This is a genomic window from Streptomyces composti (assembly GCF_012034205.1).
Taxonomy (GTDB): Bacteria; Actinomycetota; Actinomycetes; order Streptomycetales; family Streptomycetaceae; genus Streptomyces; species Streptomyces composti.
This window is the reverse complement of sequence record NZ_JAATEM010000039.1, coordinates 1-56970: the sequence shown is the minus strand read 5'-3', so window position 1 is coordinate 56970 and position 56970 is coordinate 1. Positions and strand designations below refer to the sequence as shown.

The window sequence follows — 56970 nt, the reverse complement described above, 5'->3', positions numbered from 1 at the left end:
CAGCCCCTGGCCCTGCTGCTGTTCAGCGCGTTCGTCGTGATCACCCTCGCCATCACCACGTGGGTGAGCCGGCACCGGCAGGGTTCGGCGGAGGAGTTCTACGCGGGCGGGCGGCTCTTCACCCCGATGGAGAATGGTTTTGCCATCTCGGGCGACTACATGTCCGCCGCCTCCTTTCTCGGCATCTCCGGACTCATCGCCCTGGTCGGCTACGACGGGATGCTCTACTCCGTGGGCTTCCTGGTGGCCTGGCTGGTCGTGCTCTTCCTCGTCGCCGAACTGGTGCGCAACTGCGGCCGGTTCACCCTCGCCGACGTCGTCGCCTCCCGCATGCGGGAGCGGCCGGTGCGGATCGCCGCGGGCACCTCATCGGTCACCGTGTCCGTGCTCTACCTGGTGGCGCAGATGGTCGGCGCCGGCAGCCTGGTCGCGCTGCTGCTCGGCGGTACGAGCGAGGCGGCCCGCGCCTGGACCGTCATCGGCGTCGGAGCGCTCATGGTGATCTATGTGTCGCTGGGCGGCATGCGGGCCACCACATGGATCCAGATCGTCAAGGCGGTCCTGCTGCTCGGTGGCACCGTCGCGCTCACCGTGGGCGTACTGCTGCGCTTCCACGGCGACATCAACCGCCTGCTCACCACCGCCGCCGAACGCAGCGGCCACGGCGAGGCCTTCCTCGCCCCTGGCCTGTCCTACGGCGGCGACTGGACCGCCCGCTTCGACTTCATCAGCCTCGGTCTCGCCCTGGTGCTGGGCACGGCCGGACTGCCGCACATCCTGTCCCGCTTCTACACCGTGCCCACCGCGCGCGCCGCCCGCCGGTCGGTGATCTGGGCGATCGGGCTCATCGGCGGCTTCTACCTGATGACCATCGTGCTCGGTTTCGGCGCCGCCGCCATCGTCGGCAGCGACACCGTCCGCACCTCGCACGCCTCCGGCAACACGGCGGTGCCGCTGCTCGCCCTCGACCTGGGCGGCGGCGCCGGTTCCACCGGCGGCACGGTCCTCTTCGCGGTCGTCGCGGCGGTCGCCTTCGCCACCATCCTCGCCGTGGTCGCCGGCATCACCCTCGCCTCCTCGGCCTCCGTCGCCCACGACCTGTACGCCACGCTGCGCCGCCCCGGCGGAAAACAGCGCAGCGAGGTCGCGGTGGCCAGGGCCGCCGCCGTGGGCATCGGTGCGGTCGCCATCGCCCTCGGCCTGCTGGCCCGCGAACTCAACGTCGCCTTCCTGGTCGGCCTCGCCTTCGCGGTCGCCGCCTCCGCCAACCTGCCCGTGCTGCTGTACTCCCTGTTCTGGCGGCGCTTCACGACCCGGGGAGCCGTCTGGGCCGTCTACGGCGGCCTCGTCCCCTCGGTGCTGCTGGTCCTGCTCTCCCCGGTGGTCTCCGGCAGCCCTGAATCGCTCTTCCCCGGCGCCGACTTCCAGCTGTTCCCGCTCCAGAACCCGGGCCTGGTCTCCATCCCGCTCGGCTTCCTCGCCGGCTGGCTCGGCACCGTCACCTCCGACGAGGAACCGGACGCGGCACGCCACGCGGAGACCGAGGTGCGCTCCCTCACCGGGGCCGGGGCGGTGTGAGCGCCGGGGAAGCGACCAGGGAGGTGAGGCTCAGGGGCCGGTCGCGGCGTGAGCAACGGCAGCCGACCGCAGCATCCGGCCGGGTGTGAGGACCGGCACGTCATGGAGACGTCCGGCGCCCCCGTGCGTATGTAGGGAGGGCACGGTTCCTTCCCCCGCCCCTACGGGCCGTGCCCCGAGGCGCGGGTCGCCCACACATAGCGGTGTTCCGGGCGGCCCGCGTCGCCGTACTTCAGCGTCAGCACGGCCCGGCCGGTGCGCTCCAGCAGCTTCAGATAGCGTTGCGCGGTCTGCCGGCTCACCCCCGTGCGCTCGGCGATCTCCTGGGCGGACAGCGGGCCCTCGGCGTTCATCAGCGACCGCCGCACCAGGCCGGCCGTGGTGGGCGAGTGCCCCTTGGGCAGCTGGGGCTCCGCGGAGGCCGACAGGGCGCCGAAGATGCGGTCCACCTCCGCCTGCTCCGCCTCACCGCCGCCGTCCAGCGTCCGCCGCAGCTCCGCGTAGGCCTCCAGCTTGGCGCGCAGCCCCGCGAAGGCGAACGGTTTGACCAGGTACTGCAGCGCACCGTGGCGCATCGCCGCCTGCACCGTGGACACGTCCCGCGCCGCCGTCACCATGATCACGTCGGTCTGGTGGCCGCGCCGGCGTATCTCCCGCACGACCGCGAGCCCCGTGTCGTCCGGCAGGTAGTGGTCCATCAGCACCAGGTCCGGGGCGGGGCGCCGCTCCAGTCCGGCGAGCGCCTCGGCGGCGGAGTGGGCGAGCCCGGTGACATGGAAGCCCGGGACCTTCTCGACATAGGCGGCGTTCACCCGCGCCACCCGGACGTCGTCGTCCACCACCAGGACCTCGATCATCGCGACTCCTCCTCGCCGGCCCCCCGGCCCGTCGTGCCGGAGAGGGCGGGCCGCTGCCCGGTGTCCGTCAGCGCCTCCGGCAGGACCACGGTGAACTCCGCGCCGCCGCCGGGTGCCTCGCCCACGGTCGCGCTGCCCCCCTGCCGTTCGGCGAACCTGCGCACCAGGGAAAGGCCGATACCGCGCTCGCGGTGCTCCGGCGCCCGCTTGGTGGACCAGCCCTCGGTGAACACGAGCTCGCGCTGCTCGGGCGCGATCCCGGGACCGGTGTCGCGCACCACGAGGACCACCGTCCGCCCCTCGGTGCGCAGCTCGATCTCCACCCGCGCCTTCGCAGTGCCCGCGGCGGCGTCCAGGGCGTTGTCCACCAGGTTGCCCGCGACCGTCACCAGCCCCCTGGGGTCGATCAGCCGGTCCGGCAGCCGGGTGCCGTCGGAGACCTTCAGGGCCACCCCGCGCTCGGCGGCGACCGTCGCCTTGCCCACGAGGAGCGCGGCGAGCAGCGGGTCACGGATCCGCTCGGTGACCTGCTCGGCGGTGACCCGGTGATCCCCGACCACCTCGCCGATGAACTCCACGGCCTCCTCGTACATCTCCAGCTCGAGCAGCCCCAGCAGGGTATGCATGTGGTTGGCGTGCTCGTGGTCCTGGGCGCGCAGCGCGTCGATCAGACCGCGGGTCGAGTCCAGCTCCCGGCCCAGCTGGTCCAGCTCGGTTCGGTCGCGCAGGGTGGCCACGGCGCCGCCGTCGCCGGTCGGCATCCGGTTCGCCACCAGCACGCGCTGCCCGCGCACCGTCAGCAGATCGGTGCCCGTCACCCGGCCCGCCAGCACATCGGCGGTGCGGCCCGCGCCGAGCGCCTCGTCCGGGGTGCGGCCCACGGCCTCGCCGCCGATGTCCAGCAGCCGCTGCGCCTCGTCGTTCAGCAGGCGGATGCGCCCGGCGCGGTCCAGCGCGACCACGCCCTCCCGGATGCCGTGCAGCATGGCCTCCCGCTCGGCCAGCAGGGCCGCGATGTCGGAGAAGGCCAGATCACGGGTCTGCCGCTGCACCCGCCGGGAGATCAGCCACGCGGCGAGCGCGCCGACGGCCAGCGCGCCGCCCGCATAGGCGAGCAGCTCCGGGATCGCCTGGATGAGCCGGGCCCGCACACTGTCGTAGGCGATGCCGACCGAGACCGCCCCGACGATCTCGCCGCTGTCGTCGCGCAGCGGCACCTTGCCCCGTGCGGAGCGCCCCAGGGTGCCCTCGTCGATCTCCATGACCTCGTGACCGGCCAGGGCCCTGCCCGGGTCGGTCGAGACATGCCCGCCGATCCTGCGCGGGTCGGTGTGCGACCAGCGCACCCCGCGCGTGTCCAGGACCACCACGTACTCGGCCCCGGTGGTCCTGCGGACCCGTTCCGCCTCCCGCTGCACAGGACCGTCCGGCGACGGGGGAGTGCTGCGCAGGTCCTCGGCGATCCGGTCCTGCTCGGCCGTGGTCTGCGCGATCGCCAGCGCGCGGCGCATGGCCTGGTCGTCCAGCTGGTCGCCGAGCGGCGCGAGGAACAGCCCGGTCGCCAGCACCGCGACTCCCGCGGCGATCGCCAGCTGCATCAGCAGCACCTGGGAGAACACCCGCCGGGGCAGTCCCAGACGCAGCCGGCGGGCGGGGGCGGTGGCGCTCATACCCAAGACCGTACGTGCGCGGCCGCGGACCGCCGCAGCGGTGTGGCGCGGATCTCGCCCGGCGTCCGCATGTCCGACGCCTGCATGCCCGACGCCGCATGCCCGGCACTCGCACGCCGACCGCGAGCGTCCCCGGCCTGAGCCCCCTGCTCAGCTCGCCAGCGCCGTCATCGTCAGCTCGTGCAGCGCGACCACGTCCATGCGCGCGGGCGAGCCCAGCACGGAACCGCAGCTCTCCTGGCGCGGCGGCAGGGATGCCCCCTGGGCCACCTCGACCAGCCACCGGCGACCGTCGGCGTGGGCGACGGTCACCTGCCAGCGCGGGGCCGCGCCGTCCGTTCGCACCACGCGCAGCGCCTCGGCCGCGTACTCGCCCGCCGCCTCGCGCACCGCCAGCTCCGCAGCCTGGCCGGGACGCTCCCAGGCGGAGCTGCCGCGGCAGCCGTCCACCACGACCCTGCCCTGCCGTGCCGCGTGCAGGACCTCCTTGACGCCGTGGGCCTCGGCCCTGCCGTAGGCATAGCCGTACGGCAGCACCAGCACCGTCGGTGAGAAGCGGTGCCCGCCGAGATGGGTCACCTCCCAGACCCCGTCGACGCCGGAGGCGGAGAGTTCGGCCGCCAGCGGACGCCCGAGCAGGGCGCAGCAGCGGTCGCGTTTGCCGTTGGTGCAGACGAGGGCCAGCGGATCGCCCTCGTGCGGCCGGCCGCCGAGTGCCGAGCCGAACCCGGCGTGCTCGCCCCGGCCGAGCGCGGCGAAGTCGAGGCCGAGGAGCTGACGGGGGTCCGTGGTGGTGGCGGCGTGCAGCCATACGTTCCCCGGGACGATGTGGGCCGCATACACCCGGCGGGCGGCCGGAGTGTGGAAGTCCGCGTGCCGTCCGGGGCGGCGGATCAGCGCGACGCGCACCCCGGTGCCCTGTGCGGCCGCCTCCAGGGCCCGCCCCAGAGCCGGGTCGAGGTGGCTCGACGTCAGCGCCTTGGCACCCCAGGGCCCGGGCTGCTCCAGCAGCAGCCAGGTCCTCGCGGTCGCCGCGGTACCCGCGACGGGCTCGTCGAGCTCACGGGAGACGGTTGAGCACCTACTCACAGAGGTGAGCCTAACCTGACTTCTTCAGGAGTGCTCAGATACCCCACCCGTGCCGCGTCCGGGGCGCGCGGTGGCTGCGCGCGCGGGGCGCAGTGGCGGGCGAGACGGCGTGACGGGGTGCTGCGCCGGACCCCAGCCCGCATGAGCGCCGTCCCGTCGAGCCGCACGCCGGCTGACGCACCATCCGTCGCGAACTCCGGATCCTGCGCGATCACTTGGCTCCTGAGCCCGCGTACCAGGCTGCCGGTCGAGGTCAGGCCCTTCGGGTCAGAACACGGTCTTCTACCCGCTAATCTGTGTCGCCATGCCCCTGCTCGTGCAGAGGGCGAGCTACTGCCATGCGTCTGCACGTGTGAACCCCTCGGCGTGCATCCAGCGGCACATGGGTTCGCGGTGCCTCCGCTGGCTAGATTGCGCCTCAGCTCACGCTCCAAGCAAAAGGACCCCCATGAAGATCATCCGCCGTCTCGGCGTCGCCCCCCGTTTCCGTGGAAGTGTCAATGGTGGGACGTGTCCCGACGTTTTCGAGCTGGCGAACGGGGATTTCGCGGTCATCGGCACGGACATGACCGACACGCTCGAGGCTGAACTGCCCTCGGACGCGGCTCGCGCCGACTACGAACGCATTGTCGTGGTCTCCCGGGAAACGCTCGTCAAGGCGAAGGCCGACATCCCGGACGTCTAGCGAGGGCTCATCCGACGGTCCTGCATCTGGAGCGGAGCCTCGCCGGCGGGCGGGTCCCGGCGCGGCGGCCCGACGGCCCGCCGCGCCGGTGTCACTGCATGACGACGGCGTCCCGTCCCGGTCAGACGGCCGGCAGCACGCCCGTCCGTGCGACCTCCGAGTACCAGCGGGCGCTGGCCTTGGGGATGCGCTTGCCGGTCGGGTAGTCCACGTAGACGGCGCCGAAGCGCTTGCTGTAGCCGTGGGCCCACTCGAAGTTGTCCAGCAGCGACCACAGGAAGTAGCCGCGGACGTCCACGCCGTCGGTGATCGCCCGGTGGACGGCGGCCAGGTGGTCGCGGACGTAGGCGATCCTGGCGGGGTCGTTGACCTGGCCCAGCGGGTCGGCGTAGTCGTCGAAGGCCGCTCCGTTCTCGGTGATGACGAGAGGCAGCCCGGGGAAGTCGGACGCCAGCCGGCGCAGCAGGTCGTACAGGCCGCTGGCGTCGATGGCCCAGCCCATGGCGGTCCGCTCGCCCGGCGGCTGGTGGAAGGCGACGTTGTCGGCGCCCGGCCAGGGACTGTGGGCGCTGTTGCCGTGCCCGTCCGCGTTGTGGGTGCCGGTGCCGTCGGCCTCCGAGACGACGGTCGGGGTGTAGTAGTTGACGCCGAGGAAGTCGAGCGGCTGGTGGATCCGGCCGAGGTCGCCGTCCTGGACGAAGGACCAGTCGGTCAGGGAGGCGGTGTCCTTCAGCAGGTCCTCCGGGTAGGCACCCTGCAGCATCGGGCCGGTGAAGACCCGGTTGGCCAGGGCGTCGATGCGGCGCACCGCCTCGGCGTCCGCCTCGCTGCCGGTGAGCGGGCGGACGTGGTGGATGTTGAGCGTCACCGAGCACTGGGCGTCGGCGGGCAGCCGGTCGCGCAGCGCCTGGACCGCGAGACCGTGCCCGAGGTTGAGGTGGTGGGCGGCGCGCAGCGCGGCGACCGGGTCGGTGCGGCCGGGGGCGTGCACCCCGGAGCCGTAGCCGAGGAAGGCGCTGCACCAGGGCTCGTTGAGGGTGGTCCAGGTCTTCACCCGGTCGCCGAGCGCTTCCGCGGCGAGTGAGGCGTACTCGGCGAAGCGTTCGGCGGTCGCGCGCTCGGGCCAGCCGCCGGCGTCCTCCAGGTCCTGCGGCAGGTCCCAGTGGTAGAGGGTGGCGACCGGCTGGATGCCCTTGTCCAGCAGTTCGTCGACGAGGCGCCGGTAGAAGTCCAGGCCGCGCTGCACGGCAGGACCGCGGCCGGTGGGCTGGATCCTGGGCCAGGCCAGGGAGAACCGGTAGGCACCGAGGCCGAGTTCGGACATCAGGGCCACGTCCTCGCGCCAGCGGTGGTAGTGGTCGGTGGCGATGTCGCCGGTGTCGCCGTTGCGGACCCGGCCGGGGGTTCGGGCGTAGGTGTCCCAGATGGACGGTGTGCGGCCGTCCTCGGTGGCGGCCCCCTCGATCTGGTAGGCGGCGGTGGCCGAACCCCAGAGGAAGTTCTTCGGGAAGGTACGGGCGGCGGCCGTGGACTGCTGTGCGTTTACCACGTGGGTCCTCTCCAACGGGACTCGTTGCGCGGGAGTGCGCAGGCGGAGGGAAGGCGTCGAGCGACGCAGGGACAAGAGGGAGGTGGCCCGGCGGGGCAGGTGCGCCGGGCCGGTATGGGGGGCGGGTCAGCCCTTGACGGCGCCGGACATGATGCCGCTGACGATCTGGCGTCCGAAGACGACGAACATCGCCAGCAGCGGCAGCGTGCCGAGCAGCGCGCCCGCCATGATCAGTGACTGGTCGCGGACATAGCCCGCGCTGAGCTGGGTGAGGGCGACCGGGACGGTCGGGTTGGTCATGTCGAGCACCACGAACGGCCAGAAGAAGTCGTTCCAGGCGTGCACGAACGTGATCATGAACAGGACCGCCATCGCCGGCCGGGCGACCGGCAGCACGATGCTCCAGAAGATGCGCAGCGAGTGCGCCCCGTCCACCCGTCCGGCCTCGACGAGTTCGTCGGGCAGCGCCTCGGAGAGGTACTGCCGCATGAAGAACACGCCGACCGCGCTCACCAGCGTGGGGAAGATGACGGCGGGCAGCTGCTGCGACCAGCCGAGCTCCGACATCATCATGAACAGCGGCACCACACCGAGCTGCGGCGGCACCATCATGGTGCCGATCACCAGCATCAGCAGGGCGTTGCGGCCCTTGAACCGCAGCTTGGCGAAGGCGAAGCCGGCCAGCGTGGCGAACAGGACCGTGGACAGGGCGATCACCCCGGCCACGATGAAGCTGTTGATCATCGCCTTGCCCATGGCCGCCTCGTCCCAGGCGCGGGCGAGGTTGCTGAACAGGTTCGGGCCGGGCAGGAACGGCGGCGGGGTCTGGCTGACCCGGGTGTTGTCGGTGGAGGCCGCCACCATGGTCCAGTAGAGCGGGAAGATCGACAGCAGCGCCATGATGCCGAGCAGGACATAGGCGAGCGGCCCGGCGTGATGCTGGCGTCCGGCGCGCTGGCGCAGCAGCCGGCGGCCGGGGACGCGGGTGCGGCCGGGGCCGGGACGGGCGGGCCGGCCGGCGTCGGTCCGGGCCGGGGTGTCCGTCCGGGCCGGGAGGCTGTGAGTGGTCATGGCGACTCCAGGTCAGGACGTACGGGAGCGCAGCCGCTTGATCAGGCGCTGCACCACGAAGACGAGGATGAGGAGCAGGAACATCGCCCAGGCGACGGTCGCCGCGCGGCCCATCTGGTAGTTCTTCCAGCCCTCTTCGTAGAGCAGCAGGCCCAGCGTCTGGTACTGGTTGTCCGCGCCGCCGGTGATGCCGTTCGGGCCCTGGCCGAAGATCAGCGGCTCGCCGAACAGCTGGGTGGCACCGATCGTGGAGAGCACGATGGTGAAGACGATCGTGGACCGGATGCCGGGCACCGTGACATGGATGAACTGCTGCCAGCGGGAGGCGCCGTCCAGGGAGGCGGCCTCGTAGCGGTCGGCCGGGATGGCCTGCATGGCGGCCAGGTAGAGCAGCGCGTTGTAGCCGGTCCAGCGCCAGATCACGATGGTGGAGATGGCGATCTGGGCGGGCCACTTGTCGTGCTCCCAGTTCACCGGGTCCAGGCCGATCGAGCCGAGCGCCCAGTTCACCATGCCGAAGTCGCGTTCGAAGATCATGGTGAAGACGAGCGCGGCGGCGCCGACCGAGGTGGCGTAGGGGACGAGCGACGCGACGCGGAAGAACAGCGAGGCCCGCATGCGGTAGTTGAGCAGATGCGCGATGCCGAGGGCCATCAGCAGCTGGGGGACGGTGGAGATGATCCCGATGGTGATGGTGTTCGCCAGCGCGTTCCAGAACCGCTCGTCACCCCACAGCTCGACGTAGTTGTCGAACGCCACCCACTCCATCACGTCCAGCGTGGCCAGTTCGACGCGGTTCAGTGAGATGTACGAGGTGTAGACGAGCGGGTAGAAGCTGAACGCCGCGAAGATCACGAAGAACGGGGCGACGAACGCGTACGGCGCGCCCTTGATGTCGAGCTTGTGCAGCAGGGCGCCGAGCCGTCGCCGTTCGGTGCCGGTGCCGCCCGTCCGGGGGGCGGGGCCGGGGGACTCGCCGCCGGCCGGGGCATGGGTGGTGGAGATGGCCACCGGACTTCCTTCCTGAGAACAGAGATGGGGGAGCCGGGCCGGGGCCGTGGGTGCGTCGTCCCGCGCCGGGACGGTGCGCGCTGCTCAGACGGCAGGCGTCCGGGCCGGAGGGCGTCCGGGCCGGAGACGGTCTCCGGTCGGATCGCCCGGTCGGCGGATGCGGGACGACGCGCCCACGGCCGTGGGCCCGCAGGTCAGCCGACGGCCTTCTCGATGCGCTCCATGGTGGTGGCCCATGCCTTGTCGCGCGCGGTGCCCTGCTCCACGAGGGCCAGGCCCTGCGAGAAGATGTCCTTGATCGTGCCGTCCTTGCGGCCGAGGACCTGCTTGTCCGGGATCTCCTGTGCGGCGGCGCCGAAGATCTGGCCGATGGGGGCGTCGCTGAAGTACTCCGACTTGGCGTTGGTCACGTCGGGAGCCTTCAGCGCCTTCTCGGAGGACGGGATGTTGCCGAGCTCCTTGAAGATGTGCGCCTGCTGCTCCGGAGCGGTCAGCCAGGCGACCAGCTTCTTGGCCTCCTCCTTGACCGGGCTGTCCTCGATGACGCCGAGGAACGACCCGCCCCAGTTGGCGCCCTTGGGCGCCCGGGCCACGTCCCACTTGCCCTTGTTCTTGTCACCGGCCTTCTCGGAGATGTGGCTCAGCATCCAGGCCGGGCAGACCGCGGTCGCGAAGGTGCCGTTGGACAGACCCGGGTCCCAGCCCGGCTGGAACTGACGGAGCTTGGCCGTCAGACCCTCCTCGGCGGCGTCGGAGGACAGGGTCCAGGCCTCCTTCACCACCGGGTTCTTGTCGTGGATCAGGTCGCCCTTCTCGTTGTAGTACTGCTCGGAGTGGCCGTAGACCATGGCGTTGAACAGGCCGCTGGCCGAGTCGGTGAAGGCCACCTTGCCGCCCTTGAAGTTCTTCTTGAAGGTGCGGCCGACCTCGACGTACTTGCTCCAGTCGCCCTCCCAGAGCTTGCCGACCTCCTCGCGGTCGGTGGGCAGTCCGGCCTTCTCGAAGTAGTCCTTGCGGTAGCAGACCGCCATGGGGCCGATGTCGGTGCCCAGACCGAGCACCTTGCCGTCCGAGGTGGTGATCTGGGACTGCTTCCAGGGCAGGAAGTGGTCGGTGCCCGTCATGCCGGAGAAGTCGGCGAACTTGTCCGCCTGGGTCTCGGTGATCTCCTTGGCCCTGGCTATCTCGATGCCCTGGATGTCCTTCAGGCCCTTGCCCGCGGCGAGCCTGGTCTGCAGCGCGGTGTAGTACGTCTGCTCGTCGCCGGCGATCTCCGCCTTGATGTCGACGCCGGGGTTCTCCTTCTCGTACCGCTCCAGGAGCCCCGTCTCCTCGATGCCCATGACCCCGAACAGGCCCATGGTGATGGTGACTTTGCCGTCCTTCTTGCTGCCGCCGGTGACCGATTCGCCGCCGCCTCCGCAGGCGGCGACCAGGGTCAGTGCGCCGGCGGCGGCGAGTGCCGCCACCGTCCTCTTCGATCGCAGCAGACCGGGGTTCTTCATGCATCTCCTCCTAGCGGCGGCGCTGACACATCGGAGTGGCGCGACTGCGGTGGGCACAGCGATGGCTACAGCGGCTCTGAAGACATGGGGGTGGTAACGTTCCCAACGGGCGATGGGAACGTGCCCATCGCTGAACGGAAGACTCACGGCAGGTCCGCGATATGTCAATGACTTGAACAAAAAGACGCTAGATTACTTTTGGGTAACTTCAGGCTCTTTATGGCGTTTGCCCTGGTGGGTGACCGGCTCCCACACGCGTCTGCCACAATCGTCACCGTCCGTACCGCGGCCGCTGTGCCGCGCACACGGGGAGGGGGAGCACATGTCCGGCAAGCGCCGGCCCACCATCAAGACGGTCGCCGCCCGTGCGGGCGTGGGCCGGACCACGGTCTCCCGCGTGGTCAACGGCTCCGACCTGGTGAGCGACGAGGCGCGGGCGCGCGTCCTGGCCGCCATCAAAGAGTTGAACTACGTCCCGAACTCGGTCGCCCGCGGGCTGGTCACGAACCGCACCAACGCCGTCGCCCTGGTGATCCCCGAGTCGGAGAGCCGGCTCGGTTCCGAACCGTTCTTCGCCGGGCTGATCCGCGGCGTCAGCGGCGCCCTCGCCGAGAGCGGAACGCAGCTGCAGCTGATGCTGGTGCGCGACCGGGCCGAGCGCGACCGGCTCACCGAGTCGATGGCGGAGCGCCGGGTGGACGGTGTGCTGCTGGTCTCCGTGCACTCCGAGGACCCTCTCCCCAGCAGGCTCGAGGAGATGGGCCTGCCCACCGTGCTCGCCGGCCGGCGCGACGACAGCGAGCAGCTCAGCTACGTCAACTGCGACAACACCGGGGGAGCGACCGAGGCGGTCCGCCATCTGCTGCGCAGGGGCCGGACCAGGATCGCCACCATCACCGGTCCCCTGGACATGGACGTGAGCCGCAGCCGGCTGGCCGGCTGGCGCTCCGCCCATGAGGAGGCCGGGCTGGCGGCGGACGAGTCGCTCATCCAGGCCGCCGACTTCACGGAGGAGGGCGGTGGCCGGGCGATGCGTTCACTGCTTGAACGGCACCCCGACCTCGACGCCGTGTTCGCCGGTTCCGACCTGATGGCGGTCGGTGCGCTGGCCGAACTGCGGCGGCAGGGACGCCGGGTGCCCGACGAGGTCGCGGTGGTGGGATTCGAGGACTCCGTCCTCGCCCGCCACACCAACCCGCCGCTGACGACGGTGCGCCAGCCGGTCGAGGAACTCGGGCGTCACATGGCCCGGATCCTCACCGAGATCACGCAGCGGGGTGCGTGCAGGCAGCAGTTGACGCTGCCCGTGGAACTGGTGGTGCGTGAGTCGTCCTGAAGCGGAGCCGGTGGTGGGCGAGTCGCCCTGGGCGGGGCGGGCGAGGCGACGCTGGGCGTCAGCCGCCGACGGAGCGTCTGAAGGATCGTTCATTCGTCGGCAGGCGGCAGTCCCACCACCCACCACTCCTCGGTGTCCGCCTCGTCGAGCTGGGCGAGCAACTGGTCGACGAGTGCGCCGAGTTCCGCCTCCTCGCTTCCGGTGGCGCTGGCGCGCTGTTCCCGGGTGGCCTCCCAGTACTCCCTGACGATCGGGTTCTGGAACGTGCCTCGTGCGTACTGGAGGAACTCCTCGCGGGTGAGGTTTCCGATGCGGTGGTAGCAGAGCAGGTTCGTGTAGAGGGCGTTGGCGAACAGGTACTGGCGCCGTCGCTGAGGGCTGACCGGCAGGCTGTAGATGTCCAGGACCTCCGCCAGGTCCGGGTCGTCGATCGCCTTGCTCAGCAACTCCCAGTGCTGACGCTGCTGCCAGGCCAGATTGGACCGCTGCTGCGCTCGTGCCTGCTCCTCCAGTTCCTCCACACGCCGGCGCATTGCCTCCATGGCGTGGCGTTGGGCGGCGATGGCCGCGAGCGCACCCGAGGCCATGAGCAGTGCGCCCGCGGCGGCGGAGCGCAGCATCTGAAACCCCACGTTCTGTGTGGCCATGTCAAAAACCCCCGATCAGGCGGCCGTCCGCCGGTCGTCGGATGCAGGGTGGGCGGGCAGGACCGGCGAGCGATGGGCGGCGCTTGCCACCTTCCAGGGTGCCGAGCGGCTCTGATCGGCAGGAAGGCGGAGAGGAGGCGCACGGATGGATGCGAGGGTCGCACAATCCGGCTCCTGCCCAACGTCTGCCCAGTAAATGCTGCTAACAATCGTTCACTGCGCCGCTGTTCTTACGGCTCGTATCCTGGGGCGTCAGTCAATCCTGAAGCTTTTGCGCCGGTTCGGCGCCGGTGCGCGCGTAGGTGGAAGAGGGGTCGCATGGTGGAGGAGCGGAGCAGCGGTCGGCAGATTCCGGTCGTGGTCCTGGCCGGGTTCCTCGGCTCCGGGAAGACCACGCTGCTCAACCATCTTCTCCACCACAGCGGCGGGAGCCGCGTCGGCGCCCTGGTGAACGACTTCGGGGCCATCGAGATCGACGCCATGGCGGTGGCCGGTGCGCTCGGGGACTCGACCGTCTCGCTCGGCAACGGCTGCCTGTGCTGCGCCGTCGACGGCAGCGAACTGGACACCTACCTCGAACGCCTGGCCCGCCCCGCGCTCGGGACCGACGTGATCGTGATCGAGGCCAGCGGCCTGGCCGAGCCGCAGGAGCTGGTGAGGATGGTGCTCGCCAGCGACCACCCCGGCATCGTCTACGGCGGTCTGGTGGAGGTCGTGGACGCCGCCGAGTTCGACGAGACCCGCGCCCGGCACCCGGAGATCGACCGGCACCTCGCACTCGCCGATCTGGTCGTGGTGAACAAGCTCGACCGGGCGGCGGAAGCGGACCGCGTCCTCGGACTCGTCCGTTCGCTGACCGACCGCGCACCCGTGGTGCCCGCCACCTACGGCCGCATCGACCCCGAGTTCCTCTTCGACTGCCGGCCCGCGGCCGAGCGCATCGGGCAGCTCTCCTTCGACGACCTCGGCCGGGAGGAGGACGGCGGGCACGATCACGCCGGGCATCTGCACACGGAGTACGACAGCGTGTCCTTCGTCTCCGGCGCGCCGCTCGATCCGCGGCGGACCATGGACTTCCTGGACAGCCGGCCCGAGGGGCTGTACCGGATCAAGGGGTGCATCGACTTCGGGCCGTACGACACCCGCAACCGCTACCAGGTGCACGCGGTCGGGCGGTTCCTGCGCTTCTACCCGGAGCCCTGGCCGGACGGTGCGGAGCGGCTCACCCAGCTCGTGCTGATCGGCACCGGCATCGACGCCGGTGCTCTGCGCAAGGGCCTGGAGGGGTGCGTGAGCGACACCCTCCAGGCGGATGAGCGCGGCATGTGGGGCGTGCTGCGGTACGTGCAGGGGCCGGAGGACGGCCGGGCACCGGAGGAGCCCGGCGCGGAGCCCGAGGACGACTGGGAAGCGGCGGAACCGGGTGAGCCGGCCTGAGATCCGAGGAGGCCGGGGGCGGCGAGGAGGCAACCCGGGATGACCGGCTGGACCGGCTGACCGACCCCGGGGGGCTGGGCGACCCGGCCGACCCGTGCCAGACGAGCCGGACCGGCCGGCACAGAGCGCTTCCTCGCCCTGCGCGGCCGGTCCGCCTCGTCGCCTTCTCGGTCCGCGGGCCCTACTGCACGGGGCCCGCGATCACTGCCACCGTCTTGCCCAGGGACGTGCCCGAACCGTCACGGCGCGGGTCCGGCTCCGGCAGGGGCACCGGGGAGCCGTTCTTCTGGGCCGCGCGGGCCGGGGCGGCGCCCGCCCAGGCCAGGGAGAGGCAGTCCTCGCCCTTGAGGAACCGCTGGCAGCGGACACCGCCGGTGGCGCGGCCCTTGCGCGGGAACTGGTCGAACGGGGTCAGCTTGGCCGTGGTCTGCACCGAGTCGTCGAGCGTGCCGCGGGAGCCCGCGACGGTGAACACCACCGCGTCCTGCGCCGGGTCGACGGCGGTGAAGCTGATGACCCGCGCGCCCTGGCCGAGCTTGATGCCCGCCACGCCGCTCGCCTGGCGGCCCTGCGGACGCACCTGGGAGGCCTGGAACCGCAGCAGCTGGGCGTCGTCGGTGATGAAGACCAGGTCCTCCTCACCGGTGCGCAGCTCGGTCGCGCCGACGATCCGGTCGCCCTCCTTGAGGGTGATGACCTCCAGCTCGTCCTTGCTGGCCGGGTAGTCCGGCACAACGCGCTTGACCACGCCCTGCTCCGTGCCCAGCGCCAGGCCCGGCGAGGACTCGTCGAGGGTGGTCAGGCACAGCACCTCCTCGTCGTCCGCGAGCGAGACGAACTCCGCGAGCGGCGCCCCGCCGGAGAGGTTCGGGGTGGCCATGTCCTCGGGCAGCTGCGGCAGATCGACCACGTCGAGGCGGAGCAGGCGGCCCGCCGAGGTGACCACACCGACCTCGCCGCGCGCCGTGGCCGGCACCGCCGAGACGATCACGTCGTGCTTGACCCGCTTGGCGCCCGCGTCCGCCGGGAACGGGCGGTCGTTCGCCGTGCGGGCCAGCAGACCGGTCGAGGACAGCAGCACCCGGCACGGGTCGTCCGCCACCTGCAGCGGCACCGAGGCGGACGGGGTGGCGGCCGACTCCAGCAGCAGCGTGCGCCGGTCGTCGCCGAACTTCTTCGCCACCGCGGCCAGTTCGGCCGAGACCAGCTTGCGCAGCTCCGCGTCCGACTCCAGGATCCGGGTCAGCTCCCCGATCTCCGCGGTCAGCCGCTCCTTCTCCGCCTCCAGCTCGATCCGGTCGTACTTGGTCAGGCGGCGCAGCGGCGTGTCGAGGATGTACTGGGTCTGGACGTCGCTCAGCCCGAACCGCTCGATCAGGCGCTCCTTGGCCTGCGCGGAGTTCTCGCTGGAGCGGATCAGGCGGATGACCTCGTCGATGTCCACCAGGGCGGTGAGCAGACCCTCGACCAGGTGCAGCCGGTCCCGCTTCTTGCCGCGGCGGAACTCCGAGCGGCGGCGCACCACGTCGAAGCGGTGGTCGAGGTAGACCTCCAGCAGCTCCTTCAGGCCCAGGGTGAGCGGCTGGCCGTCCACCAGGGCCACGTTGTTGATGCCGAAGGACTCCTCCATCGGCGTCAGCTTGTACAGCTGCTCCAGGACCGCCTCCGGCACGAAGCCGTTCTTGATCTCGATGACCAGGCGCAGCCCGTGCTCGCGGTCGGTGAGGTCCTTGACGTCCGCGATGCCCTGCAGCTTCTTGGCGTTCACCAGATCCTTGATCTTGGCGATCACCTTCTCCGGGCCGACCGTGAACGGCAGCTCGGTGACGACCAGGCCCTTGCGGCGCGGGGTCACGTTCTCGATGCTGACCGTGGCACGGATCTTGAAGCTGCCGCGGCCCGTCTCGTAGGCGTCGCGGATCCCGGACAGGCCGACGATCCGGCCGCCCGTGGGCAGGTCGGGGCCGGGGACGTGCTTCATCAGGGCGTCGAGGTCGGCGTTCGGATGCCGGATCAGATGGCGGGCGGCCGCGATCACCTCGCGCAGGTTGTGCGGCGGCATGTTGGTGGCCATGCCGACGGCGATGCCCGAGGCGCCGTTGACCAGAAGGTTCGGGAAGGCGGCGGGCAGGGCGACCGGCTCGCGCTCCTGGCCGTCGTAGTTGGGCACGAAGTCGACGGTGTCCTCGTCGATGGACTCCGTCATCAGGCCCGTGGCCTCGGTCATCCGGCACTCGGTGTACCGCATGGCGGCGGGCGGGTCGTCGTTGCCCAGCGAGCCGAAGTTGCCGTGGCCGTCCACCAGCGGCACCCGCATGGAGAAGGGCTGCGCCATGCGTACCAGGGCGTCGTAGATGGACGCGTCACCGTGCGGGTGCAGCTTGCCCATGACCTCGCCGACGACGCGGGCGCACTTCACATAGCCGCGGTCGGGGCGCAGCCCCATCTCGTTCATCTGGTAGACGATGCGGCGGTGCACCGGCTTGAGCCCGTCGCGCGCGTCCGGCAGGGCGCGGGAGTAGATGACCGAGTACGCGTACTCGAGGAAGGAGCCCTGCATCTCGTCGACGACGTCGATGTCGAGGATCTTCTCCTCGTACGGCTCGTCGGGCGGCGGGGTCTTCGTGCTGCGGCGGGCCATCGCTGCCGGCTCCTCTTGTTCTGGTCACTCGGGCGTATGACGGATCTGTCGCGGACCATTGTGGACCGCCGTACTGACAACCGGGACGCAGGACCCGGCTGAGGCCGCCCGGCACGAGCGGGGACGGCGGCGCGAGAAGAGTACGCGCACCGGTGGTACGCGCGTGAGCGCGGCACCGGTTCACCCCGCCCGGGCGGCACGGGCACGGCCGTGCAGGGGACCGCTCTGCGGCTCCGGCGCGGGCGGCAGGGCCCGGCGGTGCCCACTCGGTGGCGCCGACCCGGTGGTCCCGCCCCGGTGGTCCGGGCGGTGCGGGCGCCCGCGTCCCCGGTGTGCCGGTCCAGGCGTCCCGGTGCTCCCGGCCGTCACTTCCGCACCGCGCTCACCGCGGCCTGCTCGCTCTGGGCGAATCCGTGCCGCCGTGGGAACGGCACCGGCTTCCCGCGCGCTTGCATACAGTGGCAGGACCGGCAGAAACGGCGGTCCGGCACGTACCGCCTCCGCGATCGAAGGGACGTACATGCCCATGGGTCACACGGCCACAGCCCAGGCAGGCTCCGGCGGCCTGACAGCGACCGAGCACCGCCTGGCCAACGGTCTGCGCGTGGTGCTCTCCGAGGACCACCTGACCCCTGTGGCAGCGGTGTGCCTCTGGTACGACGTCGGTTCACGCCACGAGGTCAAGGGACGCACCGGCCTGGCTCACCTTTTCGAGCACTTGATGTTCCAGGGTTCCGCCCAGGTGAAGGGCAACGGGCACTTCGAGCTGGTCCAGGGCGCCGGCGGTTCCCTGAACGGCACGACCAGCTTCGAGCGGACCAACTACTTCGAGACCATGCCCGCCCACCAGCTGGAGCTCGCCCTCTGGCTGGAGGCCGACCGCATGGGCTCCCTGCTGGCCGCCCTGGACGAGGAGTCCATGGAGAACCAGCGGGACGTCGTCAAGAACGAACGCCGCCAGCGCTACGACAACGTTCCCTACGGCACGGCCTTCGAGAAGCTGACCGCCCTCGCCTACCCGGAGGGCCACCCCTACCACCACACGCCCATCGGCTCCATGGCCGACCTGGACGCGGCCACGCTCGAGGACGCCCGCCAGTTCTTCCGCACCTACTACGCGCCGAACAACGCGGTGCTCTCCGTGGTCGGCGACATCGACCCCGAGCAGACGCTGGCCTGGATCGAGAAGTACTTCGGCTCCATCCCCGCGCACGACGGCAAGCCCGAGCCCCGCGACGGCTCGCTGCCCGACGTGATCGGCAAGGAGCTGCGCGAGGTGGTCGAGGAGGAGGTCCCCGCGCGTGCGCTGATGGCCGCCTACCGGCTGCCCCATGACGGCACCCGGGAGTGCGACGCCGCCGACCTGGCGCTCACCGTCCTCGGCGGCGGCGAGTCCTCCCGCCTGTACAACCGGCTGGTGCGGCGCGACCGCACGGCCGTGGCGGCCGGCTTCGGCCTGCTGCGGCTGGCCGGCGCGCCCTCGCTCGGCTGGCTGGACGTGAAGACCTCCGGCGACGTGGAGGTGCCGGTGATCGAGGCCGCCGTCGACGAGGAGCTGGCCCGGTTCGCCGAGCACGGCCCCACGCCCGAGGAGATGGAGCGCGCCCAGGCCCAGCTGGAGCGCGAATGGCTGGACCGGCTGGGCACGGTCGCCGGCCGGGCCGACGAACTGTGCCGCTACGCCGTCCTCTTCGGCGACCCGCAGCTCGCCCTGACGGCGGTGCAGCGCGTCCTGGATGTGACGGCCGAGGAGGTCCAGGAGGTCGCCAAGGCCCGCCTGCGGCCGGACAACCGCGCGGTGCTCGTCTACGAGCCCGTCACCGCGGAGGACAGCGCCGAGGGCGCGGAGGAAGCGGCTGCCCTCGCCGGCAGCGACGAGATCGAGGAGGCGGCGAAGTGACCGAGCTCGCCACGATGGAGTTCCACCCCCAGCCGCAGGCGGGCGAGGCCAAGCCGTGGGCGTTCCCGGCCCCCGAGCGCAGCACGCTCGGCAACGGCCTGACCGTGCTGCGCTGCCACCGCCCCGGCCAGCAGGTCGTCGCCGTCGAGGTGCTGCTCGACGCGCCCCTGGACGCCGAGCCGGCCGGCCTGGACGGCGTCGCCACGATCATGGCGCGCGCCTTCTCCGAGGGCACCGACAAGCACTCCGCCGAGGAGTTCGCCGCCGAGCTGGAGCGGGCCGGCGCCACTCTGGACGCGCACGCCGACCACCCGGGCGTCCGCCTGAGCCTGGAGGTGCCCGCCTCCCGGCTGGCCAAGGGCCTGGGCCTGATCGCCGACGCGCTGCGGGCGCCCGCGTTCGCCGACAGCGAGGTCGAACGCCTGGTGCGCAACCGGCTCGACGAGATCCCGCACGAGCTGGCCAACCCCTCCCGCCGCGCCGCCAAGGAGCTCTCCAAGGAGCTGTTCCCGGCCGACTCCCGCATGTCCCGCCCCCGCCAGGGCACCGAGGAGACCGTCGCCGGCATCGACGCCAAGGCCGTGCGCGCCTTCTACGACCGGCACGTCCGCCCCGCCACGGCGACCGTGGTGGTCGTCGGCGACCTCACCGGTATCGACCTCGACGCGCTGCTCGGTGACACGCTGGGCGCCTGGACCGGCTCCGCGGCCCAGCCGCGCCCCGTCCCGCCGGTGATCGCGGACGACACCGGCCGCGTGGTGATCGTGGACCGCCCCGGCGCCGTCCAGACCCAGCTGCTGATCGGCCGCACCGGCCCCGACCGGCACGACCGCGTCTGGCCCGCGCAGGTGCTGGGCACCTACTGCCTCGGCGGCACCCTCACCTCCCGCCTGGACCGCGTGCTGCGCGAGGAGAAGGGCTACACCTACGGCGTCCGGGCGTTCACCCAGGTCCTGCGGTCCACGCCGGAGGGCACCGGCGCCGCGATGCTCGCCATCAGCGGCTCGGTGGACACCCCGAACACCGGCCCCGCGCTGCAGGACCTGTGGACCGTGCTGCGCACCCTCGCCGCGGAGGGGCTCACCGACGCCGAACGGGACGTCGGCGTGCAGAACCTGGTCGGGGTGGCGCCGCTGAAGTACGAGACCGCCGCGGCCGTCGCGAGCACCCTCGCCGACCAGGTCGAGCAGCATCTGCCGGACGACTACCAGGCCGAGCTGTACCGGCAGTTGGCGGCCACCGGCACCGTGGAGGCCACGGCCGCCGTGGTGAACGCCTTCCCGGTGGACCGTCTCGTGACCGTGCTGGTCGGGGACGCGGCGCAGATCAAGGCGCCCGTGGAGGCGCTCGGGATCGGCGACGTCACAGTGGTGAGCGCCGAGTAGGCGGTGGACGCCCGTGCGGGCGGCGAGTTGACGATCCGTCGACAACACCGCCGACACCGCCGACACCGCCGACGCTGCCGGAGCTGCCGCCGCTGACGCGCCGGCGACGCTGACGCGCCGGCGACGCCCGTACGGCCCCCGTCGGACGCCTCCTTGCGGCAGGCGCGGACGAGCCCTGGTGACGGAAACGTCACCAGGGCTCACTTATGCCCGGATTGAGGTGGAGGGGGCCTGTCTGCCCTGTGGGATGCGCTACAAAAACCGGGATCCGTTTGGGAATTGAAACTCGCCCCGTTTAGCGTCATGCGGGCTGTTCGTCAGGCAGTGCGCCGCACCCGCGGCACCGGACAGTCATCGCCGAGTCCCCGTACGGCGCGAGCCAGGGGAGCCGGGGACCCATACGCAGTCCCTGGGGTGAATCGGACGCCCGCGCGCACCGCGAGGGGGTCCGTAGGAGACCTTCCTGCTCCGAACCCGTCAGCTAACCCGGTAGGCGAGAGGGAAGGAAAGGACCAGTCTGTACATGGCGTTCACACGCGCCACGGGCAAGCATCGTCGTCCCAGCCGGATCCAGCGCGGCACCGCGCGTGCCGCGGGCATAGCGGCCCTCACCGGCACCGGCGTCGTCGGTTCGCTCGCCGCTCCCGCCTTCGCCGCCGAGCCCGCCGCGGCGCAGACCGGCCTCACCCCCGTCATCGACATGGGCGACACGGTCGCCGACCGGATCGACGCCCAGGCCGCCGCCCAGCACGAGGCGGCACGCGAGGCCGCCGAGGAGGCGGCTCGCAAGGCCGCCGAGGAGGCCGCCCGCAAGAAGGCGGCCAAGGCGGCTGCCGAGGCCCGGGCCGCCAAGGAGCGCGCCGAGCGCGAGGCCGAGCGCAAGCGCCTCAACACCTTCGTCTCGCCGATCGCCGGCTCCTACGTCTCCACCTCCTACCAGGCCGGCGGCGCCGTCTGGTCCTCCGGCAGCCACACCGGCATCGACTTCCACGCCGCCAGCGGCACCCCCGTCCGGTCGGTCGGCATGGGCACCGTGGTGGAGGCCGGCTGGGGCGGCGCGTACGGCAACCAGGTCGTCATCAAGATGCACGACGGCACCTACACCCAGTACGCCCACCTGTCCTCGATCAGCGTCTCGGTGGGCCAGCAGGTCACCGCGGGCCAGCAGATCGGCAACTCCGGCGCCACTGGCAACGTCACCGGCGCCCACCTGCACTTCGAGGCCCGCACCAGCGCCGAGTACGGGTCCGACATCGACCCGGTCGCCTACCTCCGCGCGCACGGCGTCGAGCTCTGAGAGCGCGCATCCGGCACTCTTCCGTCAGGCCCCGGCTCCCCGAGCCGGGGCCTGACGGCTTCCCCGGGGCAGGCCGCGCCCGGTTGTCGCGCCGGTTGTCCAAAAAACAAGTATGAGTTCCGGCCTGCCGTCGGAAAATCCCCGGGATTGCAATAGAGTCACGAAACAACACGCCCTTCGCCGGCGTGTCACGGGGATTGAGCCGGAGGTCGGTCATGCGTATTCCCGCGCACTCGGTGTGCACGGCGATCCGGGACGACATCGTCGCCGGTGTATTCGAGCGCGGAAGCCGGCTCACCGAAGAACTCCTCGCCCGTCGCTACGGCGTCTCCCGCGTCCCGGTCCGCGAGGCGCTGCGCACCCTGGAGGCCGAGGGCTTCGTGGTGACCCGGCGGCACGCCGGCGCCTGCGTGGCTGAGCCCACCGAGCAGGAGGCCGCCGACCTGCTCGAGATGCGTCTGCTGCTGGAGCCGCTGGGGGCCGCGCGCGCCGCCCAGCGCCGCACGGACGCCCATCTGAAGGTGCTGCGCGGCCTGGTGCGGCTCGGGCGGGAGCGGGCCCGCCGGGGCAGCAGCGATGAACTGCGCTCCCTCGGCAGCTGGTTCCACGAGACGCTCGCCCAGGCCTCCGGCAGCCAGGCGCTGGCCTCGATGCTGACCCAGCTGCGGCACAAGATCGCCTGGATGTACACCCTGGACGCGCCGTCCGACCCGGCGGAGTACTGGGCCGAGCACGGTGCGATCGTGGACGCCGTGGCGCGCGGCGACGTCGAGCGCGCCCGCTCGCTGACCGCGCAGCACACCGAGCGCACCACCGCCGCGCACCGGCTGCGCACGGCCTCGGGCGGCGACCGCGACGGGGAGCCTGTGAGGAAGGCGCAACATGCCGTAAACACGACGAGCGTTCGGAATTAACACGGGAGCCGTATACAAAGAGTGCGGGAAATTCACGGGGGGATTTTTCTGCTGCCCGGAAATCCCGAAAGCGCCGGCGGGGACCGGCTGCCCGGGAAAATGAAAAGTGAGGGGTCCGCCCAGCGGCCGGGCGGACCCCTCACTTTGTGCCGCACTCATTGCGTGCGGGCCGTGCGGAGCAATTCAGACGGTCTCGGGAAGCTCCTCGAGGCCTTCGGAGACCAGCTTCGCCAGACGGTCCAGGGCGGCGTCCGCGCCCTCGGCGTCGGAGGCGAGGACGACCTCCTCGCCGCCCTGGGCGCCCAGCCCCAGCACGGCCAGCATGGAGGCCGCGTTGACGGGGTCGCCCCCGGCCTTGGCGATCGTCACCGGGACGCCTGCGGCCGTGGCGGCTCGGACGAAGATGGAGGCGGGGCGGGCGTGGAGACCCTCGGCCCAGCCGACGTTGACGCGGCGCTCAGCCATGTGTTGCTGCCCTTCGGTGTTCCGGGTTGTCTAGACCAGTTTTCCATATCGTGGGGCATGCCGGGAGCGGCGCCCGCCCTCGGTGCCGCCCGGCGGGCCGTGCGGCCCCGGTCCCGCGTCCGTTTCTCCACAGACTGCCTCGCGCCGTCGCCGGGCGCGAGCCGTACTCTGGGGCCCATGCAGACCTCGTCGGACCGGCACGAGTACCCCGCCCACTGGGAAGCCGACGTGGTGCTGCGCGACGGCGGCACCGCACGCATCCGGCCCATCACCGCCGACGACGCCGAACGCCTGGTGAAGTTCTACGAGCAGGTGTCGGACGAGTCCAAGTACTTCCGCTTCTTCGCGCCGTACCCCCGGCTGTCCGCCAAGGACGTGCACCGCTTCACCCACCACGACTACGTGGACCGGGTCGGGCTCGCGGCCACCGTCGGCGGCGAGTTCATCGCCACCGTCCGCTACGACCGGATCGGCACCGACGGCAGCCCCGCCTCCGCCCCGGCCGACGAGGCCGAGGTCGCCTTCCTGGTGCAGGACGCCCACCAGGGCCGGGGCGTGGCCTCCGCCCTGCTCGAGCACATCGCCGCCGTCGCCAGGGAGCGCGGCATCCGCCGGTTCGCCGCCGAGGTGCTGCCCGCCAACACCAAGATGATCAAGGTGTTCACGGACGCCGGCTACACCCAGAAGCGCAGCTTCGAGGACGGCGTGGTCCGGCTGGAGTTCGACCTCGAACCCACCGACCGCTCCCTCGCCGTCCAGTACGCGCGCGAACAGCGCGCCGAGGCCCGCTCCGTGCAGCGGCTGCTCGCGCCCGGCTCCGTCGCCGTCATCGGCGCCGGCCGCACACCGGGCGGAGTGGGACGCAACATCCTCGGCAACATCCGGGACGCCGGATTCCCCGGCCGCCTCTACGCGGTGAACCGGGCGCTGCCCGAGGAGCAGAAGGAGCTGGACGGGATCCCCGCCCACCGCTCCGTGCGGGAGATCGACGGGCCGGTGGACCTCGCGGTGGTCGCCGTGCCCGCCGAGCATGTCCCCGATGTCGTCACCGAGTGCGGCGAGCACGGCGTACAGGGACTGGTCGTGATCTCCGCGGGCTACGCCGAGTCCGGCCCCGAGGGCCGCGAGCGGCAGCGCGCCCTCGTACGGCAGGCCCGCAGCTACGGCATGCGCATCATCGGGCCCAACGCCTTCGGCATCATCAACACCGCCCCCCAGGTGCGCCTCAACGCCTCGCTCGCCCCCGAGATGCCCCGGCCCGGCCGGATCGGGCTGTTCGCCCAGTCCGGCGCCATCGGCATCGCCCTGCTGTCCCGGCTGCACCGGCGCGGCGGCGGCGTCACCGGGGTGACCGGTGTGTCGACCTTCGTCTCATCCGGCAACCGGGCGGACGTCTCCGGCAACGACGTCCTGCAGTACTGGTACGAGGACCCCGACACCGACGTCGCCCTGATGTACCTGGAGTCCATCGGCAACCCCCGCAAGTTCACCCGGCTCGCCCGCCGGACCGCGGCGGCCAAGCCCCTCGTGGTGGTGCAGGGCGCACGCCACGGCGCGGGACCCCGGGGACACGCCGTGCGCGCGACCCGCCTGCCGCACGCCACGGTGTCCGCACTCCTGCGGCAGGCCGGCGTCATCCGCGTGGACACCATCACCGAGCTCGTCGACACCGGCCTGCTGCTCGCCCGCCAGCCCCTCCCGGCCGGGCCCCGCGTGGCGATCCTCGGCAACTCCGAGTCCCTGGGCCTGCTGACCTACGACGCCTGCCTGGCCGAGGGGCTGCGCCCGCACCCCCCGCAGGACCTCACCACCCAGGCGACGGCGGAGGACTTCCACGCCGCCCTGTCCCGGGCGCTGGCCGACGACGGCTGCGACGCGGTGGTCGTCACCGCGATCCCCTCGGTGGGGGAGTCCTCCGTCGGCGACGCCGCCCTGGCCGAGGCGCTCCGCTCGGCCGCCACCGCGACCCCGTCCAAGCCGGTCCTGGTCGTCCATGTGGAACTCGGCGGTCTCGCCGAGGCCCTGTCCGCGGCGGCCAGCACCGCCCGCCCACCGCGTCGGCCGGAACCGGCGGCAGCGGAACCGGACGACCCGGCACCGGCACCGGACGGGGCCCTCGCCCCGCCCCCGTCTGACGACCGGCCCTCCCCGGCCGACCGCCCGGCGCCGGCGGAGCGCCCGCCCGCCCTGCGTCCCTCCGCCTCGCGGCCGCCCACCCCGCCGTCGTCCCCTGCGCGGCCGCCCGCCCCCGGCGCACGCACCGCTCCTCCCGCGCCCCCGGCGCACGCGGGGGCCGTCGCGTCCGAGGGCGCGCCCGTCCCCGCGCCCCCTGGTGCCGCACGCGCCGCCGGTGCCCCCGTGCCCTCGGCCCCCACCCCCACGCCCCCCAAGGGCGCCCCGCTCATCCCCGCCTACCCGGCCGCCGAACGCGCCGTGCGGGCGCTCGGGCACGCCGTCGCCTACGCGCAGTGGCGGCGGGACGCCGCCGAGCCCGGCAAGGTGCCCGAGTACGACGACATCGACGAGCGCAGGGCCGCCGCCCTCATCGACGGCATGCTCGCCCGCGGCCAGGGCCTCACCCTCGGCAGCGAGGACACCTGCGAGCTGCTCGGCGCCTACGGCATCGACGTGCACCGCGCCCTCCCGGCGCCCACGCCCGACGCCGCCGCCGAGGCCGCCGCCCGGCTCGGCTACCCGGTCGCCCTCAAGGCCACCGCCCCGCACCTGCGGCACCGCGCCGACCTCGGCGGCGTCCGCCTCGACCTCGCCGACGAGGACCAGCTGCGCCGCGCCTACACCGAACTGACCGGCCTGTTCGGCACGGCCGAGGAGCTGCGCCCCGTGGTCCAGCGGATGGCGCCCCGAGGGGTGGACACCGTCGTCCGGGCGGTGATCGACCCGGCCGCCGGGGCCGTCCTCTCCTTCGGTCTCGCCGGGGCCGCCTCGCAGCTGCTCGACGACACGGCGCACCGGCTGATCCCGGTGACCGACCGCGAGGCCGCCTCCCTGGTGCGCTCCATCCGCACCGCGCCCCTGCTGTTCGGCTGGCGCGGCTCCGCACCGGTGGACACCCCCGCGCTGGAGGAGCTGCTGCTGCGGGTGTCCCGGCTGGTGCACGACCACCCGGAGGTCGTCGCCGTGACCCTGGAACCCGTGGTCGTCGCCCCGCAGGGCCTGAGCGTGCTCGGCGCCTCCGTGCGCCTGGCGCCCCCGCCCGCCCGTGACGATCTCGGCCCGCGGACCCTGCCCGCATACTGACCCGCGGCGCACGGTCTCTCGCAGTCAGTGGTCCCCCGTAGGATGGGCGTCATGGCCAAGACCAGTACGACGACCCAGGGGCTGCGGGCGGCGATCGAGCGCAGCGGCTACTACCCGGCTCTCGTGGCCGAGGCGGTGGAGGCCGCCGTGGGCGGCGAGCCCATCCGGTCGTACCTGGTCCATCAGGAGACGACGTTCGACCAGAACGAGGTGCGGCGCCATGTGACCGTCCTCGTCCTCACCGGCAACCGCTTCATCGTCAGCCACACCGACGAGCAGGCGGCGGACAGCACCTCCCCGACGCCGTACGCCACCACCTCCACGGAGTCGGTCAAGCTGGACCGGATCTCGTCGATCGTGGTCAGCCGCGTCGTGGCGAACCCGGAGCAGTACACGCCGGGCACGCTGCCGCGCGAGATCGTGCTCACCATCGGCTGGGGCGCGGTCTCCCGCATCGACCTGGAACCGGCCGCCTGCGGCGACCCGAACTGCGAGGCCGACCACGGCTACACGGGCAACTCCACGGCGGACGACCTGAGCCTGCGGGTCAGCGAGGCGGGCGACGGCCCGGAGACGGTGCGCCAGGCGCTCGCCTTCGCGCAGGCCCTCTCCGAGGCGACCGCGGACCCGGCGCGCTGATGGCGCAGCCGACCCGACCCACGCCGCCGCACCACACGTCCGCCTGGGACGAGCACCCCGAGCCGCTCTCCCCGGACACCGCACCCCTGCCCGAGTACGGCAGCGGATCGCTCGCCGATCTGCTGCCCACGCTCGCCGCCGGCATGGGCGTCCCCGGCATGACCGCGGCCATCCCGGAGCTGACGCCCGCCGACCGGGCGTGCGTGTTCCTGATCGACGGCCTCGGCTGGGAGCAGCTGCGGGCGCACCCGGAGGAGGCGCCCTTCATGACGTCCCTGCTGGCCTCCTCGCGCGGCGGCACCGGGCGTCCCCTCACCGCCGGCTACCCGGCGACCACCGCCACCTCCCTGGCCTCCGTCGGCACCGGCCTCCCGCCCGGGGCACACGGCCTGCCCGGCTACACCGTGCGCAACCCGGACACCGGTGAGCTGATGAACCAGCTGCGCTGGCAGCCCTGGACGCGGCCCGAGACCTGGCAGCCCTACCCCACCGTCTTCGAACTCGCCCACCGCGCGGGCGTGCACGCCGCCCAGGTGTCCTCCCCGGCCTTCGAGCACACCCCGCTGACCAAGGTGGCGCTCAGCGGCGGTACCTTCCACGGGCGGCTGACCGGCGAGGAGCGGGTGGACCTCGCCGCCGGGCAACTGGCCGCCGCCGACCGCGCCCTGGTGTACACGTACTACGCCGAGGTCGACGGCTCCGGCCACCGCTACGGCGTCGACTCCGACACCTGGCGCGGCCAGCTGATGTACGCCGACCGCCTCGTCCAGCGGCTGGCCGAGCAGCTCCCGCCGCGCAGCGCGCTCTATGTCACCGCCGACCACGGCATGCTCGACGTGCCCTTCGACGAGCAGCACCGCATCGACTTCGACGAGGACTGGGAGCTGAAGGCCGGCGTCGCCCTGCTCGGCGGCGAGGGCCGCGCCCGCCATGTCTACGCCGTCCCCGGCGCCGCAGGCGATGTGCTCGCCTGCTGGCGGGAAGTCCTGGGCGAGCAGTTCTGGGTGGCCTCGCGCGAAGAGGCGATCGCCGCCGGCTGGTTCGGGCCCCGGATCGACGAGCGGGTGCACGGCAGGATCGGCGACGTGGTGGCCGCGGCACGGGACGACGTGCTGCTCATCGCCTCCCAGCGGGAGCCCAACGAGTCGCAGATGGTCGGCAACCACGGCTCGATGACCCCTGCCGAACAACTGGTCCCGCTGCTCGAAGTACGCTCCTGACCCGCGTCCGTTCCACCGACCCCGCCGAAAGGTGCCGACTCACCATGCCAGAGCTGGTGTTCTTCTCCGGAACGATGGATTGCGGGAAGTCGACGCTGGCACTGCAGATCGAGCACAACCGTTCGGCGCGCGGACTGGTGGGCATGATCTTCACCCGTAACGACCGCGCCGGAGCGGGCAAGCTCTCCTCCCGGCTCGGGCTCGTCACCGATGCCGTCGAGGTCACGGACGGCATGGACCTGTACGCCCACCTCGTCGACCATCTCTCCCAGGGCGGCCGCGCGGACTATGTGATCGCGGACGAGGCGCAGTTCCTCGCGCCGGAGCAGATCGACCAGCTCGCCCGCGTGGTGGACGACCTGGAGCTCGACGTCTACGCCTTCGGCATCACCACCGACTTCCGCACCAAGCTGTTCCCCGGCTCGCAGCGCCTGGTGGAGCTGGCCGACCGGGTGGAAGTGCTCCAGGTGGAGGCCCTGTGCTGGTGCGGCGCCCGGGCCACCCACAACGCCCGTACGGTGGGCGGGGTGATGGTCGTCGAGGGCGCCCAGGTGGTCGTCGGCGACGTCACCGACTCCGCGGAGGAGATCGGCTACGAGGTGCTGTGCCGCCGCCATCACCGCCGCCGCATGACCGCCGCGACGGCCCGGGCGGCCGCCCTGGCTCCGGATGTGCTGCCGGTGCCCCGAAGCTGACGGCCCGTCCGGAACCGCACCCGCCCGCCCCTGCCCGCGGCTCCGGCCGCTCAGGCCGGCTGCTGCAGCAGCGAGAAGCGCGCCCCCTCCGGATCGGCCACCGCCGCCGTGCGGCCGTGGTCGCCCGCGCGGGGCGGCTTGAGCACCTGGCCGCCCAGATGCACCACCAGCTCCACCGCGTCGTCCAGGTCGGCCACCGTGAAGTACGTCGTCCAGTGCGGCCCCCGGTCGCGGGGCACCGCGGTGCCCGCGCCGTACACCCCGGCGACCGGGCGGCCGTCGAGCCGGAGGGTGACATAGTCCAGGTCCACGGAGACCACCGGTTCCTCGTCGTAGCCGAAGACCGTCTCGTAGAACTTCGCGGTGCTCGCCGACTCGAAGGTGATCAGCTCGTTCCAGGCGGGGGTGCCGGGCCCCTCGGTGAGGGCCGTGCCGGTGTGCGCGGCCGCCTGCCAGATGCCGAAGACCGCGCCCGAGGGGTCGGAGCCGATCGCCAGCCGGCCCGCTTCGGAGGCGTCCAGCGGGCCGACGCCGATGGTGCCGCCGCAGCAGCGGACCGCCTCGGCCGTGCGGTCCGCGTCGGCGGAGGCGAAGTAGGGCGTCCATGCGACGGGCAGCTGCCGGTCCGGCGGCAGCACACCCATGCCGGCCACCTCCCGGCCGTCGAGCAGCGCCCGCACATACGGCCCGAGCTGCTGGGGACCGGGCCGGAACTCCCAGCCGAACAGCCCCCGGTAGAAGTCCTGCGTCGTCTCAAGGCCGTGCACCATCAGACTCACCCAGCAGGGTGTGCCGGGCGCGTACCGCGCGGGCCGCTCACCTTCCTGGCGGGCGGACCCCCGTGCCTTGGTCATCGTCACTCTCTTCTCGGCCGCCCTCGTCGGTGGCCGTGCTCGTCTCGGCCCGGTGGGGCCGCATCTCCCGGCCCGCGGGGGTCGTGTCATGTCCGCTGCGCGGATCGTCTCCGTGCCTGTCCGGCCCCGGTGGTGCGGTGCCACGCTCCTGCGGGTGTGCCCCGTGTGCCGGCTCCTGTCCCCGGAGGATGCCCAATGTCCGGCTCCTTGCCGCTTTCGGCACGCTTGAGGCTCAGCGTCGATCACTTGTACAGCATGTGCCCGTTCCCGTACGCCTCGTGATCGGGCCTGCCCGGCCGAGCAGAGTAGCCGGACATGGACGAAACGGCCACCCCGTGCGCGAGGATGGGGGCCATGAACGCTCTCATCTCCGCATCCGACCTCGCGGGCGAACTGACGGGCGAGCGCCCCCCGGTGCTGCTCGACGTCCGCTGGCAGCTCAGCACGGCCACCGCGAACGGTGAGCCGTTCGACGGCCGGACCGAGTATCTCGCCGGACACATCCCGGGGGCCGTCTTCGTGGACCTGGACCGGGAGCTGGCCTCCGCGCCGGGGGAGCGGGGACGCCATCCGCTGCCGGACCTGGGGGTGTTCGGCGCGGCGATGCGGCGCGCGGGCGTCTCGGCCGGGCGGCCGGTGGTCGTGTACGACGGCGGCCTCGGCTGGGGCGCGGCCCGGGCCTGGTGGCTGCTGCGGTGGACGGGGCATCCGGATGTCCGCGTCCTCGACGGCGGCCTGCCCGCCTGGGAGGGCCCCCTGGAGACGTCGGAACCGAGCCCGCCCGAGGGTGATTTCCAGCCGGTGCCCGCGGCGAGCGGGCTGCTGGACGCCGACGGTGCGGCGGCGCTGGCGCGTTCGGGCGTGCTGCTGGACGCGCGAGCGGGGGAGCGGTACCGCGGAGAGGTGGAGCCCATCGACCGGGTCGGCGGTCACATCCCCGGGGCGGTCTCGGCCCCCACCACCGAGAATGTCGGCCCGGACGGCCGCTTCCGGCCCGCGGAGGAACTCGCCGCCCGCTTCAAGGAGCTGGGTGTCGCCGCGGACACCCCGGTCGGCGTGTACTGCGGCTCGGGCGTCTCCGGCGCCCATGAGGTACTGGCCCTCGCGGTCGCCGGCATCCCGGCCGCCCTCTACGTCGGCTCCTGGTCGGAGTGGTCCTCCGATCCGTCGCGTCCGGTGGCGACGGGACCAGACCCGCAGTAGGCGGCAGGGGGCGCACGGGCGGCTGCCGGTGCGTCGGCAGGCGGTCGAGGGCGCCCACCGATGGCGGGCGCCCTCGACCGCTTGCTGTCACTCCTGTTTCTTGCGCCGGGTGCCGAAGACGATCTCGTCCCAGCTCGGCACCGCCGCGCGGCGGCCCGGGCGGACGCCGTCGGCCTCGGCCTGGCGGTCGGTGGCCCCGATCAGGCGGTCGCGGTGGCCGCCGACGGAGCGGGGCATGAGCACGTCCGCGTAGGCGGAGCCGGCCGAGGCCGCGGGGGCCGGGGGCTCCTCCGCCTCGGGCTCGGAGCCTGGCTCCTCGGAGGCGGACTCGGAGGGCCGCTCGGGCACCACCAGGTCGCCGCGGAAGCTCGGTACCGCCTCGAGCAGGCTGGTCAGCGAGTCGCGTTCGCCCGAGGCCGTGGCCGTCTCCTCCGGCGGTTCGGAGGACTGCGCGGGCAGGCTGGGGCGTTCGCGGTCGGCGGAGCGGTCCAGCGGGCGGTCGCGCGGCAGGCGCGCGATGCGCGGGACGAACGGCACGCTGGGCTCGGGCGCGGCGAGGTCGTCGGACTCGCCGATCAGCGAGCGCGCCTCGTCGTCGACGGCCTGCACCAGGCGGCGGGGCGGGTCGTACGTCCAGCTCGCCGAGTGCGGCTCGCCGGCCACCCGGTAGACCAGCAGGACCTCCCAGGTGCCGTCGTCGCGGCGCCAGGAGTCCCACTGGACGGTGTCCTTCTCGGCGCCGCGCAGCAGCAGACGCTCCTGGACGGCCTCGCCGAGCGGCGGCCCCGAGTTCTCTCCGGGGCGGCGCACGGGCGTCTTGCGGGCGCGCTCGGCCATGAAGGCACGCTCGGCGAGGACGGGGCCCTCGAAGCGGCGTACACGGTCCACGGGGATGCCGGCCATCTGGGCGACTTCCTCCGCGGTCGCGCCGGCCCGTATACGCGCCTGGATGTCGCGGGGGCGGAGATGGCTCTCCACCTCGATCTCGATCTGGCCGAGGCGGGGACGGTCGCCGCGCACGGCGGCGCGGAGCCGTTCGTCGATCGGAAGCGTGTACTCCGTGCTGTCCGCAGCCTTCAGCACCAGCCGTGTGCCGTCATTCGAGACGGCCACGACACGCAGTTCGGGCATGGGGACCTCCCGGGTGGTGCCTGCCGACGTCACGTGCGTCGCTGCTTCCGCTAGTCGAGTGTGGCCTGCCCGGGTGCAGCCTGCCACAACCTTGCCGAGTTGCCCGGCGTGTCGGGCGCGGGCCCTGGATCGCCGTTATGGCACGGTTACCTATTCGCAACGCTAAGTGACCAACTGCGTCACCCTGTGCAACTAGCCCCCTCCCGGCGGTCCTCAAAGGTCCCGAGCACCCTGTCGGGAGACCGGACCCAGGGCTCGCAACAGTACTCCATTTGGGCCACGTGCGTGGATTGGCACGCCGCCCACTTTCTGGCAAGGGGTGCTACTCGGCCGCCTGTTGCTCGGTTCCGGTGATCGTGAACGTGGGAAAGTTCACGCGATCTCCAGAAGCGGAGGAGCGTGTGCCGAGTGTTCGTCAGTCCCCGAGGACGCGGCGCAAGTAGGCGTTGCCGAAGACGCGTTCGGGGTCGAGGCGGTCGCGCAGCGCGGTGAACTCGGCGAAGCGCGGATAGACCCGGGAGAGGTACTCGGCGTCCCGGGTGTGGATCTTCCCCCAGTGCGGCCGGCCCTCGTGGGCGGTGAAGATGCGCTCGGCGGCGGTGAAGTACGCCTGATAGGGGGTACCGCGGAACATGTGCACGGCCACGTAGGCGGTCTCCCGGCCGGACGCCGTGGACAGGGTGATGTCGTCGGCCGGCGCGGTGCGCACCTCGACCGGGAAGCTGACGCGCAGCGGGGAGCGGTCGACCATGGCCTTCAGCTCGCGCAGCGTGTCCACCAGGGCCTCGCGCGGGACGGCGTATTCCATCTCCACGAAGCGCACCCGGCGCGGGGACGTGAAGACCTTGTAGGGAATGTCCGTGTACGTCCGCGAGGACAGCGCACGGCTGGAGATCTGCGCGATGGAGGGGATGGTCGCGGGCACCGCACGGCCGACCAGATTGGCCACCTGGAAGACGCCGTTGGACAGGAACTCGTCCTCGAACCAGGCCTTGGCCGGCGGCAGCGGGCGCTCGGGGCCCGCGCTGCGGTTGTTGCGCTTGGTGTTGGTGTTCCCGGTGTGCGGGAACCAGTAGAACTCGAAGTGCTCGTTCTCGGCGTGCAGTTCGTCGAAGTCGCGGAGCACCCGCTCGAACGGCATCGGCTCCTCGCGCGCCGTGAGCAGGAAGATCGGCTCCACGGCGAAGGTGATGGCGGTGACGATGCCGAGGGCGCCGAGGCCGATGCGGGCGGCGGCGAAGATGTCCGGGTTCTCCTTCTCGGAGCACTGCAGCACCCTGCCGTCGGCGGTGACCAGTTCCAGCGCGCGGATCTGTGCGGCGATCGAGGCGGAGTCGCGGCCGGTGCCGTGGGTGCCGGTGCTGGTCGCCCCGGAGACCGTCTGCTCCATGATGTCGCCCATGTTGGTCAGCGACAGGCCCTCCCGCTCCAGGGCCATGTTGAGGCGCTTGAGCTGGGTGCCGGCCCCGACCGTCACGGTCCCGGCCGTGCGGTCGATGTCACGGATGCCGCTCAGCAGCTGAGGGCGTATCAGCACGCCGTCGGTGGCCGCTATGGACGTGAACGAGTGCCCGGTGCCGACCGCTTTCACCGGCAGCCCGTCCTCCGCCGCCCTGCGGACCGCCTCCGCCAGTTCCTCGACCGTGGCGGGCGTGACCTCCCGCGCGGGGCGGGCGGAGACGTTGCCTCCCCAGTTACGCCAGGTGCCGTTCTTCGCGCTCGCTGTGCTGACCAACGGTGCCTCCCCGACCCGGCGCCGGCCGCTTGAGCCGGCGGTACCCGAGGAAACCGACCGCGACCGCGACGGCTCCGGACACCGCCGGAACCCCGTACCCCGCACGCGCCCCGGCCGCGTCGATCACCCAGCCGGCCACGGAGGAGCCGAGCGCGACCCCGACCGCGAGCCCCGTGCTCACCCAGGTCATGCCCTCGGTGAGCTGCGCGCGTGGTACGTGCTCTTCGATGAGGGACATCGTCGTGATCATCGTGGGAGCGATGGACAGACCCGCGACGAAGAGCGCCACGGCCAGAAACGGCAAGTTTCCGACCAGTAGGAGGGGGATCATACTCACGGCCATGGCACACACGCCCAGCAGCCAGCGGCGCTCGGGCCGTCCGGCGAAGTGCAGCAGCCCGAACACCACGCCCGCCACGCACGAACCCAGGGCGTAGACGGCGAGCACCACGCTGGCCGCGGCCTTGTGCCCCTGCTCCTCCGCGAACGCCACCGTCACCACGTCCACCGCGCCGAAGATCGCCCCGGTCGCCACGAAGGTGGCCACCAGCACCTGCAGCCCCGGCGTGCGCAGCGCACTGCCTCCGCCGGTGCGCTCCCGCGGATGCGGCGCGGGCTCGGTGGCGCGCTGCGCCGTCAGCCAGAAGACGCCGGTCGCCAGGAAGCACGCGGCGAGCAGCGGCCCCGCCTCCGGGAACCAGGCGGTGGACAGCCCGATGGAGATGATCGGCCCGAAGATGAAGCACACCTCGTCGACCACCGACTCGAAGGAGTACGCGGTGTGCAGCTGCGGGGTGCCCCGGTACAGCCCCGCCCAGCGGGCCCGGATCATCGCGCCGACGCTCGGCACGCAGCCGATGCCCACACAGGCGACGTAGAGCACCCAGTCCGGCCAGCCGTAGTGCGCCGCGAACAGCAGCAGGGCCGCAGCGCTCAGCGCGAGCAGCGTCGCCGGGCGCAGCACCCGCCGCTGCCCGTACCGGTCGACCAGCCGGGAGACCTGCGGACCCGCCACCGCCGCGGACAGCGCGATGGTGGCCGACAGGGCGCCGGCCAGCCCGTACCGCCCGGTGAGCTGGGAGATCATGGTCACGACGCCGACGCCCATCATGGACAGCGGCATCCGGCCGAGGAAACCCGCGGCGGAGAAGCTCTTCGTGCCGGGCACGGCGAAGAGGGCACGATAAGGGCTGGGCACGGGGTCTCCGATACGCGTCAGTAAGGTGCGACCGCAGTCGATACAGCTTACTGGTGAGGTCCACCTGAGCACACGGGGGAGTACGGCTTCCGGCCTGCGGTGACCCCCGGGCTGCGACCGCGGCGAAGCCCGGCCTCGTGCCGCGGGGAGGTCCGGCTTCCCGCTGCCGGAAATCCGGCCTCCCGCTGCGGGGACAAGCGGCCGGCCGGTGCGAGGACACGCCGCCTCCCGCCCGCAGAGGACCCCGGCCCCGTCCGGGAGGGGACCGTGGTGCCCGACCCGCCGTTTTCCGGCTGTCGGTGCAGGGTGGCAGGATCGAGACATGCCAGACGTGCTCGATGCCAGCCCCTACGACGCCCTGCTCCTGCTCTCCTTCGGGGGCCCCGAGGGCCCCGACGACGTGGTGCCGTTCCTGGAGAACGTCACACGGGGGCGCGGCATCCCGAAGGAACGCCTCGAGGAAGTCGGCCGGCACTACTTCCTCTTCGGCGGGGTCAGCCCGATCAACGACCAGAACCGCGCCCTGCTCGACGCCCTGCGCAAGGACTTCGCCGAGCACGGCCTGGACCTGCCGGTCTACTGGGGCAACCGCAACTGGGCGCCTTATCTGACCGACACCCTGCGCGAGATGGTCCGCGACGGACGCCGCCGCATCCTGGTCCTGGCCACCAGCGCCTACGCCTCCTACTCGGGCTGCCGCCAGTACCGGGAGAACCTCGCCGACGCCCTCGCCACCCTGAAGGACGAGGGGCTCGAGCTGCCCCGGGTCGACAAGCTGCGCCACTACTTCAACCATCCCGGCTTCGTGGAGCCCATGATCGACGGGGTTCTCGAGTCCCTCGCCGACCTCCCCGAGGACGTCAGGGACGGCGCCCACATCGCCTTCACCACGCACTCCATCCCGACCGCGGCCGCCGACACCTCAGGGCCCGTCGAGGGCCACGGCGACGGCGGTGCCTACGTCCGTCAGCACCTGGACGTGGCCGAGCTGATCGCCGGGGCCGTGCGCGAGCGCACCGGCGTCGACCACCCCTGGCAGCTCGTCTACCAGTCCCGCTCCGGCGCCCCGCACATCCCGTGGCTGGAGCCGGACATCTGCGACCACCTCGAGGAGCGGCACGCCGCCGGGGCGCCCGCCGTCGTCATGGCGCCGATCGGCTTCGTCTCCGACCACATGGAGGTCCTCTACGACCTCGACACCGAGGCGAAGGCCAAGGCCGAGGAGCTGGGGCTGCCGGTGCGCCGCTCGGCCACCGTCGGTGCCGACCCCCGGTTCGCCGCCGCGATCCGCGAGCTGATCACCGAGCGGGCGGCCACCGAGCGCGGGGAGAGCGTCACTCGCTGCGCCCTGGGCACCCTCGGTGCGAGCCACGACCTGTGCCCCGTGGGCTGCTGCCCCGCCCGCGCCCCACGTCCCGCCGCCGCGGGCGCCGACAGCCCCTACGCATGAGGAGCACCGTGACCGACCCCCTGCACGCGGAACTGCTTCAGCTGGCCCGGGAGGCGGCCCGCCGCGCCGGAGAGCTGCTGCGCGACGGCCGGCCCGCCGATCTGGCGGTCGCGGCGACCAAGTCAAGCCCGATCGACGTCGTCACCGAGATGGACATCGCGGCCGAGAAGCTGATCACCACGCTGATCGCCGAGCGCCGCCCGCGCGACGGCATCCTCGGCGAGGAGGGCGCCTCGACCGACGGCACCAGCGGCGTCCGCTGGGTGATCGACCCGCTCGACGGCACGGTGAACTACCTCTACGGGCTCCCCACCTGGGCCGTGTCCGTCGCCGCCGAGCTGGACGGCGAGACCGTCGTCGGGGCGGTGTCGGCACCGATGCGTGGCGAGACCTACCACGCGGTGCGCGGCGGCGGGGCCTGGGCCACCGGCGCCTGGGAGGGCGAGCGCAGGCTGGCCTGCCGCCCCGCCCCGCCGCTCGACCAGGCCCTGGTCTCCACCGGGTTCAACTACGTGGCCGAGGTCCGGACCCACCAGGCCGAGGTCGCGCACCGCCTGATCCCGCTGCTGCGGGACATCCGGCGCAGCGGCTCGGCGGCCGTCGACCTGTGCGACGTGGCGGCCGGCCGCCTGGACGGCTTCTACGAGCGCGGACTGCACCCCTGGGACCTTGCGGCCGGGGATCTCATAGCCCGTGAGGCGGGCGCCCTGACCGGTGGACGGCCCTCCCAGCGCCCGTCACGGGACCTGGCGATCGCCGCCGCACCCGGCGTCTTCGAGCCCCTCCAGGCCCTGCTCGAGGACTTCGGCGCCTGGCACGACTGATCACCCGAACGGGCGCCGCGGCACGCGCGCGGCGTCGTGCTGCAACTCGTTGCACGAAGAGCGAGACGAGCGGGCCCCGGCGCTGGATTCGCCGGGGCCCGCTCGGGCAAGCAGTCTGTCGCCGCGCTGAGTCAGACGCCGTACGCGCTGACCTCCACACCGTGCTCCGCGGCGAGCCTGCGCAGGTCCTCCAGCTCGCCCTGCTCCACCTCGACGAGGAACTCGTCGCCCTCGTCACGGGCGCGCGAAAGATCGGACTCGGTCGCCTTTATGCGCTGCAGAAGTCCTGCGGTGAATGCGTCCATGCTGCGCCCCCTCGTCCTGGGTTGTGGGTCGGTGGCACGGGGGTGTGCCGTTCGTCAGGGACGATCACGTCCGTTGCGGATGCCCGGCGCCGCTCGGCCGGGCGGCGACGGTGCCGGACATCCCGCCCCGCTCTGGTCGGGGAAGCGGGCCGAAGCGCACCGCATGGTGGTGCGGCACAAGCAGAGCGTGATCGTGGGATGTAAACCCGTCCTCCCCAAGCTCCCTTCCGTGGAAACCTAACCGGGCGAGAAAATCTCCTATTCCCTCCCGCGGCCCGGCCGTTCCGGGGGCCGCGCCGGACCCCGCACCCCCTCTCACCTGCCTTACCGCCGACTTATGGAGGAAAAGGGCAGGATGGAGGCAAGACACCACCATCAGGAAGGACCAGGGACGTGCGTGTACTCGTCGTCGAGGACGAGCAGCTGCTCGCCGATGCGGTGGCCACCGGACTGCGCCGCGAGGCCATGGCCGTCGACGTCGTGTACGACGGAGCGGCGGCCCTGGAGCGCATCGGCGTCAACGACTACGACGTCGTCGTACTCGACCGGGACCTTCCCCTGGTGCACGGCGACGACGTCTGCCGCAAGATCGTGGAGCTCGGTATGCCCACCCGCGTGCTGATGCTCACGGCCTCCGGCGACGTCAGCGACCGGGTGGAGGGCCTGGAGATCGGGGCCGACGACTACCTGCCCAAGCCGTTCGCGTTCAGCGAGCTGATCGCCCGCGTCCGGGCGCTCGGCCGGCGCACCAGCGTGCCTCTGCCACCCGTCCTGGAGCGTGCCGGGATCAAGCTGGACCCCAACCGCCGCGAGGTATTCCGGGACGGCAAGGAGGTGCAGCTCGCCCCCAAGGAGTTCGCCGTGCTGGAGGTGCTGATGCGCAGCGAGGGCGCGGTCGTCTCCGCGGAGCAGCTGCTGGAGAAGGCCTGGGACGAGAACACCGACCCGTTCACCAACGTGGTGCGGGTGACCGTGATGACCCTGCGCCGCAAGCTGGGCGAGCCGCCGGTCATCGTGACCGTGCCCGGCTCGGGCTACCGGATCTGATCGCGCCATGGCCAGCACTCCCACACCCACCACCCCTCCGGCCCCGCCCAAACCCACCTGGGACCCGCGCAGACCGGTGCCGCCCTTCCCGTGGCTGCGGCCCACCATCCGGATACGGCTCACGCTGCTGTACGGCGGCATGTTCCTGATCGCCGGCATCCTGCTGCTGTCGATCATCTACCTGCTGGCGGCCAACGCCCTGAGCGTGGGCACCAACCTCCCCTTCCGGATCCTCTCCGGCGAGGTGTCCAGCGACGTCTGCCGGCTGCGCAGCAGCGAGCTGCCCGCCGAGGAGATGAACCGGGCGCTCAACGCCTGCGTCAACGAGCAGCGGCAGCACGCGCTGGACGATCTGCTCAGCCGCTCGCTGCTCGCCCTGCTGGGCCTGGCGATCATCGCCTTCGCCTTCGGCTACGCCATGGCAGGGCGGGTGCTGTCCCCGCTGGGCCGGATCACCCGCACCGCCCGCGCGGTGGCCGGGTCCGATCTGTCCCGGCGGATCGAGCTGGACGGCCCGGACGACGAGCTGAAGGAGCTGGCCGACACCTTCGACGACATGCTGGAGCGCCTCCAGCGGGCCTTCACCGCCCAGCAGCGCTTCGTCGGCAATGCCTCGCACGAGCTGCGCACCCCGCTCGCGATCAACCGCACGCTGCTCGAGGTGCACCTCTCCGACCCGAACGCGCCGGTGGAGCTGCAGCAGCTGGGCAAGACGCTGCTGGCCACCAACGAGCGCAGCGAGCAGCTCGTGGAGGGCCTGCTGCTGCTCGCTCGCAGTGACAACCAGATCGTCGAGCGCAAGCCGGTGGATCTGGCGGAGGTGGCCTCGCAGGCCATCGACCAGGTGCACACCGAGGCCGAGGCCAGGGGCGTGGAGATCCGCGGCAAGCGGGAGCCGGCGGTGGTCCAGGGCAACGGCGTGCTGCTCGAGCGGATCGCGCTGAACCTGGTGCAGAACGCCGTGCGGTACAACGTGCCGGAGGGCGGCTGGGTCGAGGTCGGCACCGAGGTCCAGCACGGCCAGGCGGTGCTCACGGTGACCAACACCGGGCCGGTGGTGCCGGCGTACGAGATCGACAACCTCTTCGAGCCGTTCCGGCGGCTGCGCACCGAGCGCACCGGCAGTGACAAGGGGGTCGGGCTCGGCCTGTCCATCGCCCGGTCGGTGGCCCGCGCGCACGGCGGGCACATCTACGCGCAGCCGCGCGAGGGCGGAGGGCTCGTGATGCGCGTCACCCTGCCGATCTGACATCATTCCGCCGACACACGGACGCGTTCGCTTTGCGCGGAATTTTCTGCCGCTCCGGACCGTTGGCTTCTGTGTGATCGATCACAGGGGCGATTTTCCGGCCATCTACTCTCCGTGATCATGCGGGGGGTCGAAACGTCGGAAAAGTCCCGGTTTTCAAGGGGCTTGATCACGGGAAGTACACGGTGAGACGCCTTTGAAGTGCGGCGTTCGTACCGTGTACGGTCCCCTTCGCCATCCAAGCCGATCACTCTTGAGGAGTCCGGTTGGGTGTCGATTGAGTAACAGACCTTGATGTGAGGCAAAATCTCCGCCTCGGGTCGGGCACAAGTCCGGCCTCTCACGCGTTACGTGCGCTGGAGACACCGCAGACACCCAGAGGGGGAGAGCGACATGGCAACCGATTACGACACTCCACGCAAGACCGACGACGACGTCGACTCGGACAGCCTCGAAGAGCTGAAGGCTCGTCGAAACGACAAGTCGGCCTCCGCCGTGGACGTCGACGAGTTCGAGGCCGCCGAGGGTCTCGAACTGCCCGGAGCGGACCTCTCGAACGAGGAGCTGGCCGTCCGGGTGCTGCCGAAGCAGCAGGACGAGTTCACCTGCATGAGCTGCTTCCTGGTGCACCACCGCAGCCAGCTGGCCCGGGAGAAGAACGGCCAGCCCATCTGCCGCGACTGCGACTGAGGACGGGTCGGCCGTGACCGGCTCGACCCCTCCCCGGAAGCGCCGCCTCCTGACGAGGAGGACGGACAAGGGGCCGCAGGACGGCCCGCAGCACACTGCGCGTGAGGACGAGCGAGGCTCAACCGGTTCCGGGGCGGCCTCGCTCGAACCGGTAACGGACCGGGGTGACCTCCCGGCGCCCGCGGAGGCCCCCGCCCCCGCGGCACGCAGGCGTGCCGCGGCGATCCGCGAGAAGGCCAGAGAGGGCGCCCGCAAGGGCGGCGCCCGCGCCCGCGCGGGCCTGGCGTACCTCGCGGACCGGATCATCGAGATCGCCCCTCGTGTGCCCGTGCGGGACCTGCAGACGCTGCGCAGGCAGTTCCCGGGGCTCGGCCCCGAGGAGATCGCCGACAAGCTCGTGGCCGGCGCCGCGAGGGCCACGGCGACGGTCGGAGCGGGCGTCGGCGCGGCGGCCATGCTGCCCGTGCCGCCCGCGATGCCGACCGAACTGGCCGCCGAGGTCACCGGCGTCGCCGCGATCGAGCTGAAGCTCATCGCCGAGCTCCACGAGGTCTACGGGGTCCGACCGCCCGGGAACCTCGCCCAGCGCAGCACCGTGTATCTGAACTCCTGGTCCCAGGAGCGCGGGGTCGAGGCGACGAAGCCGTCGACGCTCAGCGCGGCGATGAACAGCCGCGCCAAGCGCGAGCTGCGCCAGCGGATCATGAAGCGCATGGTCCGCAACCTGCCGAACCTGATGCCCTTCCTGGTGGGAGCGGCCGTCGGGGCGGCCATGAACCGCCGGGACACCCGGAAGCTGGCCGCCCGCATCCGCGCCGACCTGCGCGGGATCCAGGTCCCCTGGGACGCTCTGGCCGACCTCCCCGCCCTGGAGCAGCCCCCGGACGCCCTGTCGCTGAACCACCTCCCCGAGGACGCCCTCAGGGAACTCAGCGGCCACCGGGACGGAAAGGGCCCGGAGGACCGGCGACAGGACGGCTGAGCCGGACCGCCGGCGCGGACCCGGTCGCCCCGGGGACCCTGCGCGAACCGCTGAACGCACCGGGGCGCGCCCACACCGGGTGTCGTGGGCGCGCCCCGTCGTCTCGTCCCGCCGGGTCAGCCGGACCGGCCGTCACCGTGCCGCCGAGCGCAGGCGGCCGGCCGTCACCGTTCCGTCGAGCGCAGCCGGCTGCCACCGTCCCGCTGGTCTACCGCCGGCCGCTCCCGTCGCTCCGGTCCGGTTCCCGGCTCACCGGCCCGGGCGCCGGCTCACTCGCCCGTCCGGTCCGCCGCCGCGGACCTGGCCGCTCGGAGGGCCTCTGCCAGGCGCTCGGGTTCGCGGGTGGAGAGGAAGACGTACGGAGTCGGGTCGTCGGGGTCGGTGACGTCGATGCGGAGGGCTCGGGGGATGTAGGCGCGCAGCAGCATGAAGGAGCGCGGGTCGGCCTTGTACGTGCGCCAGGCGCGGGCCTCCTCCGGGTCGAGGATCTCCGGTTCGCCGAGGGCGGTGACCGGGATCTTGGCCTCGCCGGCGATCAGGTGGCCGCCGACGACGCGGATGCGTACCGAGCCGTAGGAGCTGGCCGCGACGGCCGTCACGGCGGTGCCCGCGGCCAGGCCGGCGAGCATCGGGAGGGTCCCGAGCGGCAGCAGGATCAGCCCCAGTGACACCCCCGCCAGGAAGCAGATCAGCCACCAGGAGCGGGGAGCGGTCAGGCGTTCTTCGTAGGAGGCGGCGGAGAGCTGCATGGAGCCAAGCTTGACACGGTGTCCGGGCCGCGCCGACTCGCGGGTAAGGTCTGCGCCTGTGAGAGGTACTTCCCCAGCTCTTCAGCCCCCGGCCGACGCCGTGAAGCCCGTCCGCCATCCCGACGCGCCCGCACCCGGCGAGCTGCTCGGCGCGCACTACGGCCAGTGTTTCGGCTGCGGCGACGAACAGGCCCACGGCCTGCACCTCCAGGCACGCGCCGGCGAAGGCGTGTCGATCACCGCCGAGTTCACCGTGCAGCCCGCCCACCAGGGCGCCCCCGGCCTCGCCCACGGCGGTGTGCTCGCCACGGCCCTGGACGAGACGCTCGGCTCGCTCAACTGGCTGCTGCGCACCATCGCGGTGACCGGCAGGCTGGAGACCGACTTCGTCCGCCCCGTCCCGGTGGGGACCACGCTGCACCTCTCGGCCGAGGTGACCGCGGTGGCGGGACGGAAGATCTACTCCACCGCGACCGGACGCATCGGCGGCCCCGACGGCCCCGTCGCCGTCCGCGCCGACGCCCTGTTCATCGAGGTCAAGGTCGACCACTTCATCGACCACGGCCGCCAGGAGGAGATCCAGGCCGCCATGAACGACCCGGACCAGGTCCGGCGGGCCCGCGCCTTCGAGGTGAACCCGTGACCCTCGACGTGCTCCTCCGCCGTATCGACCCGGACGTACCCCTTCCGGCTTACGAGCACCCCGGTGACGCGGGCGCCGATCTGCGCACCACCGAGCCCTGCGAACTGGCCCCCGGCGAGCGGGCCGTGCTGCCCACCGGGGTGTCGGTCGCCCTGCCCGAGGGGTATGCCGCCTTCGTGCACCCGCGGTCCGGCCTGGCCGCCCGCTGCGGTGTGGCCCTGGTGAATGCCCCGGGGACGGTGGATGCCGGGTACCGTGGAGAGATCAAGGTGATCGTGGTGAATCTCGACCCGCGCGAGACCGTGCGGTTCGAGCGCTTCGACCGGATTGCCCAACTGGTCGTCCAGCAGGTCGAGAGGGTGCGCTTCGTGCCGGCCGCGGAGCTGCCCGCGTCGGCCCGGGCCGAGGGGGGCTTCGGGTCCACCGGCGGTCATGCCGCCGTGGAGGCCGGGGAAGGCGTAAGCGGTTCAGACGGTCAGGCCGCCGTGAGCGGCACAGCGGGTGGGAATAGATACGCTTCGGTCGTATCCGACCGGGAAGGACAGTGACGTGTTCGGACGTCGCAAGAAGAGGGTTGCCGCCGAGGACGCGGCCGGCGAGGCCGAGCAGGTCGTCGACGGTGTCGACAGCGAGGCGGAGGAGGCCGAGGCCGAACGGCTGAGGCTGGAGCCCGCGCCACGGCCCGACGGGCCCTGGGACGTCTCCGAGGTCAGCAACCCCGGCGAGGGCCGGGTCGACCTGGGCGGCCTGTTCGTGCCGGGCGTCGACGGCATGGAGCTGCGCGTCGAGGTCGCGGGCGACGCGATCGTCGCCGCCACCGTGGTGCTCAACGACAGCGCCATCCAGCTGCAGGCCTTCGCGGCACCCAAGCGTGAGGGCATCTGGACCGAGGTCCGCGAGGAGATCGCGGCCGGCATCACCCAGCAGGGCGGCATCATCGACGAGGTCGAGGGCCCGCTGGGCTGGGAGCTGCGGGCCCAGGTGCCGGTACAGCTGCCGGACGGCACCGGCGGCTCCCAGGTCGTGCGGTTCGTCGGCGTGGACGGCCCCCGCTGGTTCCTGCGCGGAGTGATCTCCGGCCAGGGCGCGGTGCAGCCGCAGGCCGCCGGGCTGCTCGAGCAGATCTTCCGGGACACCGTGGTGGTGCGCGGCGACGGCCCGATGGCGCCCCGCGACCCGATCGTCCTCAAACTGCCCAGCGACGCCCAGATGGTGCCCGAGGGCGTCCAGCAGGAGGAGGGCTCCCGCTTCTCGGGCGGCATGGGCCAGCTGCAGCGCGGCCCGGAGATCACCGAGGTCCGCTGATCCGGCGTATCGCGCCCGGACCGTACGGTCCGGGCGGGGCTGCGTCCGGCCCCGAGCACAGCCGTCGCCGAGGGCCGTCCCGACCGGGGCGGCCCTCGCCGCATGCGTGCGCTGTGCCCTCGTCGCCTGCGTGCGCACTGTTGATCGCCGGGCCGGTCGGCGGAGATACTGTCGGCCGGTTCCGAGGGGGAGGGGCGGGCGGATGACACAGGTGGCCACCGAGACGATGGTGCGCGTCGAGGACGTGCACAAGTCCTACGGCACCGGGGCCGCCGCGGTGCACGCACTGCGCGGCATCTCCTTCGAGGTCCCGCGGGGCGAACTGGTCGCCCTCAAGGGCCGCTCGGGCTCCGGCAAGACCACGCTGCTCAACATCGTCGGCGGCCTGGACTCGCCCGACCGGGGCCGGGTCACCGTGGACGGGCTGGACATCGCCGGTCTCGACGAGGACGGGCTGCTGGCGCTGCGCCGGGACCGGATCGGCTTCGTCTTCCAGTCCTTCGGGCTCATCCCGATCCTCACCGCCGCCGAGAACGTCGGCGTCCCGCTGCGGCTGCGCCGCGCCGACCCGCGCGAGCGCGAGGAACGCGTCGAACTGCTGCTCTCCCTGGTGGGCCTCGCCGACCACGCGGCCCAGCGGCCCGGCGAGCTCTCCGGCGGTCAGCAGCAGCGCGTCGCCATCGCCCGCGCCCTGGCCAACAAGCCCTCGCTGCTGATCGCCGACGAGCCGACCGGCCAGCTGGACGCGGACACCGGCCACGCGGTGATGGAACTCCTGAAGGCCGTGGTGCGCAGCGAACAGGTCACCGCCCTGGTCGCCACCCACGACCCCGCCCTGCTCGACCTCGCCGACCGCGTCCTGGAACTCCGCGACGGAGAAGTGATCGCCCACTGACAGCCGCACCGGGGCGCCCGGATCTGCGCGCCGCCCGGTGATCGAGTCGCCGCTCGTGCACCTGCCGTGACCGTGAGTCGCCTTCCGGGGGTGCCGCGTCACATCCGCGGGACGGACCCGCCGAGGACCGGAGAGGGTCCGGACCCCCAGGCGCCGCGCGGAAGGGGAGGTCAGGGCGGTGCGGGGCGATCATGGCCGACAAGGGCCGGTTCGATGCGCTGCGGCAGAGGGTACGTAACCGTCAGTGGCCCCCGGTACGCTTCAGACATGAGTGCTGTTCCTCGATCCGAGAAGCCGGCAGGCCGGTTCCGGCGCATGCTCGACCGGCTCTCCTCGTCGCAGGAGGACCTGGAGTCCGAGGAGCTGCGTGAAGACGCCGAGACCGCTGGATGTACGCGGATAGGTGACTGCCAGGACCGGCAGATCGTGACGGTTACTGGTACCTTGCGCACGGTCACGCTGCGACCGCGCGCCGGAGTCCCGGCCTTGGAGGCCGAACTGTTCGACGGCTCGGGCGCCCTGGACGTGGTGTGGCTCGGCCGGCGCTCCATCAGGGGGATCGAACCGGGCCGCAAGGTGATCGCATCGGGCCGGATCTCGATGAGCCGGGGCCGCCGGGTGCTGTTCAATCCGAAATACGAACTCAGACCCCTCGGACGGGAGTAGCCGGTGACGTCTCTCGACAAGCCGACAACCGAAGACACATCCGCCGACGACGCCCGGGCGGTGACCGAGGCCGCCTTGTTCGAGGCGTTCGGCGGAGTGCGGGGCATGGTCGAGACGGTGCTGCCCGGGCTTCTGTTCGTCAGCATCTACACGGTCAACAAGGACCTGCACATGTCGGCGATCGCGGCGCTCGCCGTGTCGCTGGTGCTGGTCGTGGTCCGGCTGGCCATGAAGGACACCGTCAAGCACGCCTTCAGCGGCGTCTTCGGTGTCGGCTTCGGCGTGGTCTTCGCGATGATGACCGGCAACGCGAAGGACTTCTACCTCCCCGGCATGCTCTACACGCTGGGCCTCGCACTCGCCTACATCGTCACCGCGATGGCCGGGATCCCGCTGATCGGCCTGATGCTGGGGCCGATCTTCCGGGAGAACCTCTCCTGGCGCACCCGCAACCCGGGCCGCAAGAAGGCGTACACCAAGGCCAGTTGGGCCTGGGGGCTGATCCTGCTCGCGAAGAGCGCGATCCTCTTCCCGCTGTACTGGTGGGCGGACACCACCCAGCTGGGCTGGGTGCTGGTCGCCCTGAAGATCCCGCCGTTCCTGCTCGCGGTGTATCTGACCTGGGTTTTCCTGGCCAAGGCTCCGCCGCCGATCGATGTCTTCGCCGAGATGGAGGCGCGGGAGCGGGAGCAGGAAGCGCAGGAGGCGGCGGCCACCGCCGCGGAGCCGGGAGGCCGGCACCGCAGGGAGGACTGACCTCCCGGGGCGTGGGCAGGCAGCTTGCGTGCACGAGCACGCGCCGGCGCGCGGGAACCGAGTCCGCGCACGAAACGCGACCCGCGCACGAGCCCGAGAAGGGGCGCCCTGGACTCCAGGGCGCCCCTTCTCACGTCGTACATGCTCTCGCGCGGGTGCGCGTCCGCACGCCGTACGTGGCGCGTCCGCCGGCAGCTCAGTCCGCGTCCGGCTTTCTCCGCACCGACAGCAGATCCTCCAGCTGCTCCTCCCTGGCCTGGGCCGCCACGAAGAGCAGCTCGTCGCCGGCCTCCAGGGAGTCCTCCCGGGTCGGGGTCAGCACCCGGGTGCCCCGGATGATGGTGACCAGGGAGGTGTCCTGCGGCCACTGCACATCCCCGACCTGGGTGCCGGCCAGGGCCGACTCCTCGGGCAGGGTCAGCTCCACCAGGTTGGCGTCACCGTGGCTGAAGCGCAGCAGGCGGACCAGGTCGCCGACGCTGACCGCCTCCTCCACCAGGGCCGACATCAGACGCGGGGTGGAGACGGCGACGTCCACGCCCCAGGACTCGTTGAACAGCCACTCGTTCTTCGGGTTGTTGACCCGCGCCACGACCCGCGGCACGCCGTACTCGGTCTTGGCGAGCAGCGAGACGACCAGGTTGACCTTGTCGTCGCCGGTCGCGGCGATGACCACGTTGCAGCGCTGGAGCGCGGCCTCGTCCAGGGACGTGATCTCACAGGCGTCGGCCAGCAGCCACTCCGCCTGCGGGACCCGCTCGACCGAGATCGCGGTCGGCGCCTTGTCGATCAGCAGCACCTCGTGGCCGTTCTCCAGCAGCTCGCCCGCGATCGAGCGGCCGACGGCACCGGCCCCGGCAATGGCGACCCTCATCAGTGACCGCCCCCTTCTTCGGGTCCCTTGGCGAAGGCCGCCTCGACCCGGTCGATCTCGTCGGTGCGCATCATCACGTGCACCAGGTCACCCTCCTGCAGCACCGTCTGCGAGCTGGGCAGGATCGCCTCGCCGAGCCGGGTCAGGAAGGCCACGCGGACACCCGTCTCCTCCTGCAGCCTGCTGATCCGGTGGCCCACCCAGGCCGGGGAGGTGTGGACCTCGGCGAGCTGCACCCCTCCGGTGGGGTCGCGCCACAGCGGCTCGGCGCCCGAGGGCAGCAGCCGGCGCAGCATCTGGTCGGCCGTCCAGCGCACCGTGGCGACGGTGGGGATGCCGAGGCGCTGGTAGACCTCCGCGCGGCGGGGGTCGTAGATCCGGGCGGCCACGTTCTCGATGCCGAACATCTCGCGGGCCACCCGGGCGGCGATGATGTTGGAGTTGTCCCCGCTGGAAACGGCGGCGAAGGCACCGGCCTCCTCGATGCCCGCCTCGCGCAGGGTGTCCTGGTCGAAACCGATCCCGGTGACCCTGCGGCCGCTGAAGGTGGAGCCCAGACGGCGGAAGGCGGTGGGGTCCTGGTCGATCACGGCGACCGTGTGGCCCTGTTCCTCGAGGGTCTGAGCCAAGGCGGAACCCACCCTTCCGCAGCCCATGATGACAATATGCATCGCGTCACACCGTGCTTCCTGCAGGCCCGTCGACCTTCATGACTTTCGTGCTCATGTCTCTCTTTCGGCTCGCCAGGCTGGTCTTCCCACACGTCGCGGCGCAGGCCGCCAGGCAACATCATGCCGGGGGATCACGGTCCTGACGCCCTCCGGGGCCCGGCAGCCGTGTATCGCGTGCCCGAGTCCAACGTATCCGTACCGTTCGCGTCCCGCCGTGACACGATGTCCGCCGGGTCGGACCGGTTGCGGACGGGCTGGACGGCCCGGTCCCGCCGGGCGGCACCGGGTGCGGGCAGCACCCGGGCGGGACCGGGAGGACCGGTTCGGGTGTCGGCCGCGCGCGGACCGGGAGGGCCGGGTCCGGACGGCACCGGGCGGCGAGGCCAAGCGAGGCCCGGCGAGACGAGAGGAACCGCAGATGACGGCCGAGGTCGACGTGCTGGTCCTGGGAGGTGCCGGCGTGGACACCATCGTGCACGTGCCCGAACTGCCCGTGCCGTTCGCCGACAGCCTCATGATCAGGCCCGGCATCGTCACCCGCGCCGGGCAGAGCGGTGACTTCGTCGCCCTGGCCGCCGCCGCCCTCGGCCTGCGCACCCACCATCTGGACCTGGTCGGTGACGACCACGAGGGCGACCTCGTCCGCGCCCTGCACCGCGACCACGGCATCCCGCTCACCGCCGTCCCCCAGCCGCGCGGCACCAAGCGCGCGGTGAACCTCGTCGGCCCCGACGGCCGGCGGCTCTCCCTCTACGACGCGACCCGCGCCGCGGACACCGACCCGCTGCCGGAGGAGACGGTACGGAAGCTGGCCGCCGCCAGCCGGCACGCCCATGTCGTCATCACCCAGCCCTGCGCCGCCGCGCTGCCCCTGCTGCGAGCCTCCGGCCCGACGATCTCCACCGACCTGCACGACTGGGACGGCGTCAACCCCTACCACGAGCCCTTCGCCCTCGCCGCGGACCTCGTCTTCCTCTCCGCCGCCGCCCTCACCGACCCCGAGCCCGTGATGCGCTCCCTCACCGAACGGGGCCGGGCCAGGACGGTCGTCGCCACCGCCGGAGCCGAGGGCGCGTACCTCCTGGCCGACGGCGAGCCGACCCATGTCCCCGCCGCCGAGCCGCCCGGTCCGGTCGTGGACTCCAACGGCGCCGGCGACGCCTTCGCGGCGGCGTTCCTGTACGGCTGGCTGCGCGGGGAACCCGCCGAGCGGTGCGCCCGCTACGGCACGGTGGCCGGGGCGTACGCCTGCACCGTCCCGTCCACCCGGGTGGACAGCATCACCCGCGCGGAACTGCACGCGCGTCTCACCGAGTTGACCGAGGACCGGCAGATCAACCGGCAGATCAACCGGCAGATCAGCGGCGCGTGATGCTGCGCACGCTCGCCAGCGCGAGCAGCCCGAGGCCGAGCAGGGCGACCGCGGCGCCGATCAGTTCCGCACCCGAGTGCATGGGACCTCCCAGGAGGGACGCCGTGGCCCGGCCCGGACGGGCGGGCGGAGCCCGGCGTTCGTCGCATGGTGATCGTCGTGATCGTCGTGATCGTCATGAAGCAGTACGGAGCCCGTCACGGCATGACTCAGTCACGACTGTCACGGCATGACTCAGTCACGACTGTCACGACAGGACTCCGTCCCGCCGGGCACGGCAGGACTCCGATACGACCGGCACGGCACTCCGTCTCGACGTCATGGCGGGCCCCGTCATAGAGGCATGAAAGCGGCCCGGCGTGCGCAATCCGCGGCCCCGCCGGGGCCGTGTTTCACCCGGTGAGCAGAGGGCGGGCGGAGCCGTTCGGATCTGGGGTGGCGGTTGGGCGTGCCTGTGTGCAAAGGCTTACGATCCTCTGTTGTGTCCAAACTGACCGACGTGCCCAAACGGATCCTGATCGGGCGCGCACTGCGCAGTGACCGGCTGGGCGAGACCCTCCTCCCCAAGCGCGTGGCACTGCCCGTCTTCGCCTCCGACCCGTTGTCCTCCGTGGCCTACGCGCCCGGCGAGGTACTGCTGGTCCTGTCCGTCGCGGGCCTGTCGGCCTACCACTTCAGCCCCTGGATCGCCGCCGCGGTCGTCGTGCTGATGCTCACCGTCGTCGCCTCCTACCGGCAGAACGTGCACGCCTACCCGAGCGGCGGCGGCGACTACGAGGTGGCCGGCACCAACCTCGGCCGCAGGGCCGGGCTGACCGTGGCCAGCGCCCTGCTGGTCGACTACGTCCTCACCGTCGCCGTGTCGATCTCCGCCGGCATCGAGAACCTGGGCTCCGCCGTCCCCTTCGTCGTCGAGCACAAAGTGGCCTGCGCCATCGGCGTGATCGTGCTGCTGACCCTGATGAACCTGCGCGGAGTCAAAGAGTCCGGCACCCTCTTCGCCATCCCCACCTACGTCTTCGTCACCGGCATCTTCGCCATGATCGCCTGGGGCGCCTTCCGCGGTCTTGTGCTCGGCGACGAGATGCGCGCCCCCACCGCCGACCTCGAGATCGAACCGGAGCACCCCGGACTCGCCGGTTTCGCCCTCGTCTTCCTGCTGCTGCGCGCCTTCTCCTCCGGGTGCGCCGCGCTCACCGGAGTGGAGGCCCTCTCCAACGGAGTCCCGGCCTTCCGCAGGCCCAAGGCGAGGAACGCGGCGACCACGCTGGCCCTGATGGGCCTGCTCGCCGTCACCATGTTCTGCGGGATCATCGCCCTGGCCGCGGTCACCAAGGTCCGCATGGCCGAGAACCCCGCCGAGGACCTGCTGCGCGACGGCACCCCGGTCGGCGCCGACTACATCCAGCACCCGGTGATCTCCCAGGTCGCCGAGGCCGTCTTCGGACACGGCTCGGTCCTGTTCATCCTCCTCGCCGCGGCCACCGCGCTGGTCCTCTTCCTCGCCGCCAACACCGCCTACAACGGCTTCCCCCTGCTCGGCTCGATCCTCGCCCAGGACCGCTACCTCCCGCGCCAGCTGCACACCCGCGGCGACCGGCTCGCCTTCTCCAACGGCATCGTGCTGCTCGCCGGAGCCGCCGGACTGCTGGTCTGGGTCTACGGCGCCGACTCCACCCGGCTGATCCAGCTCTACATCGTCGGCGTGTTCGTCGCCTTCACGCTCAGCCAGTCCGGCATGGTCCGGCACTGGAACCGCCTGCTGGCCACCGAGACCGACAGGACCGCCCGCCGGCACATGATCCGCTCCCGGGCCATCAACGCCTTCGGTGCCTGCCTGACCGGCCTGGTCCTGGTCGTCGTGTTGGTCACCAAGTTCACCCACGGCGCCTGGGTCGCCCTGCTCGGCATGTGCATCTTCTACGGGACCATGACGGCGATCCGCCGCCACTACGACCGCGTCTTCGAAGAGATCGCCGCCCCGGAGGCCCCCGGCGACGACATGGTGCGCCCCTCCCGGGTCCACTCCGTCGTCCTGGTCTCCAAGATCCACCGGCCCGCCCTGCGCGCCCTCGCCTACGCCAAGCTGATGCGCTCCGACTCCCTGGAGGCGCTCACCGTCAACGTCGACCCGGAGGAGACCAGGGATCTGCGCGAGGAGTGGGAGCGGCGCGGCATCGACGTACCGCTGAAGGTGCTGGACTCCCCGTACCGGGAGATCACCCGGCCGGTCATCGAGTACGTCAAGTCGCTGCGCAGGGAGTCACCCCGCGACGTGGTCTCGGTGATCATCCCCGAGTACGTGGTCGGCCACTGGTACGAACACCTGCTGCACAACCAGAGCGCGCTCCGCCTCAAGGGCCGGCTGCTGTTCACGCCCGGTGTGATGGTCACCTCCGTGCCGTACCAGCTGCGCTCCTCCGAGGCCGCGAAGCGGCGCGCCCGCAAGCGCCAGGAGTGGACGGCTCCCGGCTCGGTCCGCCGCGGCCCGGCCGAGCGCACCAAGGAGACCCCGGCGAACAGCCGGTCCGACACCTAGCCCCGGGCCTCCGGCGTTCGCTCCTCACCCACACCCGGGCGCACCCGGCGCGGACCTCCGTGTCACCCACGTAGACTGGTGGGCTGTTGTCGCGGACGCGCGGACTCGCGGACCCTCGGGGTTGCCGGGGACCGCCCGCCCGGCCCGCGACCGGCCAGGCCCAACCCTCTCGACGTAGTGGAGTCACCCCGCCATGCAGGCAGAACCGAGGAAATCGCTGGTGGGGGAGGAGTACGAGGTCGAGGTCGGCCCCGTCGCCCACGGAGGCCACTGCGTGGCCCGCACGCCGGAGGGTCAGGTGCTCTTCGTCCGGCACTCCCTGCCCGGTGAGCGCGTCGTCGCCCGCGTCACGGAGGGCGAGGAGGGCGCCCGCTTCCTGCGCGCCGACGCCGTGCGAGTGCTGGAGGCCGCAAAGGACCGCATCGACCCGCCCTGCCCCTACGCCGGCCCCGGCCGCTGCGGCGGCTGTGACTGGCAGCACGCCAAGCCGGGCGCGCAGCGGCGGCTGAAGGGCGAGGTCGTCGCCGAGCAGCTGAAGCGGCTGGCCGGGCTCACGCCGGAGGAGGCCGGCTGGGACGGCACCGTGGTGCCCGCCGAGGGCGACAAGGTGCCCGCGGGCGAGGTCCCGGCCTGGCGGACCCGCGTCCAGTACGCGGTCACCCCGGACGGCCGGGCCGGGCTGCGCCGGCACCGCTCGCACGAGGTCGAGCCGATCGACCACTGCCTCATCGCCGCCGACGGCATCAGCGAACTCGGCATCGAGAAGCGCGACTGGACCGGCATGGACTCCGTCGAGGCGATCGCGGCGACCGGCTCCCAGGACCGCCAGGTGGTGCTGACCCCGAAGCCCGGCGCCCGGCTTCCCCTGGTCGAACTGGACCGTCCGGTGTCCGTACTGCGCGTGAACGAGCGCACCGGCGGCATCCACCGTGTGCACGGCCGCCCCTACGTCCGTGAACGCGCCGACGGCCGCACCTACCGGGTCGGCGCCGGCGGCTTCTGGCAGGTCCACCCGAAGGCCGCCGACACCCTGGTCACCGCGGTCATGCAGGGCCTGCTGCCGCGCAAGGGCGACATGGCGCTCGACCTGTACTGCGGTGCCGGCCTGTTCGCCGGTGCCCTGGCCGACCGGGTCGGCGAGTCGGGTGCGGTGCTCGGCATCGAGTCCGGCAAGCAGGCGGTGGAGGACGCGCGGCACAACCTCGCGGACTTCCCGCGGGTCCGCATCGAGCGGGGCAAGGTCGAGTCGGTTCTGCCGCGTACCGGCATCACCGAGACCGATCTGATCGTCCTCGACCCGCCCCGTGCCGGCGCCGGCCGCAAGACCGTCTCCCTGATCTCCACCCTCGGCGCCCGCCGCATCGCCTACGTGGCCTGCGACCCGGCCGCCCTGGCCCGGGACCTGGGCTACTTCCGGGACGGCGGATACCGGGTGCGGACGCTGCGCGTGTTCGACCTGTTCCCGATGACCCACCACGTTGAGTGTGTCGCGATCCTTGAACCGGCCGCGAAGGGCTCCTGACCTGCGGTTTTATGCGCGCGCATTATGTGCGGTGTGGGCGTTACGGGCGATATCTTGACGCTGAAATGACGCTCGTGACGCTCATTTGACGCTCGTTCTGATGGGCTGTCAGGGCCGCTTGCGTTGCTGCTCAGGCGCTCTGGCGGCCACGCCGTCGGGGTAGGCTGGCCGCATAGGTCTGATCGAAGGTGCGCTGATATGGGTGGCGTGCGCTAACGCAGAACTGCACGAGCTGGTGGAGACCACGTAGCGGAGGCGGAGCAGAGCTAGCGCCGGAGTGCCGCAACCCCCGTACTGCAGCCAGGTGGCGAGCTCACGAGTCTTCTGAAGCGGGCTGCCCGGACACCCGCCGACGACATGACGTTGGACGCGGGGCAACGAGTGTCTCTGGTGCGCGCTGCACGATCAGCGTCAGCGGGGCCCGACTGGAGCGTCTCGGCTGGGCGCGACCCCGAGCGGTCGGACCACCAGTACACCTCCTTCAGGCAAATTAACTCCCGTTGCGGAAACAAATCTCTGCTTGCCCGGCGTTGTCGATCTCTGATGCGACAAACGGGGGTGGTCGGCTTGAAGCTGTTCCGTACGGACACAACGAAACGCGGCGTGACTGAGGTCACGCCGCGCCTTGCTGAGATCGAAGCAGATGTGCAGAGCCTCGTTGAGGCGCACATGGAGATGCTGCTGGGCGTCCGGTTCCTGGCGAGCGAATACAGCACCGGGCCGGTGCACGCCGGCCGGATCGACTCTCTCGGGCTGGATGAGAACGGGGCTCCGGTCATCGTCGAGTACAAGCGTGGTGTCGACGCAGGTGTCATCAACCAGGGCCTGTTCTACCTGGCATGGCTCATGGACCACCGCGCGGAGTTCGAGCATCTGGTCCGCGACCGGCTCGGGGCCCGGGCCGCGGCCCACGTGCTCTGGGGCAGCCCGAGGCTGATCTGCATCGCCGGGGATTTCACCCGCTACGACGTGCACGCCGTGCGCGAGCACCGGCGCAGCATCGACCTGGTCCGCTACCAACTCTTCGGTACGGACCTGCTCGGCCTCGAGACTGTGGCCTCCGTCAGTGGCGGGTCGCCGACCGTACGACGGTTCCGCGGACTGCCGGCTGCGGCGGCAGTGGACGATGGCCAGCGCATGGCGCTGGACGAGCTGGCGCAAGCGCTGGACGAGACACTGCTCGGCCTCGGGGACGGCGTGAACCGCGTTCAGCGAAAGACCTACCGGGCGTATCAGCGCCTGCGGAACTTCGCCTGCGTGTGCCCGCCCCAGAAGTCCAAGCTCGTCGTCTACCTCAAGGTCGATCCGAAGGAGACCGACCTGGTACCCGGCTTCACCCGCGATGTGACAGGGCTCGGCCACCACGGGACGGGTGATCTGGAGGTGCGGCTTCGCACCCCACGGGATCTGGATCGAGCACAGGACCTGTTCCGTGCCAGTTACGCCGCAGCCTGACAGGCCAAGGGCAGCGTATTAGCACGAGGTGCTCGGGTTGTGATCCTTCCGTGGCGCCTATCGACCTGGTGGGTATGTGCTGGCAGTGGACCCGATTGAGCCCGATCTGTAGATCACCGGTTTCCCGTCCAGACGATCCGACGTGTGAAACCGCCTCTCTCCCGTTCCTTTGCCTGGCGCAGTTCTTCTAGCGCTACCGAGTCGATGCCGAGGCTCATAGCGAGGGCATGCACGACTTCCAAGACGTCGACAAGCTCGCCTAGGGCAGCAGCGTCGTCCGCTGATAGAAACTCGGCGACTTCTTCGGTCAGCTTTTCTCGGAGCCTTCTGTGGTATTCGTCGGGTGAGGCAACGTATGTGATCGGCTCGCGCCCCTCGGCTGTGATGATTTCAGGGATCTGGTCCCTTACCAACTTGCCGTAAGTGCCCATTTGCTGCCTCTCTGGATCTAGGAGGACGTGCCAGCGTAGGGTGCGGTGAAGTCGTAGCCGGCAGGTCCGTTGTATCGAGGGACACCGATGACACAACAGCTCTGGGGAAGTCAGCGACATCACACGGCCATCGGCCGAGCCAGACTCTCGCTTCCCGCTCGCCGTGCCCTCGGCGATCTCCAGTTGCGGCCTGGGATGGCAGTCCTGGACTACGGGTGCGGGCGCGGTGGCGATGTGCGCGCACTTCAGCATCTTGGCCTTGACGTCACGGGCTGGGACCCGGTGCATTTCCCGGAAGGGCAGCGTCGGCCGGCTGACGTCGTACTTCTCACTTATGTGCTTAACGTCATCGAGGACCCCACAGAACGGCGGCGGACGCTCCTGCGAGCCTGGGAGCTGGCTGGCTCCGTGCTGGTGGTGTCTGCGCGGTTGCGCTGGGAGCGCAACCAGATCAAGGGGATCGAGTACGGTGACGGCATCCTCACCCAGCGCCGGACATTTCAGCACCTTTACGCCGCGGGAGAGCTCCGGGACTATGTCGAGGAAGCCACGGGCGTGCGCTGCTTGTCAGCGGCGCCCGGCATCGTCTACGCCTTCAAGGACGACTCGGCACGCCTCAGCTACCTGGCCCGACAGATCGCGCCGGATGGCGAGTGGTTGGCATCCGAGGACACCGCGTCGGCGATCAGTGCGGTCGTCGCCCACTTGGAACAGCGCGGCCGGATGCCGCAGCTGGAGGAAATGCCGCAGCCGATCATTAGCCTCCTCGGTCACCTCCGTCCCGCCGAGCTGAAGCGCCTTGCCGAGCAGGAAGCGGACCCCGTGAAGGTGGAACGCGGTGCAGAACGGGCTGCTCTCGACACGCTGCTCTTCCTCGCCGTCGAGTTGTTCCATGGCCGAGGCCCGGCAAGCAGTCTGCCACTTCCCGTCCAGCTCGACATCCGCGCCTTCTTTCCGTCGTACACGGAGGCATGCAAGCGGGCAGACCGCCTGCTGTTCAAGCTGCGCGATGACGCCTACGTCCGCCGAGCCATGAACGGGTCTATCGCCGGAAAGTTCACAGCCACTGCTCTGTACGTCCACCGCCGCGCTCTCCATCGCATCCCGACCGTGCTGCGCCTGTACGAGCAATGCGCCAGCATCGCCGCCGGCCGGCCTGGCGAGTGGTCGGTCGTGAAACTCCGCCACCAAGGCCGAGGCGTCAGCTGGCTCGACTACCCGGAGTTCGACACGGACCCGCACCCCCGACTGGCCGCTTCCTACGCCGTCGACTTGAGGACCCTCAAGTCCTCCTTCACTTCTTACGCAGACTCAGTCAACCGCCCACTTCTGCATCGCAAGCACGAGTTCCTGGCCGAAGATGACCCGGACGTGCCGAAGTACCGGCGTCTGACAGAAGCCGAGGTCCGTGCCGGCCTGTACGAGAGTCCCCACCTGATCGGAACGGAGGAAGGCTGGGAACGCGAACTGGCCCGATGTGGCAGAGAGTTGAGGGGACACCGGTTGGTGCGGCGTCCCGACTGCACCTGAAGCCGTCGCATCGGCCACAGAGGCCCTCAGCTCGGTCAGTGTTGT

At 71.7% G+C, this 56970-nt stretch carries 49 protein-coding genes and 1 riboswitch (1 of these 50 only partly in view); of the genes, 30 read left to right on the top strand and 19 right to left on the bottom strand.

Annotation, left to right across the window (positions count from 1 at the left end; translation table 11 throughout):
- A protein-coding gene (locus HCJ93_RS26345; protein WP_167998323.1) for a monocarboxylic acid transporter crosses the window boundary here: on the top strand, window positions 1-1578 show its 3' portion. It extends 15 nt beyond the left edge of the window; the window shows 1578 of its 1593 coding nt (coding positions 16-1593); its start codon lies beyond the left edge, outside the window; it ends in the stop codon at window positions 1576-1578.
- A 161-nt stretch (window positions 1579-1739) separates the two neighbouring features.
- Here HCJ93_RS26345 and HCJ93_RS26340 read toward each other — a convergent pair whose 3' ends face one another.
- From HCJ93_RS26340 to HCJ93_RS26330, 3 genes are all read right to left on the bottom strand, one after another.
- Window positions 1740-2435: a response regulator gene (locus HCJ93_RS26340; protein ID WP_167998322.1), complete on the bottom strand. Its 696-nt coding sequence runs from the start codon at window positions 2433-2435 to the stop codon at window positions 1740-1742.
- Window positions 2432-4105: a sensor histidine kinase gene (locus tag HCJ93_RS26335; RefSeq protein WP_167998321.1), complete on the bottom strand. Its 1674-nt coding sequence runs from the start codon at window positions 4103-4105 to the stop codon at window positions 2432-2434. The genes HCJ93_RS26340 and HCJ93_RS26335 overlap by 4 nt, the downstream gene beginning before the upstream one ends.
- 150 nt (window positions 4106-4255) lie before the next feature.
- Complete coding sequence (locus HCJ93_RS26330; protein ID WP_167998320.1) at window positions 4256-5194, bottom strand: ferredoxin family protein; 939 nt, start codon at window positions 5192-5194, stop codon at window positions 4256-4258.
- 448 nt (window positions 5195-5642) lie between these two features.
- Between HCJ93_RS26330 and HCJ93_RS26325 the strand changes: the two genes are divergently transcribed.
- Window positions 5643-5879, top strand: coding sequence for a hypothetical protein (locus HCJ93_RS26325; protein WP_167998319.1), 237 nt, complete (start codon window positions 5643-5645; stop codon window positions 5877-5879).
- Between the two features lie 121 nt (window positions 5880-6000).
- Here the strand turns inward: HCJ93_RS26325 and HCJ93_RS26320 are convergent, their stop codons facing one another.
- From HCJ93_RS26320 to HCJ93_RS26305, 4 genes are all read right to left on the bottom strand, one after another.
- A complete protein-coding gene (locus HCJ93_RS26320) occupies window positions 6001-7428 on the bottom strand; it encodes a GH1 family beta-glucosidase (protein WP_167998318.1) in 1428 nt (475 codons plus the stop codon).
- 126 nt (window positions 7429-7554) lie between these two features.
- Window positions 7555-8499 carry a carbohydrate ABC transporter permease gene (locus HCJ93_RS26315; RefSeq protein ID WP_167998317.1) on the bottom strand — a complete coding sequence of 315 codons (945 nt, stop codon included), beginning with the start codon at window positions 8497-8499 and terminating at the stop codon, window positions 7555-7557.
- A gap of 12 nt (window positions 8500-8511) precedes the next feature.
- Window positions 8512-9510 (bottom strand): carbohydrate ABC transporter permease, encoded by a 999-nt coding sequence (locus HCJ93_RS26310; protein ID WP_167998316.1) that lies wholly within the window; start codon window positions 9508-9510, stop codon window positions 8512-8514.
- Window positions 9511-9704: 194 nt separating this feature from the next.
- Window positions 9705-11015 (bottom strand): ABC transporter substrate-binding protein, encoded by a 1311-nt coding sequence (locus HCJ93_RS26305; protein WP_167998315.1) that lies wholly within the window; start codon window positions 11013-11015, stop codon window positions 9705-9707.
- A 322-nt stretch (window positions 11016-11337) separates the two neighbouring features.
- Here HCJ93_RS26305 and HCJ93_RS26300 point away from each other — a divergent pair, with 322 nt between their 5' ends.
- Window positions 11338-12351, top strand: a complete 1014-nt coding sequence (locus tag HCJ93_RS26300; protein ID WP_167998314.1) for a LacI family DNA-binding transcriptional regulator — start codon at window positions 11338-11340, stop codon at window positions 12349-12351.
- An 89-nt stretch (window positions 12352-12440) separates the two neighbouring features.
- Here HCJ93_RS26300 and HCJ93_RS26295 read toward each other — a convergent pair whose 3' ends face one another.
- Window positions 12441-12998, bottom strand: coding sequence for a DUF6082 family protein (locus tag HCJ93_RS26295; protein ID WP_167998313.1), 558 nt, complete (start codon window positions 12996-12998; stop codon window positions 12441-12443).
- Window positions 12999-13316: 318 nt separating this feature from the next.
- Here HCJ93_RS26295 and HCJ93_RS26290 point away from each other — a divergent pair, with 318 nt between their 5' ends.
- Window positions 13317-14435 (top strand): CobW family GTP-binding protein, encoded by a 1119-nt coding sequence (locus HCJ93_RS26290; RefSeq protein WP_167998312.1) that lies wholly within the window; start codon window positions 13317-13319, stop codon window positions 14433-14435.
- 181 nt (window positions 14436-14616) lie between these two features.
- Here HCJ93_RS26290 and HCJ93_RS26285 read toward each other — a convergent pair whose 3' ends face one another.
- On the bottom strand, window positions 14617-17076 hold the full coding sequence (locus tag HCJ93_RS26285; protein WP_167998311.1) for a DNA gyrase/topoisomerase IV subunit A: 2460 nt from the start codon (window positions 17074-17076) through the stop codon (window positions 14617-14619).
- A 520-nt stretch (window positions 17077-17596) separates the two neighbouring features.
- Between HCJ93_RS26285 and HCJ93_RS26280 the strand changes: the two genes are divergently transcribed.
- The 4 genes from HCJ93_RS26280 to HCJ93_RS26265 all read left to right on the top strand — a co-directional run bounded on the left by HCJ93_RS26280 (window position 17597) and on the right by HCJ93_RS26265 (window position 22572).
- Entirely contained in the window at window positions 17597-18976 is a 1380-nt protein-coding gene (locus tag HCJ93_RS26280; RefSeq protein WP_167998310.1) for a M16 family metallopeptidase, read from the top strand.
- The gene (locus HCJ93_RS26275) at window positions 18973-20361 is read left to right on the top strand and encodes a M16 family metallopeptidase (protein WP_167998309.1); all 1389 of its coding nucleotides are present in this window, start codon (window positions 18973-18975) and stop codon (window positions 20359-20361) included. The genes HCJ93_RS26280 and HCJ93_RS26275 overlap by 4 nt, the downstream gene beginning before the upstream one ends.
- 345 nt (window positions 20362-20706) lie before the next feature.
- Window positions 20707-20872: riboswitch (cyclic di-AMP (ydaO/yuaA leader) on the top strand.
- Window positions 20873-20884: 12 nt separating this feature from the next.
- On the top strand, window positions 20885-21658 hold the full coding sequence (locus HCJ93_RS26270) for a M23 family metallopeptidase (protein WP_167998308.1): 774 nt from the start codon (window positions 20885-20887) through the stop codon (window positions 21656-21658).
- A 215-nt stretch (window positions 21659-21873) separates the two neighbouring features.
- Window positions 21874-22572 carry a GntR family transcriptional regulator gene (locus tag HCJ93_RS26265; RefSeq protein WP_167998307.1) on the top strand — a complete coding sequence of 233 codons (699 nt, stop codon included), beginning with the start codon at window positions 21874-21876 and terminating at the stop codon, window positions 22570-22572.
- A 183-nt stretch (window positions 22573-22755) separates the two neighbouring features.
- Here HCJ93_RS26265 and HCJ93_RS26260 read toward each other — a convergent pair whose 3' ends face one another.
- On the bottom strand, window positions 22756-23037 hold the full coding sequence (locus HCJ93_RS26260; protein ID WP_167998306.1) for an HPr family phosphocarrier protein: 282 nt from the start codon (window positions 23035-23037) through the stop codon (window positions 22756-22758).
- A 177-nt stretch (window positions 23038-23214) separates the two neighbouring features.
- Between HCJ93_RS26260 and HCJ93_RS26250 the strand changes: the two genes are divergently transcribed.
- Genes HCJ93_RS26250 through HCJ93_RS26235 form a run of 4 tightly spaced genes read left to right on the top strand, consistent with a single transcriptional unit; the run spans window position 23215 to window position 28849 of the window.
- Window positions 23215-26295, top strand: coding sequence for a bifunctional acetate--CoA ligase family protein/GNAT family N-acetyltransferase (locus HCJ93_RS26250; RefSeq protein ID WP_167998305.1), 3081 nt, complete (start codon window positions 23215-23217; stop codon window positions 26293-26295).
- A gap of 42 nt (window positions 26296-26337) precedes the next feature.
- Complete coding sequence (locus tag HCJ93_RS26245; protein WP_167998329.1) at window positions 26338-26934, top strand: DUF5998 family protein; 597 nt, start codon at window positions 26338-26340, stop codon at window positions 26932-26934.
- Entirely contained in the window at window positions 26934-28154 is a 1221-nt protein-coding gene (locus HCJ93_RS26240; protein WP_167998304.1) for an alkaline phosphatase family protein, read from the top strand. Before HCJ93_RS26245 ends, HCJ93_RS26240 begins: the two co-directional genes overlap by 1 nt.
- Window positions 28155-28198: 44 nt before the next feature.
- Window positions 28199-28849, top strand: coding sequence for a thymidine kinase (locus HCJ93_RS26235; RefSeq protein ID WP_167998303.1), 651 nt, complete (start codon window positions 28199-28201; stop codon window positions 28847-28849).
- Between the two features lie 50 nt (window positions 28850-28899).
- Here the strand turns inward: HCJ93_RS26235 and HCJ93_RS26230 are convergent, their stop codons facing one another.
- On the bottom strand, window positions 28900-29703 hold the full coding sequence (locus HCJ93_RS26230; RefSeq protein ID WP_167998302.1) for a VOC family protein: 804 nt from the start codon (window positions 29701-29703) through the stop codon (window positions 28900-28902).
- A 345-nt stretch (window positions 29704-30048) separates the two neighbouring features.
- Between HCJ93_RS26230 and HCJ93_RS26225 the strand changes: the two genes are divergently transcribed.
- Window positions 30049-30906, top strand: coding sequence for a sulfurtransferase (locus HCJ93_RS26225; protein WP_167998328.1), 858 nt, complete (start codon window positions 30049-30051; stop codon window positions 30904-30906).
- 87 nt (window positions 30907-30993) lie between these two features.
- On the opposite strand, the gene sepH is transcribed toward HCJ93_RS26225, so the two are convergent.
- From sepH to HCJ93_RS26210, 3 genes are all read right to left on the bottom strand, one after another.
- On the bottom strand, window positions 30994-32037 hold the full coding sequence (sepH, locus tag HCJ93_RS26220) for a septation protein SepH (protein ID WP_167998301.1): 1044 nt from the start codon (window positions 32035-32037) through the stop codon (window positions 30994-30996).
- Between the two features lie 415 nt (window positions 32038-32452).
- Window positions 32453-33772: a D-arabinono-1,4-lactone oxidase gene (locus tag HCJ93_RS26215; protein ID WP_167998300.1), complete on the bottom strand. Its 1320-nt coding sequence runs from the start codon at window positions 33770-33772 to the stop codon at window positions 32453-32455.
- Entirely contained in the window at window positions 33732-34970 is a 1239-nt protein-coding gene (locus HCJ93_RS26210; RefSeq protein ID WP_167998299.1) for an MFS transporter, read from the bottom strand. Before HCJ93_RS26210 ends, HCJ93_RS26215 begins: the two co-directional genes overlap by 41 nt.
- Before the next feature lie 322 nt (window positions 34971-35292).
- On the opposite strand from HCJ93_RS26210, the gene HCJ93_RS26205 reads away from it, so the two are divergent.
- Together HCJ93_RS26205 and HCJ93_RS26200 are read left to right on the top strand one after the other, a co-directional pair.
- Complete coding sequence (locus HCJ93_RS26205) at window positions 35293-36420, top strand: ferrochelatase (protein ID WP_167998298.1); 1128 nt, start codon at window positions 35293-35295, stop codon at window positions 36418-36420.
- 8 nt (window positions 36421-36428) lie between these two features.
- Window positions 36429-37244, top strand: a complete 816-nt coding sequence (locus HCJ93_RS26200) for an inositol monophosphatase family protein (RefSeq protein WP_167998297.1) — start codon at window positions 36429-36431, stop codon at window positions 37242-37244.
- A 131-nt stretch (window positions 37245-37375) separates the two neighbouring features.
- Here the strand turns inward: HCJ93_RS26200 and HCJ93_RS26195 are convergent, their stop codons facing one another.
- The gene (locus tag HCJ93_RS26195; protein ID WP_167998296.1) at window positions 37376-37549 is read right to left on the bottom strand and encodes a hypothetical protein; all 174 of its coding nucleotides are present in this window, start codon (window positions 37547-37549) and stop codon (window positions 37376-37378) included.
- 393 nt (window positions 37550-37942) lie between these two features.
- Here HCJ93_RS26195 and HCJ93_RS26190 point away from each other — a divergent pair, with 393 nt between their 5' ends.
- From HCJ93_RS26190 to HCJ93_RS26175, 4 genes are all read left to right on the top strand, one after another.
- Window positions 37943-38596: a response regulator transcription factor gene (locus HCJ93_RS26190; RefSeq protein WP_003993508.1), complete on the top strand. Its 654-nt coding sequence runs from the start codon at window positions 37943-37945 to the stop codon at window positions 38594-38596.
- A 7-nt stretch (window positions 38597-38603) separates the two neighbouring features.
- Window positions 38604-39845, top strand: a complete 1242-nt coding sequence (locus tag HCJ93_RS26185) for a sensor histidine kinase (protein ID WP_167998295.1) — start codon at window positions 38604-38606, stop codon at window positions 39843-39845.
- A 393-nt stretch (window positions 39846-40238) separates the two neighbouring features.
- Window positions 40239-40535, top strand: coding sequence for a DUF4193 domain-containing protein (locus HCJ93_RS26180; protein ID WP_003993510.1), 297 nt, complete (start codon window positions 40239-40241; stop codon window positions 40533-40535).
- Between the two features lie 13 nt (window positions 40536-40548).
- On the top strand, window positions 40549-41517 hold the full coding sequence (locus HCJ93_RS26175) for a hypothetical protein (protein WP_167998294.1): 969 nt from the start codon (window positions 40549-40551) through the stop codon (window positions 41515-41517).
- Window positions 41518-41786: 269 nt separating this feature from the next.
- On the opposite strand, the gene HCJ93_RS26170 is transcribed toward HCJ93_RS26175, so the two are convergent.
- Window positions 41787-42266: a DUF3093 domain-containing protein gene (locus HCJ93_RS26170; RefSeq protein WP_167998293.1), complete on the bottom strand. Its 480-nt coding sequence runs from the start codon at window positions 42264-42266 to the stop codon at window positions 41787-41789.
- Between the two features lie 58 nt (window positions 42267-42324).
- On the opposite strand from HCJ93_RS26170, the gene HCJ93_RS26165 reads away from it, so the two are divergent.
- The 6 genes from HCJ93_RS26165 to HCJ93_RS26140 all read left to right on the top strand — a co-directional run bounded on the left by HCJ93_RS26165 (window position 42325) and on the right by HCJ93_RS26140 (window position 46531).
- Entirely contained in the window at window positions 42325-42909 is a 585-nt protein-coding gene (locus tag HCJ93_RS26165) for a PaaI family thioesterase (RefSeq protein ID WP_167998292.1), read from the top strand.
- The gene (dut, locus tag HCJ93_RS26160; RefSeq protein WP_167998291.1) at window positions 42906-43457 is read left to right on the top strand and encodes a dUTP diphosphatase; all 552 of its coding nucleotides are present in this window, start codon (window positions 42906-42908) and stop codon (window positions 43455-43457) included. The genes HCJ93_RS26165 and dut overlap by 4 nt, the downstream gene beginning before the upstream one ends.
- Window position 43458: 1 nt before the next feature.
- Window positions 43459-44214, top strand: a complete 756-nt coding sequence (locus HCJ93_RS26155; protein WP_167998290.1) for a DUF3710 domain-containing protein — start codon at window positions 43459-43461, stop codon at window positions 44212-44214.
- A gap of 202 nt (window positions 44215-44416) precedes the next feature.
- Window positions 44417-45109 carry an ABC transporter ATP-binding protein gene (locus HCJ93_RS26150; protein ID WP_167998289.1) on the top strand — a complete coding sequence of 231 codons (693 nt, stop codon included), beginning with the start codon at window positions 44417-44419 and terminating at the stop codon, window positions 45107-45109.
- Window positions 45110-45376: 267 nt separating this feature from the next.
- Window positions 45377-45775 carry an OB-fold nucleic acid binding domain-containing protein gene (locus HCJ93_RS26145; RefSeq protein ID WP_167998288.1) on the top strand — a complete coding sequence of 133 codons (399 nt, stop codon included), beginning with the start codon at window positions 45377-45379 and terminating at the stop codon, window positions 45773-45775.
- Window positions 45776-45778: 3 nt separating this feature from the next.
- On the top strand, window positions 45779-46531 hold the full coding sequence (locus HCJ93_RS26140; protein ID WP_167998287.1) for a DUF3159 domain-containing protein: 753 nt from the start codon (window positions 45779-45781) through the stop codon (window positions 46529-46531).
- A gap of 196 nt (window positions 46532-46727) precedes the next feature.
- Here the strand turns inward: HCJ93_RS26140 and HCJ93_RS26135 are convergent, their stop codons facing one another.
- Both HCJ93_RS26135 and HCJ93_RS26130 read right to left on the bottom strand, forming a co-directional pair.
- Window positions 46728-47405, bottom strand: coding sequence for a potassium channel family protein (locus HCJ93_RS26135; RefSeq protein ID WP_167998286.1), 678 nt, complete (start codon window positions 47403-47405; stop codon window positions 46728-46730).
- Window positions 47405-48076 (bottom strand): potassium channel family protein, encoded by a 672-nt coding sequence (locus tag HCJ93_RS26130; protein WP_167998285.1) that lies wholly within the window; start codon window positions 48074-48076, stop codon window positions 47405-47407. The genes HCJ93_RS26135 and HCJ93_RS26130 overlap by 1 nt, the downstream gene beginning before the upstream one ends.
- Before the next feature lie 418 nt (window positions 48077-48494).
- Here HCJ93_RS26130 and HCJ93_RS26125 point away from each other — a divergent pair, with 418 nt between their 5' ends.
- From HCJ93_RS26125 to HCJ93_RS26110, 4 genes are all read left to right on the top strand, one after another.
- The gene (locus HCJ93_RS26125; RefSeq protein WP_167998284.1) at window positions 48495-49448 is read left to right on the top strand and encodes an adenosine kinase; all 954 of its coding nucleotides are present in this window, start codon (window positions 48495-48497) and stop codon (window positions 49446-49448) included.
- 481 nt (window positions 49449-49929) lie between these two features.
- Window positions 49930-51987 carry an APC family permease gene (locus HCJ93_RS26120; protein WP_167998283.1) on the top strand — a complete coding sequence of 686 codons (2058 nt, stop codon included), beginning with the start codon at window positions 49930-49932 and terminating at the stop codon, window positions 51985-51987.
- A gap of 193 nt (window positions 51988-52180) precedes the next feature.
- Window positions 52181-53509: a class I SAM-dependent RNA methyltransferase gene (locus HCJ93_RS26115; RefSeq protein ID WP_167998282.1), complete on the top strand. Its 1329-nt coding sequence runs from the start codon at window positions 52181-52183 to the stop codon at window positions 53507-53509.
- A gap of 558 nt (window positions 53510-54067) precedes the next feature.
- Window positions 54068-54964 (top strand): DUF5655 domain-containing protein, encoded by an 897-nt coding sequence (locus HCJ93_RS26110; protein WP_167998281.1) that lies wholly within the window; start codon window positions 54068-54070, stop codon window positions 54962-54964.
- A 113-nt stretch (window positions 54965-55077) separates the two neighbouring features.
- Here HCJ93_RS26110 and HCJ93_RS26105 read toward each other — a convergent pair whose 3' ends face one another.
- Entirely contained in the window at window positions 55078-55395 is a 318-nt protein-coding gene (locus tag HCJ93_RS26105) for a nucleoside triphosphate pyrophosphohydrolase (RefSeq protein WP_167998280.1), read from the bottom strand.
- An 87-nt stretch (window positions 55396-55482) separates the two neighbouring features.
- Here HCJ93_RS26105 and HCJ93_RS26100 point away from each other — a divergent pair, with 87 nt between their 5' ends.
- Window positions 55483-56925, top strand: a complete 1443-nt coding sequence (locus HCJ93_RS26100; RefSeq protein WP_167998279.1) for a DNA phosphorothioation-associated putative methyltransferase — start codon at window positions 55483-55485, stop codon at window positions 56923-56925.
- Window positions 56926-56970: the final 45 nt, after the last annotated feature.

What these genes read in the sequence shown, in the direction of transcription:
- HCJ93_RS26125 (WP_167998284.1), top strand. Translation starts at nt 48,495, where the DNA reads ATGACGGCCGAGGTCGACGTGCTGGTCCTGGGAGGTGCCGGCGTGGAC.
- HCJ93_RS26270 (WP_167998308.1), top strand. Translation starts at nt 20,885, where the DNA reads ATGGCGTTCACACGCGCCACGGGCAAGCATCGTCGTCCCAGCCGGATC.
- HCJ93_RS26305 (WP_167998315.1), bottom strand. Translation starts at nt 11,015, where the DNA reads ATGAAGAACCCCGGTCTGCTGCGATCGAAGAGGACGGTGGCGGCACTC.
- HCJ93_RS26265 (WP_167998307.1), top strand. Translation starts at nt 21,874, where the DNA reads ATGCGTATTCCCGCGCACTCGGTGTGCACGGCGATCCGGGACGACATC.
- HCJ93_RS26135 (WP_167998286.1), bottom strand. Translation starts at nt 47,405, where the DNA reads ATGAGGGTCGCCATTGCCGGGGCCGGTGCCGTCGGCCGCTCGATCGCG.
- HCJ93_RS26150 (WP_167998289.1), top strand. Translation starts at nt 44,417, where the DNA reads ATGACACAGGTGGCCACCGAGACGATGGTGCGCGTCGAGGACGTGCAC.
- HCJ93_RS26205 (WP_167998298.1), top strand. Translation starts at nt 35,293, where the DNA reads ATGCCAGACGTGCTCGATGCCAGCCCCTACGACGCCCTGCTCCTGCTC.
- HCJ93_RS26195 (WP_167998296.1), bottom strand. Translation starts at nt 37,549, where the DNA reads ATGGACGCATTCACCGCAGGACTTCTGCAGCGCATAAAGGCGACCGAG.
- HCJ93_RS26130 (WP_167998285.1), bottom strand. Translation starts at nt 48,076, where the DNA reads ATGCATATTGTCATCATGGGCTGCGGAAGGGTGGGTTCCGCCTTGGCT.
- HCJ93_RS26285 (WP_167998311.1), bottom strand. Translation starts at nt 17,076, where the DNA reads ATGGCCCGCCGCAGCACGAAGACCCCGCCGCCCGACGAGCCGTACGAG.
- HCJ93_RS26235 (WP_167998303.1), top strand. Translation starts at nt 28,199, where the DNA reads ATGCCAGAGCTGGTGTTCTTCTCCGGAACGATGGATTGCGGGAAGTCG.
- HCJ93_RS26260 (WP_167998306.1), bottom strand. Translation starts at nt 23,037, where the DNA reads ATGGCTGAGCGCCGCGTCAACGTCGGCTGGGCCGAGGGTCTCCACGCC.
- HCJ93_RS26290 (WP_167998312.1), top strand. Translation starts at nt 13,317, where the DNA reads ATGGTGGAGGAGCGGAGCAGCGGTCGGCAGATTCCGGTCGTGGTCCTG.
- HCJ93_RS26250 (WP_167998305.1), top strand. Translation starts at nt 23,215, where the DNA reads ATGCAGACCTCGTCGGACCGGCACGAGTACCCCGCCCACTGGGAAGCC.
- HCJ93_RS26115 (WP_167998282.1), top strand. Translation starts at nt 52,181, where the DNA reads ATGCAGGCAGAACCGAGGAAATCGCTGGTGGGGGAGGAGTACGAGGTC.
- HCJ93_RS26145 (WP_167998288.1), top strand. Translation starts at nt 45,377, where the DNA reads ATGAGTGCTGTTCCTCGATCCGAGAAGCCGGCAGGCCGGTTCCGGCGC.
- HCJ93_RS26335 (WP_167998321.1), bottom strand. Translation starts at nt 4,105, where the DNA reads ATGAGCGCCACCGCCCCCGCCCGCCGGCTGCGTCTGGGACTGCCCCGG.
- HCJ93_RS26100 (WP_167998279.1), top strand. Translation starts at nt 55,483, where the DNA reads ATGACACAACAGCTCTGGGGAAGTCAGCGACATCACACGGCCATCGGC.
- HCJ93_RS26230 (WP_167998302.1), bottom strand. Translation starts at nt 29,703, where the DNA reads ATGACCAAGGCACGGGGGTCCGCCCGCCAGGAAGGTGAGCGGCCCGCG.
- HCJ93_RS26185 (WP_167998295.1), top strand. Translation starts at nt 38,604, where the DNA reads ATGGCCAGCACTCCCACACCCACCACCCCTCCGGCCCCGCCCAAACCC.
- HCJ93_RS26170 (WP_167998293.1), bottom strand. Translation starts at nt 42,266, where the DNA reads ATGCAGCTCTCCGCCGCCTCCTACGAAGAACGCCTGACCGCTCCCCGC.
- HCJ93_RS26295 (WP_167998313.1), bottom strand. Translation starts at nt 12,998, where the DNA reads ATGGCCACACAGAACGTGGGGTTTCAGATGCTGCGCTCCGCCGCCGCG.
- HCJ93_RS26245 (WP_167998329.1), top strand. Translation starts at nt 26,338, where the DNA reads ATGGGCGTCATGGCCAAGACCAGTACGACGACCCAGGGGCTGCGGGCG.
- HCJ93_RS26300 (WP_167998314.1), top strand. Translation starts at nt 11,338, where the DNA reads ATGTCCGGCAAGCGCCGGCCCACCATCAAGACGGTCGCCGCCCGTGCG.
- HCJ93_RS26325 (WP_167998319.1), top strand. Translation starts at nt 5,643, where the DNA reads ATGAAGATCATCCGCCGTCTCGGCGTCGCCCCCCGTTTCCGTGGAAGT.
- HCJ93_RS26280 (WP_167998310.1), top strand. Translation starts at nt 17,597, where the DNA reads ATGCCCATGGGTCACACGGCCACAGCCCAGGCAGGCTCCGGCGGCCTG.
- HCJ93_RS26105 (WP_167998280.1), bottom strand. Translation starts at nt 55,395, where the DNA reads ATGGGCACTTACGGCAAGTTGGTAAGGGACCAGATCCCTGAAATCATC.
- HCJ93_RS26225 (WP_167998328.1), top strand. Translation starts at nt 30,049, where the DNA reads ATGGGGGCCATGAACGCTCTCATCTCCGCATCCGACCTCGCGGGCGAA.
- HCJ93_RS26180 (WP_003993510.1), top strand. Translation starts at nt 40,239, where the DNA reads ATGGCAACCGATTACGACACTCCACGCAAGACCGACGACGACGTCGAC.
- sepH (WP_167998301.1), bottom strand. Translation starts at nt 32,037, where the DNA reads ATGCCCGAACTGCGTGTCGTGGCCGTCTCGAATGACGGCACACGGCTG.
- HCJ93_RS26315 (WP_167998317.1), bottom strand. Translation starts at nt 8,499, where the DNA reads ATGACCACTCACAGCCTCCCGGCCCGGACGGACACCCCGGCCCGGACC.
- HCJ93_RS26340 (WP_167998322.1), bottom strand. Translation starts at nt 2,435, where the DNA reads ATGATCGAGGTCCTGGTGGTGGACGACGACGTCCGGGTGGCGCGGGTG.
- HCJ93_RS26240 (WP_167998304.1), top strand. Translation starts at nt 26,934, where the DNA reads ATGGCGCAGCCGACCCGACCCACGCCGCCGCACCACACGTCCGCCTGG.